Origin of the sequence: Meridianimaribacter sp. CL38 (assembly GCF_004328055.1) — a bacterium.
GTDB classification, from domain to species: Bacteria; Bacteroidota; Bacteroidia; order Flavobacteriales; family Flavobacteriaceae; genus Gaetbulibacter_B; species Gaetbulibacter_B jejuensis.
Map to the genome: position 1 here is coordinate 922743 of NZ_QKWS01000001.1, position 57671 is coordinate 980413.

Annotated in this window: 55 protein-coding genes (2 of these 55 cut by a window edge); 8 read left to right on the plus strand and 47 right to left on the minus strand. The window is 31.7% G+C overall.

What is annotated here, in order from left to right; translation table 11 throughout:
- On the minus strand, window positions 1–455 hold the 5' portion of the coding sequence (locus DMZ43_RS04215) for an ABC transporter ATP-binding protein (RefSeq protein ID WP_131506348.1). It extends 253 nt beyond the left edge of the window; only the first 455 of its 708 coding nucleotides appear in the window; the start codon lies at window positions 453–455; its stop codon lies beyond the left edge, outside the window.
- Between the two features lie 12 nt (window positions 456–467).
- Entirely contained in the window at window positions 468–1949 is a 1482-nt protein-coding gene (locus tag DMZ43_RS04220; protein ID WP_131506349.1) for a DUF5687 family protein, read from the minus strand.
- 102 nt (window positions 1950–2051) lie between these two features.
- On the opposite strand from DMZ43_RS04220, the gene DMZ43_RS04225 reads away from it, so the two are divergent.
- Complete coding sequence (locus tag DMZ43_RS04225; protein ID WP_131506350.1) at window positions 2052–3107, plus strand: ferredoxin--NADP reductase; 1056 nt, start codon at window positions 2052–2054, stop codon at window positions 3105–3107.
- A gap of 106 nt (window positions 3108–3213) precedes the next feature.
- Here DMZ43_RS04225 and DMZ43_RS04230 read toward each other — a convergent pair whose 3' ends face one another.
- The gene (locus DMZ43_RS04230; RefSeq protein ID WP_238155769.1) at window positions 3214–4239 is read right to left on the minus strand and encodes a glycosyltransferase family 9 protein; all 1026 of its coding nucleotides are present in this window, start codon (window positions 4237–4239) and stop codon (window positions 3214–3216) included.
- Window positions 4240–4264: 25 nt separating this feature from the next.
- Window positions 4265–4873, minus strand: coding sequence for a DUF4254 domain-containing protein (locus DMZ43_RS04235; RefSeq protein ID WP_131506351.1), 609 nt, complete (start codon window positions 4871–4873; stop codon window positions 4265–4267).
- 71 nt (window positions 4874–4944) lie between these two features.
- Here DMZ43_RS04235 and upp point away from each other — a divergent pair, with 71 nt between their 5' ends.
- Window positions 4945–5604, plus strand: a complete 660-nt coding sequence (gene upp, locus DMZ43_RS04240; protein ID WP_131506541.1) for a uracil phosphoribosyltransferase — start codon at window positions 4945–4947, stop codon at window positions 5602–5604.
- Here upp and DMZ43_RS04245 read toward each other — a convergent pair.
- On the minus strand, window positions 5593–6519 hold the full coding sequence (locus tag DMZ43_RS04245) for a DUF6427 family protein (protein WP_131506352.1): 927 nt from the start codon (window positions 6517–6519) through the stop codon (window positions 5593–5595). The genes upp and DMZ43_RS04245 overlap by 12 nt on opposite strands.
- Before the next feature lie 79 nt (window positions 6520–6598).
- Here DMZ43_RS04245 and DMZ43_RS04250 point away from each other — a divergent pair, with 79 nt between their 5' ends.
- Window positions 6599–6826, plus strand: a complete 228-nt coding sequence (locus DMZ43_RS04250; RefSeq protein ID WP_129759749.1) for a uracil phosphoribosyltransferase — start codon at window positions 6599–6601, stop codon at window positions 6824–6826.
- Here the strand turns inward: DMZ43_RS04250 and purD are convergent.
- Window positions 6821–8092: a phosphoribosylamine--glycine ligase gene (purD, locus tag DMZ43_RS04255; protein ID WP_131506353.1), complete on the minus strand. Its 1272-nt coding sequence runs from the start codon at window positions 8090–8092 to the stop codon at window positions 6821–6823. The genes DMZ43_RS04250 and purD overlap by 6 nt on opposite strands.
- An 84-nt stretch (window positions 8093–8176) precedes the next feature.
- Between purD and DMZ43_RS04260 the strand changes: the two genes are divergently transcribed.
- The 3 genes from DMZ43_RS04260 to DMZ43_RS04270 are packed head-to-tail and all read left to right on the plus strand — an operon-like array spanning window position 8177 to window position 11747.
- On the plus strand, window positions 8177–9496 hold the full coding sequence (locus tag DMZ43_RS04260) for a phenylacetate--CoA ligase family protein (RefSeq protein ID WP_131506354.1): 1320 nt from the start codon (window positions 8177–8179) through the stop codon (window positions 9494–9496).
- Window positions 9493–10587 (plus strand): non-hydrolyzing UDP-N-acetylglucosamine 2-epimerase, encoded by a 1095-nt coding sequence (gene wecB / locus DMZ43_RS04265; protein ID WP_131506355.1) that lies wholly within the window; start codon window positions 9493–9495, stop codon window positions 10585–10587. Before DMZ43_RS04260 ends, wecB begins: the two co-directional genes overlap by 4 nt.
- Entirely contained in the window at window positions 10587–11747 is a 1161-nt protein-coding gene (locus DMZ43_RS04270; RefSeq protein ID WP_187347842.1) for a glycosyltransferase family 4 protein, read from the plus strand. The genes wecB and DMZ43_RS04270 overlap by 1 nt, the downstream gene beginning before the upstream one ends.
- Here the strand turns inward: DMZ43_RS04270 and DMZ43_RS04275 are convergent.
- The 30 genes from DMZ43_RS04275 to DMZ43_RS04420 all read right to left on the minus strand — a co-directional run bounded on the left by DMZ43_RS04275 (window position 11744) and on the right by DMZ43_RS04420 (window position 42175).
- Complete coding sequence (locus tag DMZ43_RS04275; protein ID WP_131506356.1) at window positions 11744–13105, minus strand: undecaprenyl-phosphate glucose phosphotransferase; 1362 nt, start codon at window positions 13103–13105, stop codon at window positions 11744–11746. The two genes, DMZ43_RS04270 and DMZ43_RS04275, sit on opposite strands and share 4 nt — an antisense overlap.
- A gap of 1 nt (window position 13106) precedes the next feature.
- Window positions 13107–14093 carry a UDP-glucuronic acid decarboxylase family protein gene (locus tag DMZ43_RS04280; RefSeq protein WP_131506357.1) on the minus strand — a complete coding sequence of 329 codons (987 nt, stop codon included), beginning with the start codon at window positions 14091–14093 and terminating at the stop codon, window positions 13107–13109.
- Window positions 14094–14096: 3 nt separating this feature from the next.
- Complete coding sequence (locus tag DMZ43_RS04285) at window positions 14097–15407, minus strand: UDP-glucose/GDP-mannose dehydrogenase family protein (protein WP_131506358.1); 1311 nt, start codon at window positions 15405–15407, stop codon at window positions 14097–14099.
- A gap of 5 nt (window positions 15408–15412) precedes the next feature.
- Window positions 15413–16333 carry a hypothetical protein gene (locus DMZ43_RS04290; RefSeq protein ID WP_131506359.1) on the minus strand — a complete coding sequence of 307 codons (921 nt, stop codon included), beginning with the start codon at window positions 16331–16333 and terminating at the stop codon, window positions 15413–15415.
- Window positions 16320–17150 carry an O-antigen ligase gene (locus DMZ43_RS04295; RefSeq protein WP_161566731.1) on the minus strand — a complete coding sequence of 277 codons (831 nt, stop codon included), beginning with the start codon at window positions 17148–17150 and terminating at the stop codon, window positions 16320–16322. The genes DMZ43_RS04290 and DMZ43_RS04295 overlap by 14 nt, the downstream gene beginning before the upstream one ends.
- A gap of 367 nt (window positions 17151–17517) precedes the next feature.
- Window positions 17518–18252 carry a WecB/TagA/CpsF family glycosyltransferase gene (locus DMZ43_RS04300; protein ID WP_131506361.1) on the minus strand — a complete coding sequence of 245 codons (735 nt, stop codon included), beginning with the start codon at window positions 18250–18252 and terminating at the stop codon, window positions 17518–17520.
- Window positions 18252–19364 (minus strand): glycosyltransferase family 4 protein, encoded by a 1113-nt coding sequence (locus DMZ43_RS04305; protein ID WP_131506362.1) that lies wholly within the window; start codon window positions 19362–19364, stop codon window positions 18252–18254. The genes DMZ43_RS04300 and DMZ43_RS04305 overlap by 1 nt, the downstream gene beginning before the upstream one ends.
- 1 nt (window position 19365) lies before the next feature.
- Window positions 19366–20634, minus strand: coding sequence for a glycosyltransferase family 4 protein (locus DMZ43_RS04310; RefSeq protein ID WP_131506363.1), 1269 nt, complete (start codon window positions 20632–20634; stop codon window positions 19366–19368).
- A gap of 3 nt (window positions 20635–20637) precedes the next feature.
- Complete coding sequence (locus DMZ43_RS04315; RefSeq protein WP_131506364.1) at window positions 20638–21552, minus strand: sulfotransferase; 915 nt, start codon at window positions 21550–21552, stop codon at window positions 20638–20640.
- Window positions 21542–22306, minus strand: coding sequence for a glycosyltransferase family 2 protein (locus DMZ43_RS04320; protein ID WP_131506365.1), 765 nt, complete (start codon window positions 22304–22306; stop codon window positions 21542–21544). The genes DMZ43_RS04315 and DMZ43_RS04320 overlap by 11 nt, the downstream gene beginning before the upstream one ends.
- On the minus strand, window positions 22303–23226 hold the full coding sequence (locus DMZ43_RS04325; protein WP_131506366.1) for a hypothetical protein: 924 nt from the start codon (window positions 23224–23226) through the stop codon (window positions 22303–22305). Before DMZ43_RS04325 ends, DMZ43_RS04320 begins: the two co-directional genes overlap by 4 nt.
- A gap of 314 nt (window positions 23227–23540) precedes the next feature.
- On the minus strand, window positions 23541–24818 hold the full coding sequence (locus DMZ43_RS04330) for a glycosyltransferase family 4 protein (RefSeq protein ID WP_208325348.1): 1278 nt from the start codon (window positions 24816–24818) through the stop codon (window positions 23541–23543).
- Window positions 24775–25533, minus strand: a complete 759-nt coding sequence (locus DMZ43_RS04335; protein ID WP_131506368.1) for a sulfotransferase family 2 domain-containing protein — start codon at window positions 25531–25533, stop codon at window positions 24775–24777. Before DMZ43_RS04335 ends, DMZ43_RS04330 begins: the two co-directional genes overlap by 44 nt.
- Window positions 25521–26885, minus strand: coding sequence for a lipopolysaccharide biosynthesis protein (locus DMZ43_RS04340; RefSeq protein ID WP_131506369.1), 1365 nt, complete (start codon window positions 26883–26885; stop codon window positions 25521–25523). The genes DMZ43_RS04335 and DMZ43_RS04340 overlap by 13 nt, the downstream gene beginning before the upstream one ends.
- Window positions 26886–27428: a hypothetical protein gene (locus tag DMZ43_RS04345; RefSeq protein WP_131506370.1), complete on the minus strand. Its 543-nt coding sequence runs from the start codon at window positions 27426–27428 to the stop codon at window positions 26886–26888.
- 20 nt (window positions 27429–27448) lie between these two features.
- Complete coding sequence (locus tag DMZ43_RS04350) at window positions 27449–28702, minus strand: sulfate adenylyltransferase subunit 1 (RefSeq protein ID WP_131506371.1); 1254 nt, start codon at window positions 28700–28702, stop codon at window positions 27449–27451.
- 65 nt (window positions 28703–28767) lie between these two features.
- The gene (gene cysD, locus DMZ43_RS04355) at window positions 28768–29673 is read right to left on the minus strand and encodes a sulfate adenylyltransferase subunit CysD (RefSeq protein WP_131506372.1); all 906 of its coding nucleotides are present in this window, start codon (window positions 29671–29673) and stop codon (window positions 28768–28770) included.
- Window positions 29670–30269 (minus strand): adenylyl-sulfate kinase, encoded by a 600-nt coding sequence (cysC, locus tag DMZ43_RS04360; RefSeq protein ID WP_131506373.1) that lies wholly within the window; start codon window positions 30267–30269, stop codon window positions 29670–29672. The genes cysD and cysC overlap by 4 nt, the downstream gene beginning before the upstream one ends.
- A 1-nt stretch (window position 30270) precedes the next feature.
- Window positions 30271–30699: a DUF2061 domain-containing protein gene (locus DMZ43_RS04365; RefSeq protein WP_131506374.1), complete on the minus strand. Its 429-nt coding sequence runs from the start codon at window positions 30697–30699 to the stop codon at window positions 30271–30273.
- Window positions 30700–31500, minus strand: coding sequence for a 3'(2'),5'-bisphosphate nucleotidase CysQ (gene cysQ / locus DMZ43_RS04370; RefSeq protein ID WP_370450261.1), 801 nt, complete (start codon window positions 31498–31500; stop codon window positions 30700–30702). It abuts the gene before it with no gap.
- A complete protein-coding gene (locus tag DMZ43_RS04375) occupies window positions 31487–32533 on the minus strand; it encodes a GDP-L-fucose synthase (RefSeq protein ID WP_131506375.1) in 1047 nt (348 codons plus the stop codon). The genes cysQ and DMZ43_RS04375 overlap by 14 nt, the downstream gene beginning before the upstream one ends.
- Before the next feature lie 9 nt (window positions 32534–32542).
- Window positions 32543–33667: a GDP-mannose 4,6-dehydratase gene (gmd, locus tag DMZ43_RS04380; protein ID WP_131506376.1), complete on the minus strand. Its 1125-nt coding sequence runs from the start codon at window positions 33665–33667 to the stop codon at window positions 32543–32545.
- 78 nt (window positions 33668–33745) lie between these two features.
- Window positions 33746–34606, minus strand: a complete 861-nt coding sequence (gene rfbD / locus DMZ43_RS04385) for a dTDP-4-dehydrorhamnose reductase (protein WP_131506377.1) — start codon at window positions 34604–34606, stop codon at window positions 33746–33748.
- Window positions 34603–35148 carry a dTDP-4-dehydrorhamnose 3,5-epimerase gene (gene rfbC, locus DMZ43_RS04390; RefSeq protein WP_131506378.1) on the minus strand — a complete coding sequence of 182 codons (546 nt, stop codon included), beginning with the start codon at window positions 35146–35148 and terminating at the stop codon, window positions 34603–34605. Before rfbC ends, rfbD begins: the two co-directional genes overlap by 4 nt.
- A 1-nt stretch (window position 35149) precedes the next feature.
- Window positions 35150–36007 (minus strand): glucose-1-phosphate thymidylyltransferase RfbA, encoded by an 858-nt coding sequence (gene rfbA / locus DMZ43_RS04395; RefSeq protein WP_129759775.1) that lies wholly within the window; start codon window positions 36005–36007, stop codon window positions 35150–35152.
- Complete coding sequence (gene rfbB / locus DMZ43_RS04400) at window positions 36004–37023, minus strand: dTDP-glucose 4,6-dehydratase (RefSeq protein WP_131506379.1); 1020 nt, start codon at window positions 37021–37023, stop codon at window positions 36004–36006. Before rfbB ends, rfbA begins: the two co-directional genes overlap by 4 nt.
- Window positions 37013–38068 carry a hypothetical protein gene (locus DMZ43_RS04405; RefSeq protein WP_131506380.1) on the minus strand — a complete coding sequence of 352 codons (1056 nt, stop codon included), beginning with the start codon at window positions 38066–38068 and terminating at the stop codon, window positions 37013–37015. The genes rfbB and DMZ43_RS04405 overlap by 11 nt, the downstream gene beginning before the upstream one ends.
- Before the next feature lie 12 nt (window positions 38069–38080).
- Window positions 38081–39775, minus strand: coding sequence for a hypothetical protein (locus DMZ43_RS04410; RefSeq protein WP_131506381.1), 1695 nt, complete (start codon window positions 39773–39775; stop codon window positions 38081–38083).
- A gap of 31 nt (window positions 39776–39806) precedes the next feature.
- Window positions 39807–41309 (minus strand): GH3 auxin-responsive promoter family protein, encoded by a 1503-nt coding sequence (locus tag DMZ43_RS04415; protein ID WP_131506382.1) that lies wholly within the window; start codon window positions 41307–41309, stop codon window positions 39807–39809.
- Window positions 41309–42175 carry a M23 family metallopeptidase gene (locus DMZ43_RS04420; protein WP_131506383.1) on the minus strand — a complete coding sequence of 289 codons (867 nt, stop codon included), beginning with the start codon at window positions 42173–42175 and terminating at the stop codon, window positions 41309–41311. Before DMZ43_RS04420 ends, DMZ43_RS04415 begins: the two co-directional genes overlap by 1 nt.
- Window positions 42176–42290: 115 nt before the next feature.
- Between DMZ43_RS04420 and DMZ43_RS04425 the strand changes: the two genes are divergently transcribed.
- The gene (locus DMZ43_RS04425; protein ID WP_129759781.1) at window positions 42291–42476 is read left to right on the plus strand and encodes a twin-arginine translocase TatA/TatE family subunit; all 186 of its coding nucleotides are present in this window, start codon (window positions 42291–42293) and stop codon (window positions 42474–42476) included.
- Between the two features lie 49 nt (window positions 42477–42525).
- Here DMZ43_RS04425 and DMZ43_RS04430 read toward each other — a convergent pair whose 3' ends face one another.
- From DMZ43_RS04430 to pgk, 3 genes are all read right to left on the minus strand, one after another.
- Window positions 42526–43506, minus strand: a complete 981-nt coding sequence (locus DMZ43_RS04430) for a DUF4837 family protein (RefSeq protein WP_131506384.1) — start codon at window positions 43504–43506, stop codon at window positions 42526–42528.
- Window positions 43507–43523: 17 nt separating this feature from the next.
- Window positions 43524–45101 carry a LysM peptidoglycan-binding domain-containing protein gene (locus DMZ43_RS04435; protein ID WP_131506385.1) on the minus strand — a complete coding sequence of 526 codons (1578 nt, stop codon included), beginning with the start codon at window positions 45099–45101 and terminating at the stop codon, window positions 43524–43526.
- Between the two features lie 115 nt (window positions 45102–45216).
- Window positions 45217–46404, minus strand: coding sequence for a phosphoglycerate kinase (pgk, locus tag DMZ43_RS04440; RefSeq protein WP_131506386.1), 1188 nt, complete (start codon window positions 46402–46404; stop codon window positions 45217–45219).
- A gap of 122 nt (window positions 46405–46526) precedes the next feature.
- Here pgk and DMZ43_RS04445 point away from each other — a divergent pair, with 122 nt between their 5' ends.
- Window positions 46527–47681, plus strand: coding sequence for a DNA polymerase III subunit delta' (locus tag DMZ43_RS04445; RefSeq protein ID WP_131506387.1), 1155 nt, complete (start codon window positions 46527–46529; stop codon window positions 47679–47681).
- A gap of 17 nt (window positions 47682–47698) precedes the next feature.
- Here DMZ43_RS04445 and DMZ43_RS04450 read toward each other — a convergent pair whose 3' ends face one another.
- The 8 genes from DMZ43_RS04450 to DMZ43_RS04485 form a co-directional block, all read right to left on the minus strand.
- On the minus strand, window positions 47699–48541 hold the full coding sequence (locus DMZ43_RS04450) for a DUF4249 family protein (protein ID WP_131506388.1): 843 nt from the start codon (window positions 48539–48541) through the stop codon (window positions 47699–47701).
- Between the two features lie 4 nt (window positions 48542–48545).
- Window positions 48546–50921, minus strand: coding sequence for a TonB-dependent receptor (locus DMZ43_RS04455; RefSeq protein WP_131506389.1), 2376 nt, complete (start codon window positions 50919–50921; stop codon window positions 48546–48548).
- A 200-nt stretch (window positions 50922–51121) separates the two neighbouring features.
- On the minus strand, window positions 51122–52015 hold the full coding sequence (locus DMZ43_RS04460) for a LytTR family DNA-binding domain-containing protein (RefSeq protein WP_131506390.1): 894 nt from the start codon (window positions 52013–52015) through the stop codon (window positions 51122–51124).
- Window positions 52016–52105: 90 nt separating this feature from the next.
- Entirely contained in the window at window positions 52106–52621 is a 516-nt protein-coding gene (locus DMZ43_RS04465) for an OmpH family outer membrane protein (protein WP_131506391.1), read from the minus strand.
- Window positions 52622–52838: 217 nt separating this feature from the next.
- On the minus strand, window positions 52839–53690 hold the full coding sequence (locus tag DMZ43_RS04470) for a class I SAM-dependent methyltransferase (RefSeq protein ID WP_131506392.1): 852 nt from the start codon (window positions 53688–53690) through the stop codon (window positions 52839–52841).
- Between the two features lie 134 nt (window positions 53691–53824).
- Complete coding sequence (mnmG, locus tag DMZ43_RS04475; protein ID WP_131506393.1) at window positions 53825–55702, minus strand: tRNA uridine-5-carboxymethylaminomethyl(34) synthesis enzyme MnmG; 1878 nt, start codon at window positions 55700–55702, stop codon at window positions 53825–53827.
- A gap of 63 nt (window positions 55703–55765) precedes the next feature.
- Complete coding sequence (gene ybeY, locus DMZ43_RS04480) at window positions 55766–56185, minus strand: rRNA maturation RNase YbeY (RefSeq protein ID WP_131506394.1); 420 nt, start codon at window positions 56183–56185, stop codon at window positions 55766–55768.
- Window positions 56178–57671: the final stretch of a DUF4175 family protein gene (locus DMZ43_RS04485; protein WP_131506395.1), read on the minus strand. It continues 1911 nt past the right edge of the window; only the last 1494 of its 3405 coding nucleotides appear in the window; the start codon falls outside the window, past its right edge; its stop codon occupies window positions 56178–56180. Before DMZ43_RS04485 ends, ybeY begins: the two co-directional genes overlap by 8 nt.

Consider the following 57671-nt stretch of genomic DNA (forward strand, 5'->3'; position numbering starts at 1 on the left):
TCTGGATTGCCTATTAAAGCAGCAACAATACCAGCTTTCTTTTGGTTTCCTTTACTAAGGTCTCTTAAGTATTTCTTTTGGTTAAGTATTTCACCATGAAAGAAGTCTTCAAATTGTGCCACCAAAGCATCAACATCGGCTTTGTTTTGACCACGAAGTTCGCCAATAAAATAAAAGTATTCTTCTGGTGTTAGGTAGCCTATTAAAAAACTTTCATCAATAAATGCCGAAGTAAAAGGCTTCCAGTCTTCGCTTTCATTTACTTTTATATTATTGTTTTTTATGTAGCCTGTAGTAGGTTGAATTAAATCTAATAGCAAGCTGAAATATGTGGTTTTACCTGCACCATTATTACCAACCAAACCAAAACTTTGACCTTTTGGAATATTTAAATCAGCAATGTTTAAAACAGATTTGCTACCGTAAGATTTTGAAAGATTAGAAGTTACAATCATAGTTTTTAGTTTTTAAGAATCTTGACTAAATGCGTCAATCATTTTATATTTTGAAGCCAAATATTTATCGACTATTAATTTCATTAATTTTTGATGGAAAACAATTCCCACAACACCTATAAGTGCTAATATTAAACAGGCTATTTCAAAGTTGGTCAACCAGTAAGAAACTCCAAAAATAGCTAATGGTAATAGCATAAGCGGAAGCCCAATTAACCACTGAACAGCTCCTGTTCCTTGATAATTAAACGCAGCACGTTGATTGAGGTCTATTTTTTTTCTGTTAAACGAACCTCCTAATAAAATCACGTGTGTGTTTACACCAATGTTATATATTGCTGCAGCTACATGTGCTAACAGAATATTCCACCCAAAATACACATAAGGAATACTCAATACAAGCATAACAACCACACTAAAAGCCATTAAATTAAACTTAGATTTAAGGTACTGTTTGTATTGAATATTTTGACTCATTAACATTTTGTAATAGCCACTATCCCAAGCAGGAACGAATTGTCCAAAATTGATTAAGAAAATTCCCGTTACAAAAATACCTACAAAACCAAAAATCCAAGGCATTTCGCTATAGGTTGGGTTTGGATAGAAAAACAACCCATACAACAATCCAATAATTAAAATAAATACCGAAGAACGCGGACGCTTATTTCTCCAAATTAAACGTAAATCTAACTGCATAAAAGGTGCTGAGTCACCGAACTTTCTGGTCCACTCCAAATTAGAAGAATTTACTTCTTTAACATTTGATTTTAATGAGCTATCTAAAAACAGTTTTTTTCTTAGCATTTTAAAGTTTACAAAATACAATGCTATCAAAATCAATATCGGAACTAACAATAAAACAGGATTGTTGTAAACACCATTTACTGCTTGCGCTACTAAATCGGTAAACGAAATAATGTTGAAATAGTTTAAAGCAAATAATCCTCCTGAAATTGCAATTACCGGAAGAAAAGACAATTCTGTTTCAGCTGAAAAACTTTCTAAAATAAAATTTAGAAAATTAATAATTAGCGTTATACAAAGTATGGTTAGAACCCAAACTAGGACAGAAACAGTTGGGTAGTCGTTTATTAACAGCATTATCCCAAAAGGAATAATAGCAAACATTGGTAAAAAGTTGAAAAAAGAAAAAGCAGATTTCCCCAACACATAGTTTACCACCTTACTGCGTTTAACAGGCAATGTCAACAAAGGTTTAACACTCATTACTGGTAGCTTCTGAAAAAAGAACCTCATGAGTACATCAACAATAATCCAATAAAAAATATAACTATTAACTATAAATAATGGATCTTGATCTGGAAATTGGTCTTTTAGAATCGGATAAATTGCTACTCCTACTATCAAAAACATTACTACAAAGTACAAGGCAAAAAACACAAGTAAAATATTTAACGCCATACTTTTTTGCCAATACGATGACCTAAAGTATTGTTTCCACTCAAGATTTAAAAAGTGTTTTAATTTCATTTTTTAAAGATTGGTTTAAACTGTTAGTAATATTAAAACACTTTTTGTTACAATCAAAACTTAATTCCTAACTGCTTTTCTTACTTTTGTAAAAAATAGAATATGGCGCAATTTCATAAACTCACAATAAAAGATATACAAAGAGAAACTGATAAATCTGTAACTATTAGTTTTCATATTCCTGAAACATTAAAAAGCGAATTCTCGTTTACGGCAGGACAATACATTACGTTGAGAACTACCTTAAATGGTAACGAAGTTCGTCGTGATTACTCCTTGTGTTCGTCGCCTAAAAGTGGTGAGATAAAAGTTGCCGTAAAAGAGGTAAAAGACGGTACATTTTCTGCCTACGCAAATAATGTATTAAAAGCAGGAGATACTATAGATGTTGCACCACCAAAAGGACATTTTACATTTGTTCCTAATGATAAAAAAACCAAAAACATTGCTGCGTTTGCTGCAGGAAGCGGTATTACTCCTATATTAAGTATTATAAAATGTGCACTAGAAGAAGAAGTTCATAGTGAAGTGATTTTGGTTTACGGAAACAAAACCACACAAGACACCATGTTTCTAAACGAACTTTTAGAACTACAGCATAAATATAGCGAGCGTTTTTCTATCCAATTTGTGTTTAGTCAAGCTGATGAAGACGATGCTATTTTTGGTAGAATAGAAAAAAGCACAGTGAATTATGTTATGAAAAACAAACATAAAAACATAGATGTTGATGCTGTGTATTTATGTGGTCCAGAAGCTATGATTCACACCGTTAAAGATGTATTAACCGAAAATGGAATAGCAAAAGACCAAATTTTATTTGAACTTTTTAAAGCTGCAAAACCAACCGAAGTTGATAATAGTTCAATTGGTGAAGGACAAACAAAAATCACTGTAATTGTTGATGATGAAGAAGCAACTTTTGAAATGTCTCAAAAACAATCTATTCTTGAAGCAGCTTTAGATGAAGATTTAGACGCACCATATTCTTGCCAAGGCGGAATTTGCAGCAGTTGTTTAGCGCGAATTAAAGAAGGCGAAGCTACCATGCGCCAAAATAATATTTTAACCGATAATGAAGTTGCTGAAGGTTTAATTTTAACGTGTCAAGCGCATCCTACAACACCAGTAATTGTTGTGGATTATGATGATATTTAAAAAATTCCTACGAAAGTAGGAATCTCATAATTTCTAAAAAACTCATAGTCACTTCGAGTGATTTTGAGGCACAAAAAATTGTATCGAAAAGTTTTAGACTCCTTGCCTACACAGGAATAACTGACTGTATTTTCTCTACAACTGTTTTAACAGGAATACTTCCTGCGGCATTTTTATAGTCTTCTGGGAATTTATTACCGTAAACCGACGTTGGAATTTTTGGATATTGTGTTCTATCTGCTAATAAGCAAAAATCTTCTGGTTGGTTAAAAGGAGTAAAACCAGCATACGGATGTGTAACACCCCAAATCGTCATGGTTTTTACACCTAGCATAGCAGCAATATGAGCGTTACCAGAATCCATAGAAAGCATAACATCTAAATTTGAAACAACATCCAATTCTTCATCAAGCGTTAATTTTCCTGCTAGATTAATAATGCCTTTTTCTTGAGATTCAAAATAGGTAAGTGTTTGTATTTCTTTTTTTCCGCCACCAAATAATAAAACAGTATACTTTTCAGCAAGTTGCCCTATCACTTCTTGCATTAAATCAAGCGGATACATCTTACTTTCGTGTGCAGCAAAAGGCGCAATACCAATGCGCTTTTTTTGCGCATTCCCAATAGTTTCAATTACTTTTTTACTTAATGGCTTCTTTTCAGGAAAAGTAGGGTTTGATAAATCTATCGGAAATCCTAGTGTTTTAAAAACGTCGGCATATCGCTGATGTGTTGTTTTAAGTTGCTTGAATTCCTGCCCTGAAACAAGGGCTTTCTTTTCAGCACGACCTTTATCTATTTGTACGGTTTTTATTCCGAAGAGAAACGTTTTTAAAATATTAGAACGCAACACATTATGCAAGTCAGCAACAGCATCTATTTTTAATGCTTTTAACTCTTTAGACAATTTGTAAAGCCCTAAAATGCCTTTGTGTTCATGTTTTACGTCAGCATGAAACACGCTAACATTTTTTAAATCTCTAAAAAAAGGTTTAAAAAAAGCGCGTGTTAATACGGTAAGTTTTACATCAGGATATTGCTGTGTAAACGCACGTAACACATTTACTGTCATAGCAACATCTCCCATTGCTGAAAGACGAATAACGAGTATGTGTTTAGGCGCGTCTTGCATTAGATTGCTTTACTAGCAATGCTGTTTATTTACTAGCGCGAAGAACTGGGTTTAGCTCATCGTCGTTATACATTTTCATTTGCTTATACACTTTCATGTACTTGTCTCCGTTTTCAATATCTTTTAAAAGTGTATCAATTGCGGTAGAAAGATCTACACGTTGCTCTAAAAGCACGTCTAACTTCTTTTGGCAAGCTGCTCTGTGCGCATCACTAGCGTCAGTTCTTGTTGCCTCTACATTCATGTGATAAATTTTTAATGCTAAAATTGACAATCTATCGATTCCCCAAGCAGGACTTTCGGTATTTATCGTAGCATCTGCTTTTGGAGTAACATCTTTATATTTATCTAAAAAGTAGCTGTCAATATATTCAACAGTATCTGTTCTATCTTGGTTTGAAGCATCAATTTTACGTTTTAAAGCTAATGCGTCAACAGGATCGATATTTGGATCTCTAATAATATCTTCGTAAGCCCATTGTACAGTATCAATCCAACATTTTCTGTATAATAAATGTGCAATGACATCTTCGTTTTTATCATACTTGTTAGTAAATGGTTGATCTACGGTATTTTTAATTTTGTACGTGTTTATAGCATCTTGAAAAATGCTGTTGGCTTTATCTGAAAACATATTATGGTATTTTTATGACTGCAAATATAAGCCTATTTAATAACTTTACAGTTGTAAAAACACCAAAGCAGATGCACATCCATAATTTATCACTTCAAAATTCAATACTCAACACATTTATCTCTGAGATGCGAGATGAAAACATTCAAAAAGACCCATTGCGATTTAGAAGAAATATTGAACGAACAGGAGAAATTTTGGGTTACGAGTTAAGTAAGTCTCTTAATTTTATAACACAATCTATCACTACTCCATTGGGCACTTCAGAAACTATGTTGATTAATGATGATATTGTGTTATGCTCTATTTTAAGAGCAGGAGTACCATTACATAATGGTTTGTTAAACTATTTTGATAAAGCTGAAAACGCATTTATTTCGGCTTACAGGCATCATAAAGACAACCCTGAAAGTTTTGAAATCATTGTAGAGTATTTAGCATGTCCAGACCTGGAAGGCAAAATACTTATTTTAGCAGATCCTATGCTTGCTACAGGACAATCTATGGTTGCAACTTTTGAAGCTTTAAAACCTTTTGGAACACCAAAAGATGTGCATTTAGTTAGTGTTATTGGCGCTCAAGAAGGTGTTGATTATGTTTCACAACATTTTGATGCTAACACGCATTTGTGGATTGCTACTATTGATAAGAAACTAAACGAAAAAGGTTATATTATTCCTGGATTAGGAGACGCAGGTGATTTAGCTTTTGGAGCAAAACTACAGCACTAGACTTACAAAAGGCGTGATTATTAATATCCAAATTAATACTTCTTTAAACCATTTTTCAGAAGATACTTCAATATAATTTGTGAGTACAATAGACAATGGAGCGAAAAGGAAAATAAACTCTGCTCCTGTTTTAATAGGTGAAATGATAATGATAATCGCTGCAAGAAGTGTAGCTATTAAGATTAAAAAGTAAGACGGTTTTAAACTTTTTGCCTTGTTTTTAATATTTCGAACGTAGTAAAACAAAGACCAGACGAAATAAGACAAAATAATAGTTGAAGCGATTATAATTTGACCCGAATTTAAATTAGTGAAGTCTAAGCTTATTGTATAATCTATAGAGGTCACATAGTTGGATATGTCATAACCTGTTGCTATTAGTACACTGGCAACTATTACTGCAACCGTTAGCACTCCTATTAATGGAATAATCCAGTTTTTAATATCGGTAATTCTAAAAAGAAATAATGCTGCAAATATTAACACATAAAACAAACTCGACCAAAAAAAGAGTAACGTAGCTAGACTAATCCAAAACGCAGCATCAAAAAGTTTCTTTTTCATTTCTTTTTGACTTCGTAAGCTAATAATTCTTCTTAGTGCAAGTAAGACAAACAAATTAGCAATCAATATACTAGAGTTTAAAAATGTTTGCGGAACCATTATCATAAACAACGTAAAGAACAAAATCCTATAGCTGTTTTTTTTAGTAAGATTGTTTTTGCTTGTAACAAAATCAAACACAAAAACCGATAACAAAACAACTCCAAAAAGTAGCAATTGCTTTAAAATAGCAACAAAATTTCCTGAAATATTAGCCATAAAAACTTTTGCTAGAGTAAAAGCCAGCAATAGTATGACACTTATAACAGCAAAATGTATTGGTTTTGCTTTGCTAAAAAAACTTGAAATCATTTATAATGTTTGTATATTTGCCTTGTAAATATATTGATAATCCTTTTTAAGCTCATATAAGAGCATTAATTTATACACAATGAAAGATTTTTTTTACGCAATACAAGATTTATTTGTAAATGTATTATTTACTCCACTTGATGGTTTAAGAGCACTTGAATTAGAAAATTGGTGGGCTGCAAATGGTCTTAACTGGATTTTTATGGTAATTTGTTTTGTAGCATTTGTTTACTGGATGGGTCAGCTTAAAAAATTCAACAATAACAACGAAGAAGACAAAAGCGTTACAGCTCACAGATATTTATAAATCGAAACCAATATCTTTTCGATAATACATCTTATCAAAATGTAGTTTTTCTATATTTTGATAAGATTTTTTTATGGCCTCTTGATACGTGTTTCCATAAGACGTTATTGCCATAACTCTACCTCCTGAGGTTACCACTTTTTCATCTTTTACAGTTGCTCCAGCATGAAAAGGTATTGAATCAGTAATAGCTTCAATTCCTGTGATTTCTTTTCCTTTTTCATAACTTTCAGGATAACCACCAGAAACCAACATTACAGTTGTTGCTGCACGCTCGTCTATTTTAATATCTATTGTATGTAATGTCTCGTTTGAAATAGCTTGGAAAATTTCAACTAAATCATTTTTTAATCGTGGTAAAACTACTTCGGTTTCAGGATCTCCCATGCGTACATTGTATTCAATGACTTTAGGATCATCACCAACTTTAATCAAGCCAATAAAAATAAATCCTTTGTATGGCAAATTATCTTTTTGTAATCCTGCAACAGTTGGTTTTACAATACGTTCTTCTATTTTACTTAAAAACTCTGGTGTTGCAAATGGTACTGGAGATACAGCTCCCATTCCTCCTGTGTTCAAACCTGTATCACCTTCACCAATACGCTTGTAATCTTTTGCAGTTGGTAAAATCTTATAGTTTTTACCATCTGTTAGTACAAAGCAACTCAATTCAATACCATCAAGAAATTCTTCAATAACAACTTTTGAACTTGCGTTACCAAATTTTGCATCAACTAACATGTTTTTTAATTCGGCTTTAGCTTCGTTCAAATCATTTAAAATCAAAACACCTTTACCAGCTGCCAATCCATCTGCTTTTAATACATAAGGTGGATTTAAAGTTTCTAAAAACGCATAACCTTCCTCAACATTACTTGCATTAAAACTTTGATAAGCAGCAGTAGGAATGTTGTGGCGCATCATAAACTCTTTTGCAAACTCCTTACTGCCTTCAAGCTCAGCAGCAGCTTGTTGAGGTCCAATTACAGAAATATGTTTAAGTGCTTCGTCATTTAAAAAAAAGTCGTGAACGCCTTGTACCAATGGGTCTTCAGGACCAACAACAACCATGTCAATTTGTTTATCTAAAACTAAGGTTTTTATAGCAAGAAAATCGGTAACTCCAATGTTTACATTTTGAGCAATTTCAGCAGTTCCTGAGTTACCAGGAGCTACATAAAGTGATTTACATAAAGGACTTTGAGCTATTTTCCAAGCGAATGTGTGTTCTCTTCCTCCAGAACCTAGGATTAAAATTGTCATAGTTTGTGTTGTTTGCCGCAAAAATAATTGCTTTTACGCTCAAAAAATAATTATTTTACAGAAAACATCTAATATGCTTTTCGTTTGAATTTATTTGACCTTTCATTACAACTCAACGGTTATCCTATTAAAAAGGCAAGAGCTGTTTTAAAAGCTGTTCAACAACAAAATGATAACGAATTTAAGGCTTACATTGAACAAGAAAAACGAAACATTGTTAGCTATCATTTAAAGCATAATCCCTTTTACAAGAATTTATCCAAAACCACAACCATTGAAGACTGGAATTCAATTCCTGTAATGACTAAAAGTGATTTGCAGCAACCCTTGGAGCAAAGACTCTCAAAAGGTTTTAGTAAAGGTAATGTATACATTAATAAAACTTCTGGTTCTTCTGGAGACCCTTTTGTGTTTGCTAAAGATAAATTCTCACATGCATTAACATGGGCTGTTATTCAAAATCGATTTGGATGGTTTGGTTTAGACTTCAACAAGTCCAAGCAAGCGCGTTTTTATGGTATTCCATTAGATAAAAAAGGGTATTATAAAGAACGATTTAAAGACTGGTTAGGACATCGTTATCGGTTTTCGGTTTTTGATTTAAGTGATGATGCTTTTGAAAACTGCCTTAAAAAATTTAAAACATCCTCCTTTGATTACATTAACGGTTACACGAGTTCAATAGTTCAGTTTGCAAAGTTTTTAGAGCGAAAACAATTGGTTTTAACTACAGTTTGTCCAAGTTTAAAAGCTTGTCTTGTAACTTCTGAAATGCTTTTTGAAGATGACAAAACACTTATGGAAACGCAGTTTGGTGTTCCTGTAATTAACGAATATGGTGCCTCTGAATTAGATTTAATTGCTTTTGAAAATAAAAACAACCAATGGCAGGTTAATAGCGAAACCTTGTTTGTTGAAATTTTAGATGAAGAAAACAACATATTACCAAACGGAAATGAAGGCAGAATAGTCATTACCTCATTATACAACAAAGCGCATCCTTTTATTCGCTATGATATTGGAGATATTGGCATCCTTTCAAAAGAAAGCACAGCTAAAACACCTATTTTAAAACAACTTATTGGAAGAACCAATGACATTGCGATTTTACCAAGTGGTAAAAAAGCTGCTGGATTAACTTTTTACTACATCACCAAAAGTATTATTGAAGATGATGGCAATGTAAAAGAATTTATTATTGAGCAATTACAGCATGATACTTTTAAAGTTATTTACGTAAGTAAAACGATTTTATCGGCTAAAAAAGAAGCGATAATTAAAGCAGAAATGGAGACTTATCTTGAAAAAGGGCTTCATATTATTTTTGAACGACAAGACGTTTTAAACCGCACAAAAAGTGGTAAATTGAAACAGTTTTCGTCATTTGTAAAACATAACACATGAACATTACCATAGTTGCTGGAGCACGTCCAAATTTTATGAAAATAGCACCAATAATTGAGGCTATCAAACAAAAGAAAAACAAAGGTTTTAATATAAACTTTCGGTTAGTGCATACAGGTCAACATTACGATAAAAATTTAAGCGATACGTTTTTTGAAGAGTTAAACATCCCTTTTCCTGATGTTAATCTAGAGGTAAAAAGTGGCTCACAGGCTGAACAAACTGCAGGAATAATGATTGGTTTTGAAAAAGAACTAGCACAACACCCTTGTGACCTCGTAATAGTTGTTGGCGATGTTACCTCAACAATGGCTTGTACTATTGTTGCCAAAAAAGCTGGCATTGATGTTGCGCATGTTGAAGCTGGAATTCGATCGGGTGATATGACAATGCCTGAAGAAATAAATAGAATAGTAACTGATAGTTTAACCGATTATTTTTTCACAACCTCAACAAGAGCTAATGACAATCTTAAAAATTTAGGTGTAAAAAATGAACATATTTATTTTGTAGGCAATGTGATGATTGATACGCTTAGAAAAAACGAATCACGCTTAAAGCAACCCAAAATTTGGAACGAACTAGGTTTAAAAAACCAACAATACCTTGTGATAACGCTACATAGACCAAGTAATGTTGATGAAGAGCAACAATTAAAATCAATCATTACCCAAATTGTAACTCTAGGAAAAGACTATCCAATTGTATTTCCTGTTCATCCAAGAACAAAAAAGCTATTGGAAGGTTTGGATTTAAACTTTGAAAACTTGCATTATATAAGTCCTTTAGGGTATTTGGAATTTAATTACTTAGTGAAACATGCTTTGGGAGTATTAACAGATTCTGGAGGAATAACCGAAGAAACTACAGTTATGAATATCCCTTGTATTACGCTTCGCGAAAACACTGAGCGACCTGAAACCTGTGATATTGGAACTAATGTGTTGGTTGGCAATGACCCTGAAAAAATTGAAACTGCGTTTAAATCCTTATTGTCTAACAACTGGAAACAAGGGCAAATTCCTGAACTTTGGGATGGGAATGCAGCACAGCGAATTGCAAATCATATCATTGAAATTTATAATTTATAGTGGCAGATATTCTTATCATAACAAGTTATTTTCCACCTGAGACAGGAGCTGCTTCTAATAGAATTTTTCATTTGGCAAATGGCTTAGAACAGCATCATTTTAATGTTTCGGTAATCACACCTTTACCTAATTATCCTAAAGGAAAAATATTTGACGCGTATAAAGGTAAATTCAGGCATACTTCAACAGAAAACAATATCAAAATTCATCGTTTGTGGATTTATGCAAGCAACTCTAAAAACAAGATTCTACGTTTATTTGCAATGCTATCGTATAGCTTTAGCTTAATCTGGTTTTTTATAAGCAATAAAATCCCAAACAAAGTTATTGTACAGTCTCCTCCTTTACTTGTTGCGTTTACATGTATGTTGTTTTTGCGTCGAAAAAAAAGAAAACTGATATTAAACGTAAGCGATTTATGGCCTATTGCAGGCTTGGAGTTAGGAGCTTTTAAAAAGAATTTTAGTTATAGAATTTTGGAACGAATTGAACATTTCAACTATAAGAAAGCCGATTTAGTTTTAGGCCAAAGCAATGAGATTTTAAAACATGTTATGTCTTTATGTCCTAGTAAAAATGTTTTCCTTTATAGAAATTTTCCTGATTTTAATCCTCCAACAATTGAAGAGGCTGTTTCTAATGAAAAAATAAAAGTGGTTTATGCTGGTTTACTTGGGATAGCCCAAGGTATTTATAAATTATGCGAACAACTAGACTACAGTAATATTGAGTTTCATATTTATGGCGCAGGAGCTGAAAAGGAAAAGATTGAAGCTTTTATTTCAAAAAACCCTAACCTGCCAATAATCTATCATGGAGAAATATCGAGAGAGTTACTTCATAAAGAGCTTTTAAAATACGATTTAACCATTATTCCTTTAGTTAATAGGATTTATGGGTCAGTGCCTTCCAAAATATTTGAATATGCTCGCTTAGGGCTTCCTATGGTTTATTTTGGTGGTGGTGAAGGCGAAACTGTTATAAAAAGCTATAACTTGGGTTGGGCAGCAGAATCTAGTAATTATAAAGATTTAAACTCTATTCTAAACAAGATTAAAAAAGAAGATTTGACAATCACTTCTAAAACAATAATCCAAAAAACGGCATTACAGCATTTTAATTTTAATAAGCAATTAAATGAATTAATAGTTATAGTTTAATATGCTTTTTCTTCACCTTGAATTGCATTCATAAAGGTTTTGAAAATAATTTTAAGGTCTAAGAAAATAGACCAGTTTTCAATATAGAAAATATCATATTTAACTCGTCCTATTATGTCTTTATCTGTTTCTACTTCTCCTCTAAATCCACTTATTTGTGCCAAACCAGTAATACCTGGTTTAACAAAGTGACGAACCATAAATTTGTCAATCTTTTTCGCATACATGTTTGTGTGGCTAACCATGTGAGGTCTTGGTCCAACTACAGACATATCTCCAAATAACACATTAAAAAACTGAGGTAGTTCATCAATACTTGTTTTACGTATTATACGGCCTACCTTTGTTACTCTCATATCATTTTTTGTTGCCTGTTGTAAGTGAGCATCCTTATTAGGCATCATAGATCTAAATTTATAACAATCAAATTCTTTGTAATTAAACCCATTACGAGATTGCTTAAAAAACACAGGTCCTTTAGACTCTAGTTTAATAAGTAGTGCTATAATTGGTGTTAACCAAGAAAGAACGAATATTATCACCATACTTGAGAAAACAATATCAAACACTCGCTTTACTACCATATTTATTGAATCTTCTAGAGGAATGTTTCTAAGAGACAAAATTGGTATATAATCATAATAATCGTATTTAAGCTTTTTAGAATAAATCTCTTTATTATCTGGCAAAAACTTAAGTATTTTTAAGTTATTGTCTGCAAAATCAATAACTTCTCCTATTTGGTTGTTAGTTAATTCTGATATTGAACAGTATATTTCATCAATACCTTCATCAAGAATGAAACTGAAGCATTTTTCTAAGTTTATTTCTTTTTTCTCCTTAAATGAAAATGTCTTTTTATGAATGTATCCGTATTCAGGATTTTTATTGAAAAAATTCTCTAAAGCTAGGGTCTTTTTATTAGCTCCAAAGATTACTGTTTTTCTATAATTACCTCCAAAAGCTGTACGATATTTTTGAAGCAAATAATAAACCGTAAACTTAAAAATAGTTATAAGAGAAAAAACAGAAAAGACGTAGTTAATTACAACTTTAGGGTTAACTCCTACATCATTGCTATACCCAAAATAGGCAAAAACAATTAATAAAAATAATATTAATTGTCTAATTATCATTGATACCATTGTAACCTCTCTAGTGTACCTATATACATTATAAAATTTTGATGAAATAGATAATATAACCCAGGAGACAGAAATTATAATAGTAAAATGCTGATAAGCAATGAATGCTTTGAAAAAATACAATATTGCCAAACCATTAATTATACTCAAATCAATTAAGTAAGAAATTGGTCTTAAATACCCTGAATATCTACCTTGCTTAAACGTACTCAAATTATCGTTTTATGTGTTTAGAAAAGTCTTTATGTTCACTTTTGTACAGTTCCTCTTCTGTAAGGCCTTTAAAATAATTAAATGTTAACTTCATCCCTTCATTCCTATCTACTTTTGGCTTCCAATTTAGTATTTTCTTTGCTAAATCTATATTAGGTTGTCTTTGTAGTGGATCATCTTGAGGCAATGGTTTATAAACTATTTTTTGATTTGTTCCTGTGAGTTTTATTATCTCCTCTGCAAAATCTTTAATTGAAATTTCATTAGGATTACCAATATTTACTGGATACACATAGTCGCTAAACAATAGCTTGTAAATTCCTTCTACTTGGTCGGATACATAACAAAACGAACGTGTTTGAGAGCCATCTCCAAAAACCGTTAAGTCTTCACCTCTTAACGCTTGTCCTATAAAAGCAGGTATTACCCTTCCGTCATTTAATCGCATTCTTGGTCCATAGGTATTAAATATCCTCACAATGCGCGTTTCTAAACCGTGAAATCTATGATATGCCATTGTTATAGATTCTTGAAAGCGTTTTGCTTCATCATAAACACCTCTTGGGCCTATTGTGTTAACGTTGCCGTAATAACCTTCAGATTGGGGATGTACCAATGGGTCTCCATAGACTTCAGAAGTTGATGCAATTAATATTCTTGCATTTTTAGCTTTAGCTAATCCAAGAAGGTTATGTGTTCCTAAAGAACCGACTTTTAGAGTTTGTATTGGAATTTTTAAATAATCTATTGGGCTTGCTGGTGATGCAAAATGAAGAATATAATCTAACTCACCTGACACATGTACAAACTTAGAAACATCATGATGATAAAACTCAAAATGTTCTAGAGGAAATAAATGCTCTATATTTTTTAAGTCCCCTGTTATAAGATTATCAATTCCTATAACGTGAAATCCTTCGTTTATAAATTTATCACAGAGATGCGAACCAAGAAATCCTGCAGCTCCTGTTATTAATATTCTTTTCATAAATTATTTAACAGTGACTCTACCAATTGAGTTATAGTAAAACCCTTCTCCTTTCATTTCTTGAATATCATATAGATTTCTACCATCAAAAATAACAGGTCTATTCATGTTTTTTTTAAGCTTATTAAAATCTGGTGTTCTAAATATACTCCATTCTGTACAGATAATCAATGCATCTACATCTTTTGTTGCATCATACATGTTATTTGCATAATTTAAAGTGTCTCCAAACTTTCTTTTAATATTAGGCATCGCTTCTGGGTCAAAAACATTAAGCTTTGCTCCTCCAGCAAGAAGTTTTTCCATCATGTAAATAGAAGGTGCTTCTCTAATATCATCGGTTTCTGGCTTAAATGCTAATCCCCAAACAGCAAAAGTTTTACCGTTTATATCATTATTATAGTATGATTCTATCTTAGGTATTAAGATTGTTTTTTGGGTATTGTTAACACTAATAACCGAATTAAGGATATCAAACGTATAATCACTGTCTTTACCTGACTTGTGAAGTGCTTTAACGTCTTTTGGAAAACAAGAGCCACCATAACCTATTCCTGGAAAAAGGAATCGCTTACCAATTCTAGAGTCGGTTCCCATACCACGTCTTACCATATCAACATCTGCACCAACTTTCTCACAGAAATTGGCAATTTCGTTCATAAAAGTAATTTTAGTAGCCAAGAACGAGTTAGCAGCATATTTAGTAAGCTCAGCAGACTTTTCGTCCATTACTATAATTGGGTTACCAGATCTTACAAAAGGTTTATAGAGCTTTTGCATTAAAGCTGTTGCTCTTTCTGAACTTGATCCAATTACAATACGCTCAGGTTTTAAAAAGTCATCAACTGCAAAACCTTCTCTTAAAAACTCTGGGTTTGACACTACATCAAAGTCAACGTTAGTTTCTTTTGCCATAACCTCAGTCACCTTATCAGCTGTACCAACAGGTACTGTACTTTTATCTACTATAACTTTGTACTCTCTTATAAGTTTTCCTATATCTTTTGCTGCACCCAATACATATGAAAGATCTGCAGAACCGTCTTCATCTTCAGGTGTTGGTAATGCTAAAAAGATAATGTCTCCATGCTCAATACCTTCTTCTAGTGAAGTTGAAAACTTAAGTCTTTGGGCCTTTATATTTCGTTCAAAAAGCACGTCCAAATGCGGTTCATAGATTGGAACTATACCTTCTTGCATTTGTTTTACTTTTTCTTCATTTATGTCTATACAAAGAACTTCGTTACCTGTTTCTGCTAAACATGTTCCTGTAACTAAGCCAACGTATCCTGTTCCTATTACTGATATTTTCATTTAATTTAATTCTGGTTTAAATACCATTTTTTTATTGTTTTATCTAAACTACTTGAATAAAAAATCGAATCATCTTGGGTTTCAATTTTTAAAACACTTCGTTTATGAATGCTTAACTTCTGTTTAAGCTTTAGGTCTTTCTTATTAATTATATATATATCTCCATTCCAACTCCCACAAACAAGATTCTCTTTAGAGTTTATAAAAGTGTTAATAAAATTATCACTGATTTTTGTTTGCTCTTCTTTATTGGTTTCAATATTAACTTTTTTGAGTATCCCTGAGTTTGTAGATAAAAATATTGTTTCTCCATCAATAAAAAAATCGGTGATTAACTCATTACCATCATAAATTAATTCATTTTGGTAATTATTTATGTTGTATTTATAAACCTTTCCTTTATCTGTACAGTATAATAGAGCTCCTTCTTCATAAACCATTTTCCTAGAAAATGTATTTAAACTTATCTCTGCTATTTTTAAAAATTTAGGTTTTTTTGAATAATTAACTATGATTATTTTTTCACTTATTAAACTAAGTATGAATAAGTTTAATTCAGGTAAAATAACGGCGTCTATAATTTTTCCTTCATCGTTATAAAAAACACTTTCAAAACGGTCCTTCTTTTTGTCATAAAATCTTACTGAAGACACATTGTTAACTAATTCATTGGACACTGTAATTATAGTATTGGGCTTATTATCTTGTAAAAACTTAAGGCCATATCCTCCAATAAAGTAGTCTTTAGTTGTCTTTGTTTTTATATCTTTTAAATAGGCATTTCTTTTTTTTATGTAAATGATAGAATCTTTTTGTACTATAAAATCTCGAATACCAAAATCTGTCTTTATAACAGTTTCGGACTCTTGTGAGAATGCAATAGTTGCTATTAGTCCAAATAGAAATATTAACTTAAATTTCTTCATTTTCTACTGCAACTAAATAATAATTATACATGAATGAAAAGTAAACAATACCATGATGCCTATCTAATAGGTTTTCAATATAAAACACCAATATTATAATAACTGTCCAACCTAAAAACTCCCTGATTTTTGATTTTTGTGATTTAACATTAACTTTTTTAAACATGTTTATCATAAAAAGAAAAAAGATTGAAACTCCAACTAAGCCGTACTTCATTAAAAAAGAAAGGTACTGATTGTGGCTATTTAAGTCAGAATCTAAGAAATAATATTTACCGCTTAGGTAATGATTATAGTTAAGTAAGTCTTTCTCTGATGATTTTAAATTACCAAAGAAGGGGTTGTTTTCAAAAATCTTAAAGGACTCTTCCCATATTTGTAACCTAAAATCTAAAGCCTTCTCATAATTAACTGATGCTTTAGTATTAAACACTACAAAAACAATAATAATTCCTATTAAAAAAGGAATATGAAATTTTATGTTTTTTTTATTTACTTTAGGTAAGGCTTGGACAACAAACAAAAGCGCAAAAATGACCATAGAAGCCTTACTGTCTAAAGAAAATACAAACCAAAAGAGTAAGCTAATTATTATTAATATAAATAGCTTAGTATTTATTTTTAGTTTATTTTTTGACAATAACTTAATTAACATGAGATTAACTAAGGTTAACAGATAAATTGATAAATAGGTGTGATGAATATCTAAAAATCTTAAAAAAGCATATTTATCAAATGGTATTTTATTTATCACACTCAAAGCAAACACCTCTATAATTGCCACTAGACTCCCAATTAACAATGCATAAAAAGGCAACTTATTTTCCTTTTTGTTTCCCATTATAAAGGGTATGATAAATAATAAAGTAAAATGTGAAAACTGTTTTTCAAAAAAAACGAAAGTGTGCCTTAAATTGGTTTGTATAATTGAGTTTATAATTATATAAACTAAAAAAACAAATCCTATTATTACACTGTGTTTTAAAGCTTTTGAACCATACTTTAGCTCTTTATGATAAATTGACTGAATAATCTTTAAAACAATAGAGGCAATTAACGTAAACGTACTCAAGTTGATTGAAAGGGGTAGCAGAAACATTGATAATGTTAATGCCAAAAAAGAATAGTCTCCTTTTTTGACAACTAGTTTTATTATGTCTAGTGGCTTATTTAACATTATTTATTTATATCGATTTTTTAAAGTATTTTAATTTAAAAACTTCTAAAAGAAAAAGAGGGGTAGAATAAAGGTATCGTTTTGTTAACCTCCAAGCAGTGAAACTTCTATATAGCCATTCCATCTTTAAATTTATAACCCATTGTGGTGCTCTTTTTTTTGTTTCGGCTATAAAATCAAAAACAGCACCTATAGAGCAAATGATGTTAGCATCTATACTTTCTTTATTATCAAAAACCCATTTTTCTTGTTTAGGAGCTGTCATTCCAACGAATAACACATCTGGTTTAAACGCGTTAATTTTTGATACCATTTGTGCGTTATCCTCCTTTGAGAAAACCGGTTTAAATGGTGGCGAATAAAAACCAAACGCTACATTTTTATATTTTTGAGTTTGTTTGTTTTTGATAATGTCTAATGTTTCCTGGCTTGCTCCTAAATAAAAACATTTAAGACCTCTTTTTTCTGATAGATCTAATAAATAGTCATGAATGTCTGCTCCTGCTATCTTTTTAATTTTTTCGCCTTTCAACTTTTTTGCCATCAAAACAACACCTTCTCCATCTGGCAATAAAATATCACTACTTACCAATGCTTTTTTAAACTTTGAATCGTTTTTTGCTACTATATAAGAATGCGCATTTATTGTGTTTACAATAGTCTTTTTGTCCTTTTCAACTGTTAGACTATTAATATCTGACGCATAAATATTATACTCTTTTATTTTAACTGATTTGGGCATTAGCTTGAAGTTAATATGTCTGTTAGTTTTCTTTCAAAGACATCAATAGTGTATTTACTTAAATATTCCTCTCTACAAACCTTATAATTATCAGTAGATTGGTAATTTACTATCATTTTCTTTAAGTCTTCAAAAATAAGTTCTTTATTGCTGATTACACCTATTTTAGCATTAATAATTTTTGAAACCGCACCTGCATTAAAACCTAAAATTGGCAAACCATAAGATAATGCCTCTAGTACAGAAATAGGAAACACTTCTTTTTTATATCTTGAAGGAAAAACAAATATGGTTGCGTTTGAAAACAAAGATTTCTTTTTCTCACCTTGTACTAAACCATGAAATGTAACATATTCTTGCAGGTTATATTCTTTTACATAGTTATTAAAAAACTGCTCATCTTCATTTGTTGCCCAACCTCCTGCAAAGTTAAACTCTATATTGTCTAAACCTGATTCTTTTACTTTTCTTACAGTTTCTAAAATAGTATCATAGCCTTTTTCTTTTATCATATTTGAAAGATACAAAACAGATGCTTTATTACTAGATACTCTTTGAGACACAACATTTAAAAAATCTTCCTTGTTTAAAGTAGTTTCTACACCATTATTTATAAAAACCACATTTTTATAGGTGTTAACCTGCCTTATTTCACTTTTCATTAGTTTAGAGATTAGCAGAATCGTTGTGTTTTTTAAAAGGAAATTAGTTAATTTTTTATTTATGCTAGATTGTGATACAAAACTATCTATTCCCTTTGCGTGATAGTGGTAAAACAAGCTTGTTTTACTCAATTTTCTATAAAATTTAATAGGAACTGAAACCACTAAATCTCTATAAAAAGCAAAACCATAAGGTGATGCTGTGTAATATATTATTTGAGGTCTAAACCATAATAAGCTCCAGCAAATTTTAAAAAACAACTCAATGAAATATAAAATCTTTTTACCATTAAACTTACCAATAACATCGATACTGTCTGAAGATTTTATTTTTATAAATTTAGCATCCAGTTCTTGTCTTATAATTGAGCTATTTAAAATAGAGTCTCCTACTTTTGAAGCACCATGAACTGGTGGCGAATAGTGTAAAATAAAAAGAGCTTTATTCATTTTATTTTAAAGAGTTATAAATGCTTATTACTTTTTTTGCCTTTTTATCCCAAGTATAATTATTAACTATTTCATTATGATTAACCAATCCTATTTTATTTATTAAATCTGAGTTATTATAAAGCTTCTTAAGTTTTGAAGCCATTGAATTAATAATCTCCATTTTACTCATTCTATTATCATACTCCACCAACTGATTTTCTGTTTCTTCTTTCAAAAATTGTTTTGGTCCTCCTGTATTTAATGCTAAAACAGGTAAAAAATTAACCATAGCTTCCAAGATTACAAATCCTGCACTCTCTAAGGTTGGAAACAAGAAAACATTAGCTTTAGAAAAATAATTCATAACTTCTTTTTGCGGAATATTACCTAAAAATTGTACGTTTTTATAAATATTTAAAGTTTTACACTTCTCAATTAATGCATTTTTTTGACTTCCTTCTCCTATTATCGTTAGTATTATTTTTTCTTTCTCATTCTCTGGTATGCTCTTGAGAAATTCAGCAAATACTGAAATAGTGAAATGGAAATTTTTAATATACATTAATCTGCCTACTGATATTATATTAAAAGTTTCTTTAGATATTCTCTTCTTTTTAGCTTGATATATTGCTTCGTCAATTTGTTTTTGGCTCAAGGCTATTGCAGGAAAACTAATGAACTTGTGTTGTAGTTTATGTTTAAGTTTAAGCTTATTTTTTACATTATTATTTATTCCTATTATTTTACTTGACTGCTTTTTACATATCATAAAAAAAGGGTCAAATGTTCTGTAAAAAGTCTGTAAAAAAATCCTTATTTTCTCAATTACCTTTTCTTTTCTTGAATTTAAAAATATTGAATTAACACGGCTATGACTTCCTATAGGCCCCCAAATAAAATGATTGTATTTTGTTTTAAACAACACAAAAAGTGATGGTAGCCAATCATTTACAAAAGTAAGATGATGAATAATATAAAAGCTGTTTTTTTGTTTTCTTAATTTAATGTATGCCCCTAACATCCATAAATAATAATAAATTCTTAGCAGATTAAACCTTTCTTTTAATCTTATAAAAATTTGAGGAAGTTCGTAGTAAAAAAACTCTAAATTATCAGGGATAGTTTCTTTTTCTATATACGTTTTATAATAACTCCTTGTAGCTACTAAGTATTTGTATTGAGAGTTATTTGCTAGCTCAGAAACCATGTTCCATCCAACTCCAGGTTCAGAGCCCCTGTGAGGTTGACAGGCATATGCACATATTAGAATTTTACTTTTATTTTGCATTGCTTAATTGTTATGCCAAAGAGATAAATCTTTATTTAATAGCTTTTCAAGCTTGACAATATCTTCTACAAAATAAGGTTTTAATAATTTTATGTCTTCTTGTGAAATTGCAACTGGTTCTATGTTTACTTGAGACACTTTTTGCTTTAAACCTCTTGGTATAAGCTTTTTTATAAACATCACTAAAGGTGATTTGTTTAAGATTATCTTTTGTAGAAAGGGTGATTTAGCGTTTCCAGATTTATTATGAACTTTATCTCCTTTTAAGTCTTGGTCTTCTAAACCTAAAAAAGCAAGTATTTCTTTTAGCTCTTTTTGAGGGTCTTTAATAAACTCTTCAAAAATTATAATTTTTAAATTCTCTTTATCAATATTGTCTTTATAAAACTTTACTTGATTGTAGTATTTAGATATCTCAGTATATTGCCAAACCCATTCCCAATTATTTTTTTGCCTATCTTTTTGAGCGCTAATAGCCTGATTTAAAGGAAGCGTTTCTCTTAGGTCTCTCTTAAGGTGAGAATACATAGAAAAAGCACTTTTAACTGGGTTTCTTAAAAGAATTATAATCTTAGGCTGTTCATCTTTATACAAGTCATTAATGCTGCTAATTGTTTCTTTATAATAGTAAAGATAATCTACGGAAGCATCACACAAAAACTGACCTGCTTTTGCTTTTTTAAATAAGTCTGAATACTCTTTTAATGAAGTGGTCATTTCAATATTTACAACATGATCTCCTGGACCATTAAAGTTTGGCGTCATCTTTGAAAGGTATCTGCACTCTTTAACCTTTGGTATAAAAATATTAGAATGTTTAGAGAGGTATTGACTTAAAGATGTTGTACCACATTTTGCTCCACCAACTATTAAAAAATCTGGTATATTATAGTTGCTATTTTCTTTTTTAATAATCATTGTTCTTTCTAGATAATTTAAAATAAACTTCTACCAAAATTCTGAATACTAATGCAAAAGACCTACTAGCAAAATTCATACCTGCATTTTTTCTTGCGATATAATTTTCAGATAAAATCTTCTTGAATTTTAAATTTCCACTAATTCCTCCTAATCTAAAATTAGATAAAACTTGAGGTATATAATGAAACTTATTTTTATTGTCTAAGTAATTTGTTAAAGTAAATTGGTAATCAGAAACAGACCTTAATTGGGTATTATATTGATAATGTTTATAAATATCTTTATGTACAAACATAGTTGGATGATTTAAAACCATACCATAATATTTGATCAAAAAAGGATTGTTTTTAGCTTTTTTTAATTTTATATCTCCGTTTAATTTAATACAGTTTTTATCACCATGAAATATTTTTTTCTCTTTGTTTTTTATGTATGCATTTACTACTTGCTCAACTGTATTGTTTTCATACCAATCATCACTATTTACTATTCCTATTAGTTCCCCAGAGGCCATTTTGATTCCTTTATTCATAGCATCATACAAGCCATTGTCTGGTTCACTTACCCATTTTGAAATAGTTTTTTCATTGTCATTTATTATATCAATTGTTTTGTCAGTAGAGCCTCCATCAATAATTATGTACTCAACGTTTTTGTAAGTTTGCTTTTTTATACTGTTTATGGTTTGTTGTAGGTAAGCTTCACCATTATATACTACAGTTATAATACTAATTTTAGGAGTTTCTATCATTTTAATAAATTATTAATTTCCTCATCATTCATTTCTCTGTTTTTTTTATTTAACACAGTGCCTATTGCCATCCATAAAAAAATAAAAATTGGAGTAAATCTTGGCCTAAATGAAATTATACTTAAAATGGTTATAATTAATATGAAAACCCCTAATCTTCTTGTGAATTTATTTTTTGACTTGAAAATACCTAAATAAACACCATACAACATAAAATATAAGTGTAAGAAAAACATAATAAAACCTCCTTTTAATATCATTTGAAGGTAACCTACTTCAATTGTAATTCTCTCCGGTTCATCTCCTTTCCAGCCTGTATTACCTTTCAGATGATAATATCTTGTTGTTCTTTCAAAAAAATCACTGTAGTATGTACCGAGAGAACCTCTTCCATAATAATATTCATTTTTATTAAGCTCTGTAAAAAGTTCTGTAAATAAAAAGGTTCTAGAGTCCTGATATTCCACGAGTAAGTTAACTGTATCCGCAAAATAGGCATAACCCATTAAAAAAATAACTAAAAGAACTAAAACATAAATAATAATAACCTGCCAGAAAAGTAATTTTCTTAAATTAACTTGGCTTGCTTTATCTATTAGAACAAAAGTTATGGATAATGCAAAGAAAATATAATCTACTCGGTGGCTTGTAGCATCAGTTATAAACAAATATGCTATAGTCGCTAAAAAAAAAAGTGTTTTATTTAATATATTCGACCTATAGAAAAAAACTATAAAAGCTAAATTAACAGGTCTTAATAGCCATGACCATTGAGGATATTTGAATGGGAATATAAAGCTTAAAAAAAAGAAGAAAACCATTAAACCCAACATAAAACTTATTGCTTTATATGCCTTGGACCAATTACTTAAATTTACTCCTATAATTAAAAAAAGTGGCGTTAACCATGCTGGTGCCATGTAGATGTTTCCTAAATTAGTAATCCAATCCTGTAAGTTCAACGAAAAACCTCTGATAATAGTTATAACACACCAGAGAATTAATAAAAAATATATAACTCTGGGTGTTCTATTTATTTGTTTGAGCTTTTTTATGTTCTTAGCACTAAAATAAATAAGTAAGGCCAAAGAAGACAACAAGAGGCATGATATAGCAATTTTTGAAAAACTAATTCCTTGAGGTTTTAAGAGCACATAAAAGAATACATAAAACAAGTTAAGGTAAAGAATTACCTTAACAATACTTGCATTTGCTCTAAACGTATTCTTCAAAATTAATTAATACTTTTATATAGTTGTATATATTTTTTAGCTACTATAGTAGTATCAAAATTTTTTAAAACCTTTGCCCTAGATTTATTTTTTAACCCTAAGTAGTTTTCATTATTTAAAACCCACTCTATGCCCTTGGCTAAATCATTAGTATCAAGAGGTTTTGCTAAGTATCCATTTTCTTTATGGTCTATTAAATCGCTGTTCCCTCCTATATCAAACCCAACGACAGGTGTTCCACAAGACAGACTTTCCATAATAACATTAGATAAATTTTCTTCTAAACTAGGAACGATCATGACGTCAGCTGCATTATAAATTGCTGTTAAACTAGCATCATCATATAGTCTCCCTAAATAATGAGATTTGAAACCTAAGTTTTCAGGGTTTTGGGGCTTAGAACTACCGTATATTAAAAGCTCAACACATTCTTTATTTATACTTTTTAATGCTTTCTTTAGTTGATCAAACCCTTTTCTTTTGTCGCTAGTGGCAGACATCGCTCCAAAAAGAATCAATTTTTTATCATTCGGCAAATTAAATAATTTCCTTGCATGTTTTTGCTCTACTTGTTTGAATAAATTTGTATCTATTGGGTTTGGTAAATTAACCACCCTTTTATCCCTAAATAGAGTACTAGATTTTGCACAAGATTCGAGCCACTTACTTAAACCTATAATTGTTAAATTTGTTTTGGCGAAAGTTTTTTTCTTTCTATTAAAAATTTTACGACTTAAGTCATTTTCTTTATTTGACTTTAAAATAATACATTTCCCACAGTTTTCTTTATATCGTTCGCATTCTTTTGAATAATGACACCCACCCGTAAATGCCCACATATCATGTAAGGACCAAACAATAGGTGCTTTTATCTTTGAAAAGTCTTCTATTTTTAACATTCCTGCATTAATCCAATGTAAATGAACAATATCAGCATTTATTTCATTAATTGCTTTTACAATTCTAAATGACGGTGAAAATGACGGTGAAAATAAATCATGTTCTTTATATTTAAGTAATGGGTATGGATTTATTATAGACTGTGCTTTAGCTGTAAATTTACCAATCTTTGAAGTAGGAGAAATAACTGTATAGTCATCACTTTTTTTTGTTTTAACTAACATTGTAGAGCTAACCCCTTCTTTAAGGAGCGAATTATGAAGTCTATAAGATGCTCTAGCAGCACCACCTTCTATATCACTAAAATTTACAATCAATATTTTCATTATCTTACACTCAAATCTTGCTTTTATGGCTTGTATCACTAAAACTATAGCCAAAGAGTAAAATATCTTTTTTATAAACTTCTTCTACAATCTTTTGCGTTTTTGAAGAATAATATGTTCTATAATCTTTTTCCCTTTTAGATTTATTTTCGTGTGTAAGAAGAATATCCTTATTCAACACCTCATTAATTTCTTTAACACTATTGTTAAATTCTTCTATTTTATATATTTTGTCTACTGCAACTTTTGAGTTTATTGTGATAAACTCATATTGAGGAATAAAATGTATCCCTTTATATATATTATCTTCATTAACCCAATTTAGGACAAAATCTTCAAAATCCTTATATTTTGATAGGTGCATTTCATACCACTCTGCATCTTCTTTATGAAACCCTCCTGCTTTTAAAAAGAAGTAGGCTGAAACTAATCTATCCCATGGATTTCTTGCAAATGTGAATTTAAAATATTTTTTAAATTCTTTTTGGTTGAAAATGTATAAATACTTGTAAATTGGTCTATGCCCATAACCTAAATTTCCAAAAAGATTTAATGCCAATGAAACCCCTCCTGCTTTAGGGATATGAATAAAAATACATTCATTATCATCAAAACCTTTTAATGAATACTTTTCTTTTCCCTTTACTATTATTTTTCTTTCTTCTTGCTTCTTGTTAAACTCTTTACTTCTAAAAAACCTATATAGATTATATATTAGTGAATGAGGGAGTTTTAAAAATATTTTTTCGAAAAAACTTAACTTGCCCATATCCCTTTAGCTTTGTTATTTATTATTTTATAATATTGCATTGGTCTTAATACAGCTGCATAAGACATAGAAACACAAGTAGCAATTATAACTCCTGTTGTTCCCATATTAAAAAAGTTTGCGAATAATATACTCAACGGTATGTTTATAATCATAGATGTGATTGCAGTAATTAATTGAATCTTAATTTTCCCTACACCATTAATAAATTGAGTAAAAACCATGTTAAACGTAAACAACAAAACAAATAAAGCCATTGAAATAGAAAGAGATAATGGTACAATAACTTTTTCTCCAATCCAAATATTATAAAACCAATCTTCCAATATCAACATTATAATTAGCAGTATTGGTACAATAAACCAAATTTTTAAAATATTTTTTACAGATTTCTTTATCCATTCGAAATCTTTTAGGGTAAATGCTTGAGTAAATGAAGACCAGTAAGGAGCTACAATCATTGTGTATAGCATGGTAAGTATAGAAAAGTATTTAAAAGCGATGTTGTAAGGGACTACTTCTTCAGGACTAAATAACTGACTAATGATAAAATTATCAGTAGAAAACAAAATTATTGCTGCAACTTGTATAATGAAAAAATTAACTCCTATACCCATTACATCTTTTAAATATTTTTTATTAAAATACTTAAATGATGGTTTTATTGCTTTGTACTTATTTGAAAAAGCAAATACATTGAATATTAATAAAACAACTACAGGTATGCATGAAAACAAAGTGCCAAAAACAAGTAAAGAACTATTATCTGTTTTGGTGAGCTGCCAGACAATAAACAATAATATCGCTTGTGTGATAAACTGAATTTTAACTTGAACTGAATGATTTTGATCAGCTAAATATATGCTGACTATGAGTTTTACAATTAATTGAATACAAAAAAACCCAACAACAATAGGCATTAAAAAACTAAGGTCACTTCTTAACTTAGAGCTAGAATTAAAAAACAATGTCCAATCAATAAAATTATTAATGGCAAAAAAAACAATAAAAAGAAATGAACTCAATATGAATATTGAATAATATGCAGAGCTAATATATCCTTTCACTAACTCTAAATTATTGTTCGCTTTTGCTTCTGCAAACTTATTTCTTAATCCGTTACCCAATCCAATATCCAAAAAAGAAAGCCAAGAGATAAAAGATGTAATTGTTAGCCATACCCCATAGTTTTCAGTATCGAGATACTCAATTGTTAATGGAACTAATAAAAAATTAGATAAAACAGCTCCTCCTTTGTATAAAAAAGAAATTAGTAAATGCTTTATTATGTTTTTTGTTCGAGAGCTTTTTACTCCTACTTTTTCTAAAAGTTTAACAATATTATGTTTCAATTATTGAAAAAGTTTATTTATAATTTTTTTTCTTAAAAACATTGTTGGGTTATATTTCCCATCTATTCTTTTTGTATTAATAATGCCTGTTTCAGGATTATATTCTATAAATTTATTAAAAGTAAAGTAATCATTTAATTCATCAGGAGAAATCAAATACTCAACATTATTGGTATGTATTTTAATTAATTTAACTGTAATGGCTTTCTCGTTTTCTCTCCCTAAAATCAACCCTAAGCTAACATCAGGTTTAATTTCATCTGGCACTTCAAATTTTATAACCTTTTGATTTTCATTACTGTTCATTTTATGAGTTATGATAAAATTCATAAACTGACTGTTATTTAAAAAAACATCATTTGAAAATAAAATAAAATCATCTGGTTTAGTCGTTTTAAAATCTATTTCAAATACGAGTCTATTCTTTTTTTCTATTTTTTGCTCTAGTTTATTATTTTGTTGCTTAGCTTTTTCGGCTACATTTTCTTCATTTTTACACGAAAAAAAGGTAATTACTAATAATACTAATGTTAATTTTTTCATTAATTTATTTGTTTTTATAGTTAAACTATCATTCCTGCGGCAACAGTTTCATTAGTTGCATCATCTACTAAAATAATACTTCCAGTAGTTCTGTTTTCTCTGTAAGCATCAATCATTAACGGCTTTGTAGTACGTATTTTAACTTTAGCAATATCATTCATTGATAAATCAGTATCGTCACTATTTCGCTCCAAGGTATTGATATCGTATTTGTAAACCACTTCTTTAATCATCGCTTTTTGATCGTTAGAAGTATGCTTAATAGTATATTTTGCTCTAGGTTTAGCTGCACTATTATTTAACCAACACAACATTACCTCAATGTCTTGAGAAGGCTCTGGTTTATTGTTTGAACGCACAATCATATCACCTCGACTAATGTCTATATCGTCTTCTAAAGTTATAGAAACTGACATTGGTGCGTAAGCTTCTTCTAATTCTTTATCATGAAGGTTAATACTGCTTATCTTTGATGTAAATCCTGAAGGCATTACAGTAACATCATCGCCTTTTCTTAAAATACCACTTGCTACACGACCTGCATAACCTCTATAATCTATAAAACCTTCACGTTGTGGTCTTATTACAGTTTGTACAGGAAAACGCGCATCTACTTTATTAATATCACTACTAATATGCATTGTTTCCAAAGTATGTAGCATTGGTGCTCCTTGATACCAAGGCATATTTTCTGATTTGTTTACCACATTATCTCCTAAAAGCGCTGACATTGGTATAAAACGAACGTCTTTAACAAGCATCTTTGAAGACACTTCTTCAAATTCTGAAACAATATTATTAAATACTTCTTCAGAAAAATCAACCAAATCCATTTTGTTTACACAAACAATAATGTGTGGTATTTGCAATAACGATGCTATAAATGCATGACGTTTAGTTTGCTCAATTACACCATGTCTTGCATCAATTAGAATGGTCGCTACGTTAGCTGTTGATGCTCCAGTAACCATATTACGTGTATATTGAATATGTCCTGGTGTATCAGCAATAATAAATTTACGCTTTGGTGTTGTAAAATATCTGTAAGCAACATCAATGGTAATACCTTGCTCTCTTTCGTCTCTTAAACCGTCTGTAAATAGTGCTAAATCTACACCTTCATGACCTTTTTTCTTACTTGTGTTTTCAATAGCTTCAAGTTGGTCTTCAAAAATAGATTTAGAATCGTATAGCAAACGCCCTATTAATGTACTTTTTCCATCATCTACACTTCCGGCAGTTGTAAAACGTAATAATTGATTGTTGTCTAACATGTTATTCTTTATATGAGATGCCAAATTGTATTTGGCATGACAGTTAATTTTTTATTTAATTTTGATTAAAAGTATCCTTGACGCTTACGGTCTTCCATAGCAGATTCTGATCGCTTATCGTCACTTCTGTTTCCACGCTCGGTATTTCTCATACCAGCAACTTCAGCAGCAATTTTCTCTAATGTATCAGCATCAGATTCTACACCACCAGTAATAGTAATATCACCCAATGTTCTAAAACGTATCTTTTTAGTCACCACCTCTTCATGGTCTTCTAGTACTAAAAATTCAGAATTTGGAATCCAAGAGTCTTGTCTCCAAACGACTTCGCGTTCATGTGCAAAGTATAATGATGGAATAGCAATATTCTCGCGTTTTATGTAGTTCCAAACATCCATTTCTGTCCAGTTACTTATAGGGAATGCTCTAAAGTGCTCTCCTTCAAAATGCTTTCCGTTGAAGATATTCCACAGTTCTGGTCGTTGGTTTTTAGGATCCCATTGTCCAAAATCATCTCTATGAGAGAAGAAACGCTCTTTTGCTCTTGCTTTTTCTTCGTCACGACGTCCACCACCAATAGCACAATCAATCTTATTTGCCTCAATAGCATCAAGAAGTGTTGTAATTTGAAGTGCGTTACGCGTAGCGTTTTTCCCTTTTTCTTCAGCAACACGACCTTCGTCTATAGACTCTTGTACAGAACCAACAATAAGTTGCGCGCCTAATTCTTTAATAATGTCATCTCTAAACTGAATGGTTTCTGGGAAATTGTGACCAGTGTCAACATGCATTAATGGAAATGGTATTTTAGCAGGATAAAATGCTTTTTTTGCTAAATGCGTTACCAAGATAGAATCTTTTCCTCCTGAAAATAAAATTACTGGGTTTTCAAATTGTGCCCAAACTTCACGTAAAACAAAAATTGCTTCACTCTCTAATTCATCTAAATAATTTAAATAATACTTACTCATTGTTGCTTTGACAATTTTGGTGTTATGTAATCTACGATTCGTTGCGCAGCTGCTTCAACTGATTCGTTTTCTGTTTTTATTTCAATATCAGGGTTTTCTGGCGCTTCATAAGGTGCTGAAATTCCTGTCATGTTTTTTATTTCTCCAGCTCGAGCTTTTTTATAAAGCCCTTTTACATCACGTCTTTCACATTCTTCAACGCTGGTATTAACAAATATTTCGACAAAGTTAACATCTTTAACGATACTTCTAATGTTCTCTCGGTCTTTTTTGTAAGGCGACACAAAAGCCGCAAGTGTCACTAAACCAGCATCAACCATTAAATTGGCCACTTCTGCAATTCTACGAATGTTTTCTGTTCTATCTTGTGGAGAAAAGGTTAAGTCTTTATTAATTCCTTTTCTAATATTGTCACCATCTAAAGTAAAGGTTTTAATACCGTTCTGATGCAATTTTTGTTCAACCACATTGGCTATAGTAGACTTACCTGATCCTGATAATCCTGTAAACCATAATAAAAAAGAATTATGTCCATTCTGTTTTCGTCTATCTTCAATAGATATTTGATAATCGTGCGGAATAATGTTCTCTTTCATCTTATTCTTTTTTTCTTTTACTTAAACCAAAGTTTATTTTATACCAAACGCGTTCGTGCAAATAATACAATATCATTTTAGTAATCACTTCAGCAAAACCTATTTGTAAAGCAGCAAGTGGATTACCCGAAATAATCCAAGCCAACGTCATTGTATCTATTGTTCCTATAAAACGCCATGTAATAGTTTTGGCAATATGTCGTTTTCTACTTTCAAGAAGAATACCATCCTTCGATAAATTAATTTTGTACCAAACACGTTCGTGTAAGTAGTATAACACTGATTTTGTTGTGACTTCTGCGAATCCTATTTTAAGACCTGCCAAAGGGTCTCCAGTAACTATCCAAGAGAGAATTATTGTGTCTATCGTTCCAACAACTCTCCATGTAATGGTTTTGGCAATATGTCTTTTATAAGAAACATCTGCCATTTACTTACTGACTAAAAAGTAGCTGTTTAATAGGTTTTCTTTATTGTAAGCTAATGGTTTATTTGTTTCTTTAGAAATAACCTCTAACCCAACTGCGTTACAAATGGCTTGACCTGCAGCAGTATCCCATTCCATGGTAGGTGCATATCGTGGATATACATCGGCATTTCCTTCGGCTACCAAACAAAATTTTAAAGAGCTTCCTTTTGATACAATCTCAACCTCTTTACCTTCTGCTTTCAAGCTTTCTACAAAATCCAACGTGTCTTGGTTCATGTGCGAACGACTACCAACAACCTCAACTTTATCCGAATTGTTTTTCTTTGGTTGTAATGGTTGGGCTAATTCTAATATCTTTTCAACAGCAACATCATGAGACTCTAAATCTACCTTAAACGCTTCGTTGTTTTCTACATTAGCAAAATAGATGGTTTTTACTGCAGGCACGTAAATAACTCCTAAAACAGGTTTTCCGTTGGTTACTAACGCTATATTTACTGTAAATTCACCGTTACGTTTTATAAACTCTTTAGTGCCATCTACTGGATCTACAACCCAACAGGTTTCCCAAGTTTTTCTAACAGCGTAATCCGTTTGTTTATTCTCTTCTGAAATTATTGGAATTTCCGTAGGAATCAGGTACGAATTAATGACATCATTAGCTTTTTTGTCTGCCTCTGTTAAAGGTGATTTGTCGTCTTTCATTTCTACATCAAAAGCTGTATCATATATTTGCATGATTACTTTTCCTGCTTCTAATGATGCTTTGATAGCTGTTTGTAGGTTTTCATTTATTAACATACCAATCGTACACTTTTTTAATTCCGTCTTCTAATTCAACCGAATGTTTCCAACCTAAACCGTTCAATTTAGAAACATCTGTTAATTTTCTCATGGTTCCATCAGGCTTATCTGTATTAAACACTAAGTCTCCTTTAAAATCAATAATGCTTTTTATGGTTTCGGCTAGCTCTTTAATAGAAATTTCTTTCCCTGTACCTATATTGATATGGGTGTTTCTAATTTCGCTATCATTTTCGGAATATGTATCAGAAAACTCTCTGTTTTCCATAATAAATACACAAGCATCAGCCATATCTTTAGACCATAAAAACTCTCGTTTTGGAGCTCCTGTTCCCCAGATTTCTACACTGTTTTCTGATACTCCAAATTTAGAAAGATACACTTTTGCCTCTTCAATCGTTTCAAAACCAGTGTCACTAATAACAGCATCTAAATTGTTTTCATTTAGCATTTTTGCTAAATATATCTTTCTAATTAACGCTGGTAAAACATGTGATTTTTCTAAATCGAAATTATCGTTAGGTCCATAAAGATTTGTTGGCATAACCGAAATAAAATTTGTACCGTATTGAAGATTGTAACTTTCACAGGTTTTTATTCCAGCTATTTTTGCAATGGCATAAGGCTCATTGGTATATTCTAAAGTGTCTGTCAATAAATACTCTTCCTTCATTGGTTGAGGAGCATTTTTAGGATAAATACATGTACTTCCTAAAAACAACAATTTTGATACGCCATTAAGGTAACTTTGATGAATTACATTGTTTTGAATCATCATGTTTGCGTAAATAAAATCGGCTCTGTATACATTATTTGCAACAATACCTCCTACTTTAGCTGCAGCTAAAAAAACATATTCTGGTTTTTCGCTTTTAAAAAAGTCTTCAACAGCAACTTGATTGGTTAAGTCTAGTTCAGAATGTGTTCTGGTAACTAGGTTTGTATAGCCTTTACTTTTTAAGTTTTCTACAATAGCACTACCCACCAAACCTCGATGTCCAGCTACATATATTTTAGAATCTTTTTTCATAACTGCTTTTTATTCAAAGTAGTTATTGATTCTGTAACCGCCATCTTGCAAAAATTGTTGTTTTTGCATTAGTTTTAAATCGCTAGACATCATATCATCAACTAAATTTTGAAGGTCATATTTAGGAACCCATCCTAATTTTTCTTTAGCTTTTGTTGCGTCTCCTATCAATAAATCAACTTCTGTTGGTCTGTAATATTTTTCGTCTACTGAAACTATCTCTTTGCCAATTTCAAGGTTGAAATCAGGGTTACTACAAGACTTTACAAATCCTTTTTCATTAGAACCTTCGCCTTTAAACTCTAATTCTACACCAATATGTTTAAAACACATTCTAACAAAGTCTCTTACAGATGTCGTCTTACCTGTAGCAATTACCCAGTCTTCTGCTTGATCAGCTTGAAGAATCATCCACATCATTCTAACGTAATCTTTGGCATGTCCCCAATCTCTCTTTGCGTCTAGGTTTCCTAAATACATTTTATCTTGTAAGCCTAATGCTATTCTTGATGTTGCTCTTGTGATTTTTCTAGTAACAAACGTTTCTCCTCGAATTGGAGATTCGTGGTTAAATAAAATACCATTACATGCATACATACCATAAGCTTCACGATAGTTTACCGTAATCCAATAGGCGTACATTTTTGCTACTGCATATGGGCTTCTTGGATAGAAAGGAGTTGTTTCTGTTTGAGGTACTTCTTGTACTTTTCCGTATAATTCAGATGTTGATGCTTGGTAAATTCTTGTTTTATTTTCAAGCCCTAACATTCTAACAGCTTCAAGAATTCTTAATGTTCCTATTCCATCAGCATTGGCTGTATATTCTGGTGTTTCAAAAGATACATGCACATGACTCATAGCAGCAAGGTTATATATCTCATCTGGCTGTACTTCCTGAATAATTCTAATAAGGTTTGTACTATCAGTTAAATCACCATAATGAAGAAAAAAGTTTTGGTTTTCAACATGAGGATCTTGATATAAGTGATCAATTCTATCTGTATTAAACAAAGAAGATCTTCTTTTAATACCATGTACTATGTAATCTTTTTTTAATAAAAACTCACTTAAATAGGCTCCATCTTGTCCTGTTACCCCTGTAATAAGGGCTACTTTTTTATCATTTTTCATATTTTTTATTTCTATTAAGCATGCAAAATTACCATAATTATTGTGGTATGCAACATTTTGAGGTTATTGTGTTTAGGGTTAACTATTAGATAACCTTAGACAATTACTTAAACTTTTTTTCCAAGACTTTTGAATAACTCCTAATTCCTTTACATTTTTAGAATTATTCAATACGCTAAACATTGGTCTTTTTGCTTTTGTTTTATAGTTTTCAGAAGTTATTGGCTGTAAGTTTATTTGAATTTTTTTTTGCTTAAAAATTTCTTGAGCAAATCCAAACCAACTTGTTTCTCCTTTGTTACTAAAATGGTACATACCATAGTTAGTGCTATCTTCTTTTATCACTTTTAGAATTACCTCAGCTAGGTCCTTAGCATAGGTTGGAGACCCTATTTGATCATTGACCACATTCAATTCCTGTCTTTGTTTTGAAAGACGCAACATGGTTTTCATAAAGTTATTTCCATATTCAGAATACAACCATGAGGTTCTAAATATAAAATACGTATCTAAAAGCTCCTTTATGTATTGTTCTCCTTGTAATTTTGAAGCACCATAAACATTTATTGGATTTGGTGCGTCTGTCTCTGTATATGGTGTGTTTTTTAAACCATCAAAAACAAAGTCTGTAGAAATATGTATTAGTGATGTGTTATAGTCTTTTGACAATATAGCTAAGTGTTTTACGCCTTCAGCGTTTACAGCAAATGCTTTTTCTTTTTCGTCTTCGGCTAAATCAACAGCTGTATAGGCTGCACAATTAATACAATAATTAAACTGATGTTTTTCAAAAATTGCTTTAGCGCTATTGAAACTGGTAATGTCTAATTCTTTTGAAGACTTAAAAATAAAGTTTAATTCTTCAAACTTTGAAGAAAGCTCTTTAATGCATTCTCCTAGTTGGCCATTAGCACCAGTAATTAAAACACTTTTTTTCATTTAAAAAAAGTGTTTGTGGTTGGTAATATTTTATCTTTTTCAGAAATAATTAATTCATCTTCGGGAAAATCCCAATTAATTCCAATTGATGGGTCATTAAAAATTAGCCCTCTTTCAGAATCTTTATGGTAATAATTATCGCACTTATAACTAAATATTGTATCGTCTTCTAAAACCAAAAACCCATGAGCAAATCCTCTTGGAACAAACAGTTGTTTTTTGTTTTCTTCGGTTAATTCTACAGAGAAGTATTGCTTAAAGGTTGGCGAATTAGGTCTAAGATCAACACAAACATCTAAAACTTTACCTTTAATAACTCTCACTAATTTTGCTTGTTCATAGTCTCCTACTTGAAAATGCAAGCCTCTTAAAACTCCTCTAGAAGATTTAGATTGATTGTCTTGTACAAAATTTACATCTAACCCAGTAAGCTTTTTAAAGGTGCTAGTATTAAAACTCTCATAAAAATAGCCTCTTTGATCCTCAAAAACAGTTGGACTAAAAACATATACTCCTTTTAAATACGTTTCCTCTGCTTTCATCTTACTTTAAATTTAAAAGGTAATCTCCATAACCGCTTTTAAGGAGTGGTCTAGCAAGTTCAAGAAGTTGAGATTTATTTATATATCCCATTTTATAGGCAACTTCTTCAATACATCCAATTTTTAATCCTTGTCTTTCTTCTATTACTTGAACAAATTGAGAAGCTTGCATTAGCGAATTAAATGTACCTGTATCTAACCAAGCTGTTCCTTTATCTAAAATTTGCACACTAAGCTTGCCTTGTTCTAAATAAGATTTGTTAACATCTGTTATTTCTAATTCTCCTCTATCGCTTGGTTTGATGTTTTTGGCAATTTCAACTACCGAATTGTCATAAAAATATATTCCCGGAACCGCATAATTAGATTTTGGTTGGTTGGGTTTTTCTTCAATAGAAATTGCTTTGTTATTATCGTCAAATTCTACAACTCCATATCGTTTTGGATCCTGAACATGATAGGCAAATATAACACCTCCATTAGGGTTAACATTAGCTTGTAGGCTTTGTTCTAGTCCTGAGCCATAAAATATATTGTCACCTAATATTAAAGCTACAGAGTCGTTACCTATAAACTCTTCTCCTATTATAAATGCTTCTGCTAAACCGTTAGGTTGTTCTTGTACAGCATAATGAAAATTGCACCCAAAATCTTCTCCGTTACCTAATAACTCTTTAAACCTTGGAGTATCTTTAGAAGTTGAAATTATTAATATTTCTTGTATTCCAGCAGACATTAAAGTAGTAAGAGGATAATAAATCATTGGCTTATCGTAGATTGGCATAAGTTGCTTACTAACAACTTTAGTAAGTGGGTGTAACCTTGTCCCTGATCCTCCAGCTAAAATTATTCCCTTCATATTGCTTTATATTTTTTCAAATACCAATTTATGGTTTTTTTTATTCCAGATTCAAAGTTTTCATCAGCTTTCCAACCTAATTCATTCTCTATTTTTGATGCATCTATTGCATATCTAAAATCATGACCAGGTCTATCTGTTACAAATGTAATCTGGTCTTTATACTGCTTATCTTTAGGAACAAGCTCGTCTAAAATTTCACAAATAATATTAGCTATATATAGATTATTACGTTCATTTTTGCCTCCAATATTATAAGTTTCTCCTGCTTTTCCATTTTGAAATGCCAAGTCAATACCCTTACAGTGATCCATTACATATAACCAATCTCTTATGTTTTGACCGTCTCCATAAATAGGGATATTTTCGTTATTAATTGCCTTTCTAATAATGGTTGGAATTAGCTTTTCGTCGTGCTGTTTAGGTCCATAATTGTTAGAACAGTTTGTAGTTACCACATTAAGACCGTAGGTATGAAAATAGCTTCTAACTAAAAAGTCTGAAGATGCTTTTGAAGCACTATATGGACTGTTAGGTGCATAAGCAGTGGTTTCGGTAAAAAGACCTGTTTTGCCTAAAGTACCATAGACTTCATCCGTTGAAATATGAAGGAACCTGCAACTTTCAAAACCTGCTTTTATTTTATGTGGTTGCTCTAACCAATTTCTTTTTGCAATCTCTAAAAGATTAAATGTTCCTACAACATTGGTGTTTATAAACTCATCGGGTTTATTTATAGAGTTATCTACATGAGATTCAGCTGCAAAATGGATAATATCTGTGATTTTGTGCTTATTGAAGACTTCTTCAAGTTTACTTTTGTCACAAATGTCTCCTTTTTCAAAATAATAATTTGGATTGGTTTGGTGCTCACTTAAATTAGAAAGCTCACCTGCGTAAGTGAGCTTGTCTAAAATTATTATCTTGGTTTGTGTATAAGTGTTTAAAAAGTACTCAACAAAGTTTGAACCAATAAAGCCGGCTCCTCCAGTAATTAGAATATTTTTATCCCTCATATGATTTTACATATTTTACAACTTTAACAGCTAAATAAAAAACACTTAAAGCTAAAAAAGCTAGAAAAGGAAAAATTATAGAATAACGTTCCCATATTGTTGTGTATTTAGCTCCAACATCCTGAAAACTGGATAAGGTGTCAAAAAACACATCTTCTTCAACTTTTTGAGACTCTAGTTCACTTAATTCTTTTCTTAGGTTTATCTCTTGCTCTAAAAGTTCATATTCTTTTGTTTTTGTTTTTTCTTGTATAAAAGACAAGCCATCTCTTGTAGTGTAAGATCCGTCTTGCGATTTAGATTCTTCTTCCATCACATTAACATAAACCTGTTTTAACGAATCAACAACTTTAATGGACGATAAGATTCTTTCCTTTTTAATAGCTATTAAAGAATCTCTTTTCTGCATTTTCTTGATAGAGTAGGTGTTAGTAAATGTTGAGTTCAAGCCATCTTCTAAAGACCTAAAAACATCTTTCTTAAAAGACTGAACATTTATCTCAAAAATGTCTCCTGAATAAATACTTCTATTTTCTAAAAACTGATCAAATTCAACTTCTTGAGCTCTTATACTATCTAACCCTTTTAAAAAATTATCATACTGTTTTATTTGATCATTTTCATTTTCTGGACCAGGGTGAATTTCAAACCTAATTAACTTTTCAGCTTCCTCTTCATTAATATCAAATATTTGAGTTAGTTGTTCATAGTCTCTTTCACCAATTAACGCATTATAATAGTTTATGTTAGTAACTAATTGAAATTTCGAGTCGAAATATGGTTTAACTAACATTTGTGAGCTATAAATGTCTGGTCTTGTTTTTTCAAGAGCAAAGCCTAGACACCCAGCTATGATAACTACAATAGCAATAATTTTAAAATTATCAATTATGGCCTTAAAAGCATAAATAATAATTGAAAAAACTTCTCTAAAGATAGATTTTATAAATTCTATAAACTTATTAAAAACTCTCCCAATCATATTAAAGATTTGAATTAAATCTATTTCTTCAGAAGGTGTATGCTCTGGTAAATTTTTACTCATTTGATGATATGATTAATTAAATATTTGTTTAATAATTTGTCTTGTTATTAAGTATGTTGGTTTAACTCCTGAGGTTCCTAACCCTCCTGAAGCTAATGTACTCCCTGTCTCTAAAGGATTATCACTAGCATAGTAAGCGTACCTTACTTTAACATCAGGCCCTATATTTCCTCTAACTTTTGAAGCTGCTTGGATAGCCTTTTGATAGTGAGCTCCTTCCATTTCTAAGCCTATTACATTCCATGTAGAATTAAAGAAAAACTTTAGTATCTCTTTGTTTTGTAAAGATGTTCCTAAAACCGTTATCATAGATCCTTCATAAACATCTATATCATTACCTTCTAATTCGGCCTTACTTAATTCATTTTTAAAAGGGTAATTATCTGCTGTACCTTCAAAAATATGCGCAGAAGGTATCATAATATCTCCTTTTTTTCCTTCTAAAATTCCTGCTTTACCCATTAAAGATATTGAAGCTACATTAAGGTGTGTGTTTGTTGCTCCTACTTTTAAAGGTTTTAAAAGCTCATCCATAGTTTCGTAAGCTTGTTCTCCAAATGCATAATCCATTACAATTATAACAGGCAATTCGCTAGTCTTAGATACTTTTTCTTTATCAACATCTATGTCTAGCTTTGAGAAATCAATCTTAGAGGTGTCAAAAATTTGCACATCAATATTAGCTCCTGAGTTATCTGGAATGTAAATCATTCCATTCTGCAACGCAACTTTTTCTACTTTATTGCGTAATGCCTTATTCTCTTTTTGACTTAAAGCTTGGTATACATCAAAAATGTCTTTCTTAGCTGCAAACGTTTTTAACGCTTGAGGCATAAATAGAGAGTTCATAACACTGTGCATATTAGCACTAATAACATGAATCTCGCGATCTAGTAAATTGTTGCTCTTTAATACATTTTTTATGTTATCAGCCCAAATTTCTCCATGAATATGATGTCCTAATCTTTCTCTTAAAACAGGACTAAAAGTTACAGTTCGTTTGTTATTATTAACTGTCTCTTCTATTGCTAGCTTACCCAACCAGTATACTATATGTAAAAATCGTTCTGGTTGTGTAGGTATAGAAAAACTATCGTAGATAGACATTAGCTCGTTAAACGTTCTGCCTAAAATATTTGCCGTATGAGTTACAGCTATTTCTCGTTCTTTTTGATCTAACTTACTACTTTTTAAAACTGCTTTTTCAAGCTTTATCCAATCTCTTGTTGTTGTTCCTTGTTCGTCTATTAAAACACGGTTGCTTATTTTGTGAGACTCTACAAAAAGAAATGTAAGATGTGTAAGAATATCGTAAATCTCTGAACGACCTCTAGTGATTTCAATATTCATCTGCTCATCATCAATCCTGTAGCAATTTCTTCTTCGTTTTGGAGGAATTATGGGTTTGAAATGCGAGTTTGCATAACCCTCATCGCTTGTTAAATTGATAAACGTACATTCTTCAATACCTTGAGGTAATCTATCAATTACATATAAAAGACCTTCAAGCTCTGCTTTTTCTTCTGAAATAGAACCGTAAATTTCTGGTCTAAGTAGTAATAACGACTCTCGAAGTGTTTCACCAGAAACTCCCATAGGCTTATAAAATCCTCTATTAAAGAGATGCCTCATGGTAATGTACATCCTTTCTATAGCATTCGAGCTTTCTTGAGCTCTCGTTCTGTCATGGCGTTTACTTTTGTTCATACTAACTATTTGGCGAGCAAATATAACACTATTATTTAGTTAAATTAAGCTTTATTAAACTAGTCGCAATATCTCTTCCGTTTGAAAGTCTAGGCAATTTGTTTTGACCGCCTAATTTTCCTATACTTTTCATGTAATTTTTAAAGCCCTCTTTTTTTATTAGAGTGATTTTTAACGGTCTAAGCACTTTTCCTTCGATTAAATCAAAGTAATAACTATTCTGCTTTTGCAATGATTTATCAATCTTTTCTTCTAATTCAAGAAGGTTTTCAGGCTCGTTTTCAAACTCTATAAACCACTCGTGATATGGCAGTCCTTCAGTTGGGTTAATTTGAGGTGCAACTGTAAATTCTGTAACCTGAATATTGGAGCCTTCAACAGCTTCTTGTAATGCTTGTTCAACCTCTTTACCAATGACATGTTCTCCAAAAGCAGAAATAAAATGTTTTATTCTTCCAGATACAATTACACGATACGGTTTTATTGAAGTGAACTCAATTGTATCTCCTATATTATAAGCCCACAAACCTGCATTGGTGGAGATAATCATAACATAATTTACACCAACCTCAACATCTTTAATCGTAATTCGTTTGGGACTGTCTTCAAAAAATTCATCTGCTTTAATAAACTCATAAAAAATTCCTGAGTTTAATTGTAGTAGCATTCCTTTTTCGTTTTGTTTATCTTGAAAAGCAAAAAAACCTTCACTTGCTGGATATAGTTCAATACTGTCAACCTTCCTACCTATAAGGCTTTCAAATTTAGCTTTATATGGTTCGTAGTTTACACCCCCAAAAATGAATAAGCTGAAGTTTTTAAAGACATCTCCAACGTTTTTATTGGTTTTTTCTTTAATCTTTTCAAAATACATTTGAACCCAAGACGGAATACCAGAAATAACCGTCATGTTTTCAGGCAAAGTTTCGTCAACAATAGCATTTACCTTAGTTTCCCAATCTTCAATGCAATTGGTTTCCCATGATGGCATTCTGTTTTTTTGAAGATAATTAGGCACATAATGTGCTACAATTCCTGAAAGTCGTCCTAGTTCTATACCATTTTTCTTCTCCAAAATTGGACTTCCTTGAAGAAAAATCATTTTCCCATCAACAAACTTACTGTTTCCTGTTTCGGCTATGTACATTAAAATAGCGTTTCTAGCAGCTTCAACATGAGTTGGCATGCTTTCTTTTGTTAATGGAATATACTTTGCGCCTGATGTTGTCCCTGAGGTTTTAGCAAAATAGATTGGTTTCCCTTTCCAAAGTATATCTTCTTCGCCAGCAACAACTCGTTCTACATAAGGTTTTAGGTCTTCATAATCTCTTACAGGAACCGCTTTTACAAAATCGTTGTGATTATTAATTCCAATAAAATTATGGTCTTTTCCAAATTGTGTAGCTGCTGCAGTACTTATTAGTTCTTGAAACACTTTTTCTTGTGTTTCAATAGGGTTATTAGCCCATTTTAATATCGACTTTTTTACTCTTTTGGCAAACGGTTTAGCAAGTGCAGATTTTATTGAAAACATTACTTAAAATCGATAAAATTAGTTGGGTTTACTGGATAGCCTCTATTCCAAAGTTCGAAATGAAGGTGAGGTCCTGTTGTAAATTGTCCTGTGTTTCCTGCCATAGCAATAACTTCGCCTGCTTTTACTAAATCGCCTTGTTGCTTAGTTATTGATGCATTGTGCTTGTAAACAGATATTAACTCATAGGTATGCTCAATAATAACAACATAACCTGTTTCGGCTGTCCATTCAGCAAAAATAACTGTACCATCAGCAGTGGCTTTTACAGGCGTGTCTTTTGCAACAACTATATCTACTGCATAGTGTTTGTCCTTTACATTATACTCTTCAGAAATTGTTCCGTTAACAGGAGGAAACAATACAAAATTTGATGCAGAAATAGCAGATTCAAATAAGTTATACTTATCTTCTTTATCTACTCTTTCTCGTAATAATGAATCTTCTTTACTAGGTGTTAAGTTTATATCATTAAGGTCTTTGTTTACAGCTTCAATAATAGAATCTTTATTGAAATCGACCGTTTTTACATCTCCTGTAAGTACTTTTTTAATAGACTCGAAATAGCGTTCATTCATATGAATCACTTGCTGTAACGAATCAGTTTTATAATTAAGCTCAGTAGCTTGTTTTTTTAATGCTGTTGAAGAGTAACCAGGTATGTACTCTCTTAAGGAGGTAAATGCTATTAAAAGAATGGTTCCTGTAATTAATAATATTGTTGAAAGCGCTACAATAACAAAAACATTAAGTCTTGTTAGTTTTATAGCAAAACGTTCTTCAAAAGTATCCTCGTTTAAAATAACTAGCCTATACTTGTGAAGCAGTTTTTTAGCGAATTTTTTTTCTTTCTTTTTTTTAGCCATTGCAAAGCAAAATTAATTAAAATAAATGCAAGTTATAATGCTATTTCTTAAAGTTTGCTTTTAAACGCTTAAATTGAACTTTAATTATTAAATTTGCAATTCAAATTAAAATGTTATGATAGCAGCAAGTATATTTTTAGCTCCAGGACCATGGCAAATTGTTTTAATAGTTGTAGTGGTATTATTATTATTTGGTGGTAAAAAAATCCCTGAACTTATGAGAGGTTTAGGAAGTGGTATTAAAGAATTTAAAGATGCCAGTAAAGAAGACGAAAAAACACCTTCCGACAAGAAAGAATAAACTTGATATATTCTAATTAAAAAAGCCAACTTAAAAGTTGGCTTTTTTCTTATTTAATTTTTGTGGATCGTATTATCGATTCTAGTTCAAAAATGTAATCTCTTTTATTTATTGAAGGCGCAAAAACATAACCTTCAACTACAATATATCTTTTGTTAATTTCATCTTCAATAGCGTAATTGATAAATGGTCCAGACATAAAGTCGTTTTTAACTTCCCAAATACCTTTTGTCTCTATTGTAGGTTTATTGTCAATAATGGTTTCAAAAATGTAAGGTGCATACGCCTTTTCGGTAATCATATACGTGTTTTCCAATCGTCCTTGAATGTGTTTTTCTCCAATAGAATCTCGCATCCTTACAATATCAATTACTGCACTATCGCCTTTTCTTATACGATCAAGAGGCACTTCATATATCATTAAATCCATATTTCCAGTTTGGATATCTTTACGAATCCAAAAGAAATCGTCTGTTGCAGTTGCAATTCTATAAACTGATGGAAATTTAATAGACACTCCCAACTTATCTTCTATAGGTTTTGAGTCGAAAAGCGAAAGATTAATTCGTCGTTGTTTTTCTTTAATTTCCTCCTTTTTAAAGGCATCAACAATTTTATCAGCATTAGTTTCTAATTGCTCAATAATTTCTGCATCTGTTTGACCAGAAACAACAATAACGGTTTGTGGCTTTGCAAACACATCATGTGCAATTTTAGTTCCTGCAGCTTTGCCTTTTTCAATTTTTAAAATGGTTCTGTTTTTTGTTGTAAAGCCAGAAAATACCTGAGTAGGCATTTGACTGATAGAAAACAGTGGTTCATCTTGAGACAAACCGTGTACTGGAGCAGCTAGTATGCCTCTAATGCTTTCTCCAACACTGTCTTCCCATAATAAATTGTCGGCAACAACCAAAAGTTCATTGATGTTTCCTGACGAACTTGGAACAATACGTTGTCCTTTAGATTTTTTTTCATCGCATCCTACTAGGACAACAAATAAAAGTAGTGCTAATGTGGTTAGTTTTTTCATTGTGTAACTTTAGTTTTTTAGTTTGAAACTATAAGAGTCATTCCTATTTTCAACTTTGTACCACTAATACCGTTCCAATCTTTAATATTTTGAACAGAAATTCCAGGAAATTTTTGAGAAATACTCCACAAAGAGTCTCCTTTTTGAACTTTGTAGGTCTTTTTATTAGCAACATCTACCGTTTTAGTAACTGTTGTGGTAGGCTTTGGGCTACTTGAAACCGAAGGGTTTCGAGGGTATATTGTTAAGCGTTGTCCTATTCTTAAATTATTACTTCTTAAACCATTCCATTGCTTTATTTGGCTAACTCTTACTCCAAATTTTCTCGCAATTTTACCTAAGTAATCACCACTTTTAACTCGATATACTGTTTTGGTATCTGCATTAAAAAACTGTGGTAAAGGTTTTTCTCTTTTGTCAAATTCAGCTTTTGCATAACCATAAATTTGCTCTTCGTTAGCCACAAAAGATCCAACTGCTTGCCTTGGAAGGCGCAAGTAATAATCTTTACCTTCAATATGTGGTATGATGTCTAGTTTATAAGAAGGGTTTAAAAACTGAAGCTCTTCAATTGGCACTTGAGTAACTTCAGAAACCTGATCGAGCGTTATCATTTGCTTTACTCTTATCGTATCAGTTTCTACATAATGAAACTGAGGTTTTTCGGGTTTAAAACCATGCTCTTCGGCAAACTCAAAAATGTACATTGTAGCTAAAAACGCGGGAACATAACCTGCTGTTTCACGAGGAAGATTGTGTCTTATATTCCAATAGTTTTCATAACCTCCAGAACGTCTAATCGCTTTTGAAACATTTCCTGGTCCTGAGTTATAGGCTGCTAAAGCTAAATCCCAATCACCAAAAATTTCATATAATTTTGAAAGATAAGTAGCTGCAGATTTTGTTGATTTTATTGGATCGCTACGTTCGTCTACATAACTACTTACATCTAACCCATATTGCTTTCCTGTGGCAAACATAAACTGCCATAAACCTGTTGCTCCTACTCTAGATTTTGCTCTGGGTTTTAAAGCTGATTCTACAATGGAAAGGTATTTCATTTCCAAAGGAATGTTGTAGTTATCAAACTCTGCTTCAAACATTGGGAAATAATAATGGCTTAATCCCATGAGTCTTTCAAAAGAGTTTCGTCGGTGTTTTAAAAAACTCTTTATAACGCTTTCTAACGAAGTATTATATTCAACATTAAAAGGTGTTCTGGCGTTTAGCTTTGCTAATCTTGCTTTAAGCGTGTCTGTTGAAAGTTCAGGAAAATCAATGTCTTTGTAATCTAGCTCAGAAACCGTTTTGTAAATGGTATCAAACAGCGTGTTACTGTACAATTCCTCAAGCCATTTTTCGTCAAGTTCCAATGCTAATTCATGATCTTTAAGCTCTTTTATGGATAATGAATCTTTTATAGGAGAAATTGGTTTTATAGGAATGGTTTTTCCATCTACAACCGAATCTATTACTTTTTCAGTTGTTTTAACCAAAGTGTCTTTTGTGGTTTTTGTTTTAGCCTTTTCTTGGGAAAAACAAATAGCACACAACAACAATGCGCCTAATGTTAGGGTTTTTAGTTTAAGTTTCATCGAAAACATGTATTTATCTACCAACGGCAGATAAGCTAAAATCGTATTTTTTTATCTAAAATGAAAGATAGCAATACTTTTTTAACAGAAATTCAATGTACAGCAAAAAACTGTGTTATTCTAAAATAGCAGCAATACCTGGTAAGGTTTTTCCTTCTAAGCTTTCTAGCATAGCTCCACCACCAGTACTTACATAACTTACTTTGTCTTCGAACCCAAATTGTTTTACAGCAGCAACAGAGTCTCCTCCACCAACAAGCGAAAAGGCGCCATTTTTAGTAGCTTCAGCAATATAATCACCTAAGGCAATGGTTCCCTTAGAGAAGGTTTCCATTTCAAATACACCTAAAGGTCCATTCCATAAAATAGTTTTACACTGTAAAACAACCTCTTTGAAGTTTTCTAATGATTTTGGTCCAGCATCAAGACCTTGCCAACCGTCAGGAATTTTAGTTACATCCATAATTTGTGTTTCTGCAGTATTACTAAATGCATTTGCAGCAAGTACATCAACAGGTAAATGAATTTGAACGCCTTTTGCTTTGGCTTGTTTTAAAATATCTAAGGCTAACTCCATTTTATCATCTTCACAAATAGAATCTCCTACGCTTCCGCCTTGAGCTTTAACAAAGGTAAATGTCATACCTCCACCAATTATTAAGTGGTCAACTTTATCTAAAATATTTTCTATAATGGTAATTTTTGAAGACACTTTTGCGCCTCCAAGTACTGCTAAAACTGGTTTTTCTCCAGACGTCATTACTTTATCAATACTTTCTATTTCTTTAGCCAATAAACTACCAAAGCATTTATTTTCTGGGAAAAACTCGGCCACAATAGTTGTTGAAGCATGCGCTCTATGCGCAGTACCAAAAGCATCGTTTACATAAATGTCTCCTAGTTTAGACAATTGCTCTGCAAACGCTTTGTCACCAGCTGTTTCCTCAGCATAAAAACGTAAATTCTCTAACAACACTACTTCTCCTGGTTGAAGGTTTTTTACAACTTCCTCTGCCTCTGCTCCAACACAATCAGGCACAAATTTTACAGCAACACCTATGGTTTCTGAAACTTTGTCAACAATATGTTTTAATGAAAACACTTCTTGAACACCTTTTGGTCTTCCTAAATGCGACATTAACACACAGCTTCCTCCATCTTCTAAAATTTTAATAATTGTAGGTTTAGCTGACACAATTCTAGTGGTATCTGTTACCTCAAAAGCGTCGTTTAAAGGCACATTAAAATCTACACGAATTAAAGCTGTTTTGTTTTCAAAATTGAAGTCGTTTATTGTTTTCATTGGTTGTTTATTTTATATCCTAATAGCACAAATGTAGTTAATTAAATTACTCCAAAAAATCGGTTTTTCAACGAAAACGATTTCATCTTAAAAGAAGTATTAAAAAACATATATTTGCTGATATGTTGTTTACAGAAGTTATAGGGCAAGAACATATTAAAAACCATTTAACCACAAGTGCCGACAATGGTCGTATCTCGCATGCGCAATTGTTTGTTGGTCCAGAGGGTTGTGGTGCTTTACCAATGGCAATTGCCTATGCGCAATATATTTTGTGCAAAAACTTAAATGGTGAAAATACAGGCGGAAATGATGCTTGTAACTTAAAATTTAAAAACTATTCGCATCCTGATTTGCATTTTGCTTTTCCTGTTGCTACTAATGACAAGGTGAAAAAACACCCTGTTTCGTCTCATTTTTTAGAAGAATGGCGAGAATTGTTAAAAGAGCAGCCTTATGGCAATTTATTTGATTGGTACAAAAAATTAGGAATTGAAAACAAGCAAGGTCAAATAGGTGTTGATGAAGCACAAGATATTGTAAAATCTTTAGCCTTAAAATCTTATGAAGGTGGTTACAAAGTGATGATTATCTGGATGGCTGAAAAAATGAATACTTCGGCTGCTAATAAGTTGCTTAAGCTTATTGAGGAACCACCAGAAAAAACCATTTTTATTCTTATTGCTGAAGACGAAGAGCAAATTATAAATACCATTTTATCACGTTGTCAAGTGCTGCATTTTCCGCCATTAGCTGAATTGGATATTAAAAACGCACTGCTACAACAGTTTGATATTGCCGAAGCCGATGCTACTAAAATTGCACATCAAGCTAATGGTAATTACAACAAAGCTTGTGATTTAGTGTATCACGATTCTGAAGACATTCAGTTTGAAGAATGGTTTGTGTATTGGATTCGTTCGGCATTTAAAGCCAAAGGAAACAAAGCCGCAATACACGATTTGATTTCTTGGAGTGAAACTATTGCCAAAACTGGTCGTGAAACCCAAAAGCAGTTTTTACATTTTTGTATGGACTATTTTAGGCAAGCTTTATTGTTAAATTATAATGCACAAGAGCTTGTTTTTGTAGAACCAAAATCAGAAAGTTTTAAGCTAGAAAAGTTTGCGCCTTTTGTTCATGGTAATAATATTATGGATATTTCCAACGAGCTGCAAGATGCTATATATCATATAGAACGAAACGGAAATGCCAAAATTATTTTAACCGACTTATCAATAAAACTCACACGTTTATTACATAAAAAAGCCAGCTAATAGCTGGCTTTTATTTTTTATTCAAAAGTGTAAGTAGCAGTATCTACTTCGGTAACCCTAAAGTACCCAAACGCATAATTATCTGGGTTGGTTGGGTTAATACAATTTCCTCTTATTAAAGCTGCTGTAGAGCTAAATGGGTCGCCTTGACTACCATGTTGCTCAATTAACAAACGTATAAAGTTGTAGTACTGTTCAGAAATTCCGTAAAGGCTAATGTTAACGACATCTCCTGCTTCAAAAGGCGTTTCTTCACTGTCTTCATCATCGTCTTTTTCAAGGAAATCATGAATTTCATTACCATCAGTAAACTCATCTGACACATCTTCTAAATACGGAAACAAATCACCTTCAACATCATACTTTATTAGGTAGAAGTTTTCAATATTAGCAGGATCTGTAAAGTATAAATTGAGTTCTAGTAGCTCGTCGTCAAATCCGCCTTCAATGCTTTGACTAACTTCATTAATATCTGAAACCGACATTAAGGTTTCGGTTGCTTCATACGTTTCACCATCATAAACAATTTCTAGGTGATACGTATTATTCAAAATAGGAACAAAAGTACTTGTTGAATAGGTTCCGTCATTGTTGTCATCAAAAGGAAAAACCTCTCCAGAGTCTTCATTGGTAACAGTTACAATTGCTCCTGTAACACTAGTGTCTTGGTCTGTATCAAAAAAAGGTGTTGACATACTTAATGAAATGGACTGCACATTTCCTATCGTGCCTTTTTCCCAATCTAATGAGGCTTCTACCACTAATCTAGCTTGTGCTGTTGGAACATCTACGTCTATAGTGTCTTCGCAAGACGTCAATAAAAAACCTAGTGTAAATACTATTAATATATATCGTTTCATGGAATTAAAATTTAAAGTTATAAGTTACTGAAGGAATAATGCCAAAAATGGAAATTCTAGACGCTTCGTTTAAGCCTGTTTCCCTATTTTGACCAAAACTAATTGAGGCTGCATTTTTTCGGCTGTACAGATTGTAAATACCAAAAACCCATTCTGATTTCCAGCGTTTATCAGGATTTCTGTTTGGTTTATAAATTGCAGAAACGTCTAATCTGTGATAAGCAGGTAAACGGTCTTCGTTTCTGTTTGAATAGGTCGCAACTGATAATCCTTCGTAGTTGTACTGCCCATTAGGATAAGTTACAGGACGTCCTGTTTGAAACACAAAATTTGAACTGAAACTCCACTTGTCATTCAGCTTATAAACTCCTGTTAAAGAAATATCATGAGTACGATCATAAGGCGTATTGTACCAATCTCCATTATTAATTCCTGGTCCACCAGCATTTCCACCAACAGCACGTTGCTCTGACTTTGAAAGTGTATAGGCCAACCAACCTGTGAAATCGCCTTTGTTTTTCCTAAGCAATACTTCCAAACCGTAAGCTCTAGCTTCACCATTTAATATTTCAGTTTCAATATTGTTGTTTCCTATTAAATCAGAACCGTCTATATAATCAATTCTATTATCAACATGCTTGTAATAGGTTTCCAACTCCAGAGCGTAAGTGTTGTCTTTAAAGTTCTTGTAATAGCCCATAGCAAATTGATTGGAAATTTGAGGTTTTATGTATTTTCCACTTGGTGTCCAAACATCTAATGGTGTAACTGACGACGTGTTGGATAGCAAATGCAAGTATTGAGTTGACTTGGTGTAACTCGCCTTAATGGAAGACGCATCGTTAAGTTGGTAAGATACGCCTAGTCTAGGTTCAAAATTACCAAAGGTTTTAATGCTTTCGCTTTTACTGTAAGCTGTTTCGCTTTCTGCTTCACCACGTTCGTAAATTCCTAAATCGCTATTGTAAACCACAGGTTGATTGTTAACATAATTGGTCATGCTTTGTCCTCCAAGTCTAGAAAACGCACTGTAGCGTAACCCATAGTTAAAGGCAAGTTTATCAGAAATTTGATGTTCCGCACTTATGTAAGCAGCACCTTCAAAAGCACGTTTTTCGTCTAATTTTAGAGGGTTAATTGGTGATGTTTCTGAAGATGGTCTTACTTCTCCAGGATTAACATTATAGGTTAATCCACTAATACCAAAATCGAGTGTAATGTCATTATTTACGTAGTAACCTAAATCATATTTCACATTAAAATTGGTAATGTCTGCATCCCAATCTAGTTCAATAAAATCTAGCACAATGTTGTAATCATATTTGCTATAAATAAAAGATAGGTTTGAAAACAGCCTATCGTTAAACACATGATTCCAACGTAAGTTACCAGTTGCATTACCATAGTTGTTTTCTATAATTTTTGATAGATTAAATACGTCGCGACCAAAATAACCAGACAAATACAACTTGTTGTTTTTATTAATCTCATAATTGGTTTTAAGATTAAGGTCGTAAAACGAAATTTTATCGTCTTTTACATTTTCAATAAGTGGCATAAATAAATGTGCATAAGACGCTCTACCAGCAATTAAAAACGAGCCTTTATCTTTAAATAAAGGCGATTCGGCTGTTAGTCTACTAGAGATTAAACCAATACCTCCTGTAAGACCAAATTGTTTGCTATTTCCGTCTTTTTGTCTCACATCAAGTACAGAGGACACACGACCACCATACTTTGCAGGAATGTCTCCTTTGTAGAGTTTGATGTTCTTTATAGCATCTGAATTGAATACTGAGAAAAACCCAAAGAAATGTGACGTGTTATAAATTATAGCTTCATCTAAAAGCACAAGGTTTTGGTCTGCTGCTCCACCACGAACATGAAATCCAGCTGAACCTTCTCCATTATTGGTTACACCAGGAAGCAATTGAATAGATTTTACAACATCAACTTCTCCTAAAACCGCTGGCATTTGCTTTATGGTTTGTGCATTAAGTTTAGAAACACTCATTTGTGGTTTTCTAATGCTTACTACTTCAGATTCTTCTGCTACAATGATTACTTCATCTAATGCAGTTGCCGATTCTTGTAACTCGAAATCTAGTTTTTGATCGGCATTTAATGTTATTTCTTTGGTTACGGACAAATACCCAACGTAAGAAATAACCAAAGTGTAACTCCCTTTTGGAGCTGTTAATGAGAAAAAACCATACTCGTTGGTTGTAGCTCCATAATTGGTGTCTTTTAAATAAACGGTTGCTCCTAAAAGTGTTTCGCCATTAGTAAGGTCTTTAATGGTACCGCTAATACTGTATTGTTCCTGTGCTTGACACCATAAGCTAGTAAATAGGAAAAGGACTAAACATAATTGTTTCATTAGTTTTTGTTCTGTTTTTTGATTGATAAAATTAAGGTTTGAAATAGAATAAAATCGATTTTTACTTTATGGATTTGTTAACGCAAAATAATTTCAAATATTGATGAAATCCATATTCTAGACGACCTTTTGGAGTGAATTGTTACAGTTTTGGAGTGAATTGTCCTAGTTTTAGAATCAATTGTAGCAATAAAAAGTGTTTAATTGTCCAAATCCTTCTTTATCGCTTCTAAAAAAGAGTTGGAAACTGGGATTTTTAACCCCTCAAAATTGGTGTTAAGCACTAAAAACGCTTTTCCGTTTTTTCTGGTTAAATGTTTCACGTGAATTAAGTTTACAGCAAACGACCTATGACATTGTTTAATTGGTAAGTTTTCGGTTTGAGACAATATGTGTTTTAGTCTATTTCTTACAATGTGTTTTTTGATAGTATTGTTTTTTATAAAATTAACTACAACATATTGATTGCTAGATTCTATGTATACAATCTCATTTATAGATAAAGCAATGTCTAATTGATTGTTCTCGTCTAATAAGTTCAACGTGTCTTTTTGCTTTGTTTTATCGTATTTGTATTTAAATGTAAGTAGTTGTTGGTCTAGTTCCTTTACTTCGGTTTGAAGTCGTTTTATGGCTATGTAAATGACTGTTCCAAAAAAAGGAAAAATTAAAATCAATAACAGCTTAGGATACATTTTTACTTGAAACCAAATGTTTAGTTCTTTTTCAAAATCGTTACCTAAATCAGGAATAATAAAAGACATTCCAAAGTTTATAAACAGCAAAATTAAAGCCTCAATCAACAGCCAAAATATATATTTTTTAATTTTAATGTTTTGAAAACCAAATAGTTGTCTAAAAAAGAATTGTGAAAGTGTTAATGCTATAAACGTACTTAATGCAATGGAAAAGAAAAACAAAAACTTATTAAGCGTACTGTTAACAGGGTTTGACATTTCTTCTGAAATACCGTAAGGCTGAAAAATAATAAGGAATAAATGAGAAAATACAATAGCACTTAATATGTAAAGCCATTTCGATTTCTTGTCATCAAAATAATCAAAAGGTTCTTTTAAATACTCACGTATTTGCATGATGTATGATTGGTAGTTAAACTAAAAAAGCTAGACGGAATCCATCTAGCTTTACAATAACGTTTGTTATGTCAAAATTATTTTAGTCGCTTACTCTTCTTTTTTATAATCTGCGTTTAACGCATCAATAATTGTTTGAGAAAGGTCTTCTGAACCATAAAGTACACTTGCTGCAGTATCGCTAGTTCCAAAAATGTAAGAATATTGGTTCTTTTTACCATAATCGCTTACAAAGTTTTTTACTTTAACGATTAATGAATCAATATCAGTTTGAAATGCTTTTTGCATTTGTTGTTGCTCCATTTGAATTCTTTGAGTCAACAACTGTTCTTTTTGCTGAATCTCTTGAGATAATTTTTGAAGATTAGCCTGAGACATATTTTTAGCTTTCAATTGAGCTTCTTTTAACTCTAATTGATAATTGCTAATCATACTATCTCTTCTTTTTTGAAAAGCTAAATCTTTTTGCTCGTACTTTTTCTCTAAATCAATTTTTTCTTGATACTCATTAATTACTTTTCCGTTATCAATAAAAGCTAATTTTTGTTGTTCTTGACAAGAAGAAAAACTTAACGCTGCTACAAGTATTAAAACTAGGTATTTCATTTTTTAAAGTTTTTAATTTTTTGCAAATGTAATAAAGTTGAGACCTGAAATCTTAAAAAATGAACATATTAATAAAAATAATACTTCATTAACGATTAATTCATTTTAGTTATAAAAAACGGCTTTATATAAAAGCGCCTAATAACGATTTAAAAAAAGGCCAATAAATGGCAAGGACACAAATAACAAAAACGCTTAAAACGCCTTAAAATGCGTTTTAGCTCTTTTTTAGCACATAAATAAGCGAAGAATACTCTCCAGTGCGTTTTGCTTTTAAATTAGATTGTAATCCTATCCAAAAAGCTGTTAATGGATTTTTGGATCCTGATTTATATTGCTCAGAAAGTAAGCTTACATAAAATGCATCAAATGTCATTGGCAAGGTTTTTTCAATTTCTAAATTGTTTTTTGAAAATAATTTTGAGATTGATGTTTGTGAAAAATGCCAAAGATGTCTAGGCACATCATAAGCAGCCCAAAATGCATTGTAATGTTTTGCATCATAACTTTTAAAATTTGGAACTGCTATTACAAGTCTTCCTTCGGGTTTTAAAAGTCTGTTTAAGTTTTGTATTTCGGTTTCTAAATTGGGTAAATGTTCAAGTACATGCCAAAGCGTAATAACATCAAAAGTTCCTGATTCAAATTCCTGCAAAGTATTGGTATCAAAAACTTGATTTTTTGTTTTTGAATTTGCAATAGCTCTTGCCTTTTCGTTTGGTTCAATACCATAAACATTCCAAGAATTGTTTTTTGCGGTTTGCAAAAAATCTCCTGTACCACTACCAACATCTAAAATAGTTTTTCCTGAAACTGGAAACGAATTGATCAACTTTAATTTTCGTTTCAGAGCCATTCCTCTTACAAAATGATATGCTTTTTCAAACCAATTTCTTTTAGAATCGGTATGCGAAATATAGTCTTCACTTTTGTAATATTCAGAAAGTGTATTTGCACTAGGTTGAGGAATTGTTTCCAACATATCCAATTCTTCATTATGCACTAATTGAAAATCTTCACCAGAAACCGAATGGTCTTTTACAGTTAAATATGTTGGTTTTTTATTCATTTTAAAATAGATTCAGACAACACTTCGACAAGCTCAGTGTGACAATTCAGAATGATAAAATGTGATTTTATTAAATCGTTCCACGTGGAACATGTATATTCTTGATTTATGAGATTCCTGCTTTCGCAGGAATATTATCTACCCATATAAACTAAAAGCACCGAAATATCACTAGGAGAAACTCCACTAATTCTTGAAGCTTGAGATATGGTTACAGGCTGAATTTTATTCAACTTTTCTCTTGCTTCCATACTCATAGATTTCAGTTTAGAATAATCAAAATTAGCTGGAATTTTAATCCCTTCTAGCCTATTTAATTTATCAGCATTGTTCTTTTCTTTCTCTATATATCCTGAATATTTAATTTGAATTTCGGCTTGTTCAATCACTTCATTATTCAAATTATGTTCTTGGATGTATGCTTCAACAGCTTCAAATTGACGCATGTCTTCAATAGTAATATTTGGTCTTGAAAAGATTTTAAACATCTTATCTGATTGTTTCATCAACGAAGAATCTTTAGCTTCAAGCACAGGATTAGCTTCTTCTGGCTTTACACTAGTTTCTCTAAAAAACGACACAAAAGCTTCAGATTGCTCCTTCTTGTTTTCCATCTGCTTCATGCGTTCTTGAGTTGCTAAACCAATCTCAAATGATTTTGGAGTTAATCTAAAATCGGCATTATCTTGTCTAAGTAGCGTTCTATATTCAGCTCTTGAGGTAAACATTCTATAAGGCTCTTCAGTACCTTTTGTAATTAAATCGTCAACCAAAACACCTATATAGGCTTCACTTCTACTTAAGGTAAAAGCATCCTTTTCTTGAACTTTTAAAGCAGCATTTATTCCTGCCATTAACCCTTGCGACGCAGCTTCTTCGTAACCTGTGGTTCCGTTAATTTGTCCTGCAAAATATAAACCACTTACGAGCTTAGTTTCTAGCGTGTGCTTTAATTGCGTTGGTGGAAAATAATCGTATTCTATAGCATAACCTGGTCTAAAGAATTTTACGTTTTCAAAACCTGCAACCGAACTCAATGCTTTAAATTGAACATCTTCTGGCAGTGATGTAGAAAACCCATTTACATACACCTCAACAGTATTCCAACCTTCTGGTTCAACAAATAATTGATGACGATCTTTATCTGCAAAACGATTAATTTTATCTTCAATTGAAGGACAATAACGTGGTCCTAAACTTTTAATTCTACCATTAAACATTGGCGACCTATCAAACCCTTCTCGTAACAAATCATGAACTTCAGGACTTGTATATGTCATGTGACAAGAACGTTGTTGTGTTAATGGTTTTGTAATATCTAAATACGAAAATTTATCAGGATTATCATCTCCAGGTTGCTCTATCATTTTTGAATAATCTAAAGAACGACCGTCAACACGAGGCGGTGTTCCTGTTTTCATTCTGCCAGAATCAAAACCTAAATCAACCAGCTGTTCAGTAATTCCTGTTGCAGCGCGTTCACCTGCTCTTCCTCCTCCAAAATTTTTATCTCCAATATGGATAAGTCCGTTTAAAAAAGTACCATTAGTTAGCACAACGCTTTTAGCTTTAATTTCTAAACCTAAAGATGTTTTTACACCAACAACTTTATCTCCTTCCATTAACAAACCAGACACCATCTCTTGGTAAAAATCTAAATTAGGAGTTTGCTCTAACAGGTTTCTCCACTCTTCAGCAAAACGCATTCGGTCACTTTGAACACGTGGACTCCACATTGCAGGTCCTTTTGATTTGTTAAGCATTTTAAACTGAATAGCTGTACGGTCGCTAACAATACCACTATAACCTCCAAGTGCATCAATCTCTCTTACAATTTGACCTTTAGCAATTCCTCCCATTGCGGGATTACAAGACATTTGTGCAATATTTTGAAGGTTCATAGTTACCAATAAGGTTTTTACACCCATATTGGCAGCAGCAGCAGCAGCTTCACTACCTGCATGACCTGCTCCTACAACTATAACATCATATGTATCTTTAAATAAACTCATAGTGTTCCACGTGAAACAATTTAGATTCTGTTCAAAATTTTGGGATGCAAATATACAGCGAAATTATTGTAAATCAACCAATACCTTCATGTACTGTTCTTCCTTTGCTCGCATTACCTTGGCGTCTTCATCAGTCTTATCTTTGTAACCACAATAATGAAGTATACCATGAATTATCACTCTAGACAATTCTACATCAAAATCTACTTTAAAATCCTTTGCGTTATCTTCTACTCTTTCTACGGATATATAAATATCTCCATGTAGCTGTTTTCCTACCGAATAGTCGAAGCTAATAATATCAGTTAACGTATCGTGATCCAAAAATTCTACATTAATTTTATGCAAATAGTCATCGTCACAAAATATGTAATTGATATCTCCTAAGCTGCAACCTTCGTTTTGTATCGTTTCTTTTATCCATTGTTCAAAAACGGTTTCATTGGATAATTGAAACCGGGTTTCATAGTTAAAACTAATCATCTGATTTTTTAAAGTACTCTTGAACTTTCTTTTTATAAACTTGATGCAAAGGTAATGCTTGTCGGTTTAAAATTTCAGTAGTATTAAAATATTCTTTAGCCTTTGGAATTTGGTCTGTAGTAGTGTTATTAAACTGTTTGTCGTTAGTTTCAGATTTTCGTTTATTATCCTGCCCTTGAGTAAATGTAGCATCTTCAAGCTTTAATAATTGATGCTGTAAGTCCATCATTTTTTGCAAGGTTTGATTGGTGAATCCTTTGTTTAATAAGTCCAATTCAATCTCTTCCATTTTCTCCAACAAGTCTTTTCCTTGACCTTGTAAACCGTCTTTAGCTAGCTTATCTTGTAGTGCTTGCCTTAGTTGTTGCTGTTGCTGATAAATTCTAAACAACTCACCATTTAACTCTTCACTATTCCCTTCGCCATCGCCTTCTTGACTACCTTGTTGACTTCCGTTTTGTTTGCCTTGGTCACCTTCCTTCCCTTCATTTCCTTCTTTACCCTCATCGCCTTCTTTAGATTTTCCTTTCTCTCCTTTTTTCATGCCTTCTTCCATTTCTTTATTAAGTTCCTCTTGACTCTTAATAATATCTGGTAATTGCATTTCTTGTCCGCCACTTCCTGATTGACCAGAACCTTGTCCTGAACCTTGACCAGAAGAGGAATTCATTTGGGCTTCCATATTATCTAAAACATCGCTTAAAAAACTTGACAACTCATTTGTTGCTGTTATAGTGTATTGTTGCGTAGAAACACCTTGATAAATTTGATTTTCCGAAAGCTGAGACATAGACTTATCGATGTTAAAAAACACATCGGTAATTTGCTTATTTACTTGTTCGGAAAGCATTGGTTGACGCAGTGAAAGCGCAAATAAACTGTCGTCAATATGTTCAAAATGTTCTCTTAAAGTGTTCTGTTTACGCAAGTGCTTGCCATATTGATTATGGTTAATGTCGATGCTTCTAAACTGATTCATTAAGTTTTCTTGATCGAATGAAAACAGCACTAAGTTGTCTAAAATTTGACGAAGCATTGCTGCGTCTTCTGAAAGCTGTTCTCCACTACCAGACATCATAGACTGCATCATTTTTGCACTCATTTGCTTCATTTTTTCTGAAGCTTTCTTTTGGCTTTGTTGTGCATTATTTTGATTTTCTTGTGAGTTTTGTTTATCGCCTTGTTGTTCGTTTTGTTCTTGCTGCTCTAATTGTTCAGAAGCGTCTTGTTGGTCTTTTTTAATGCTTTCTTCAGTAGCTTTATCATCAGGAATAGCAAATGGTTTTTTAAGGTCTTCGTTTTCCTTTTTCAATTCTTCCAACTCTTCTTGAAACTCTTCAAAAGCTTTATTTAATTCATCTTGAGCTTCTTTAGTGTTTTCTTCATCTTGCTTAGATAATTTATCTTGTTCTTCAGCAAGATTTTCTAATTCTTTTTGAAGTTTCTCAGTTTTTTTAGCCACATAATAGCGCTTGGTCAACTCCAA

Excerpts from the sequence above, each read along its gene's own strand:
- DMZ43_RS04405 (WP_131506380.1), bottom strand. The coding sequence starts at position 38,068 with ATGAGTAAAAATTTACCAGAGCATACACCTTCTGAAGAAATAGATTTA.
- purD (WP_131506353.1), bottom strand. The coding sequence starts at position 8,092 with ATGACAATTTTAATCCTAGGTTCTGGAGGAAGAGAACACACATTCGCT.
- DMZ43_RS04300 (WP_131506361.1), bottom strand. The coding sequence starts at position 18,252 with ATGCCCAAATCAGTTAAAATAAAAGAGTATAATATTTATGCGTCAGAT.
- DMZ43_RS04225 (WP_131506350.1), top strand. The coding sequence starts at position 2,052 with ATGGCGCAATTTCATAAACTCACAATAAAAGATATACAAAGAGAAACT.
- DMZ43_RS04285 (WP_131506358.1), bottom strand. The coding sequence starts at position 15,407 with ATGAAAATATCAGTAATAGGAACAGGATACGTTGGCTTAGTTACAGGA.
- DMZ43_RS04310 (WP_131506363.1), bottom strand. The coding sequence starts at position 20,634 with ATGCAAAATAAAAGTAAAATTCTAATATGTGCATATGCCTGTCAACCT.
- DMZ43_RS04470 (WP_131506392.1), bottom strand. The coding sequence starts at position 53,690 with ATGAATAAAAAACCAACATATTTAACTGTAAAAGACCATTCGGTTTCT.
- DMZ43_RS04235 (WP_131506351.1), bottom strand. The coding sequence starts at position 4,873 with ATGTTTTCAGATAAAGCCAACAGCATTTTTCAAGATGCTATAAACACG.
- DMZ43_RS04410 (WP_131506381.1), bottom strand. The coding sequence starts at position 39,775 with ATGAACAAAAGTAAACGCCATGACAGAACGAGAGCTCAAGAAAGCTCG.
- DMZ43_RS04365 (WP_131506374.1), bottom strand. The coding sequence starts at position 30,699 with ATGGCAGATGTTTCTTATAAAAGACATATTGCCAAAACCATTACATGG.
- DMZ43_RS04335 (WP_131506368.1), bottom strand. The coding sequence starts at position 25,533 with ATGGGCAAGTTAAGTTTTTTCGAAAAAATATTTTTAAAACTCCCTCAT.
- DMZ43_RS04430 (WP_131506384.1), bottom strand. The coding sequence starts at position 43,506 with ATGAAAAAACTAACCACATTAGCACTACTTTTATTTGTTGTCCTAGTA.
- DMZ43_RS04345 (WP_131506370.1), bottom strand. The coding sequence starts at position 27,428 with ATGAAAAAATTAACATTAGTATTATTAGTAATTACCTTTTTTTCGTGT.
- DMZ43_RS04220 (WP_131506349.1), bottom strand. The coding sequence starts at position 1,949 with ATGAAATTAAAACACTTTTTAAATCTTGAGTGGAAACAATACTTTAGG.
- DMZ43_RS04305 (WP_131506362.1), bottom strand. The coding sequence starts at position 19,364 with ATGAATAAAGCTCTTTTTATTTTACACTATTCGCCACCAGTTCATGGT.
- rfbB (WP_131506379.1), bottom strand. The coding sequence starts at position 37,023 with ATGAGGGATAAAAATATTCTAATTACTGGAGGAGCCGGCTTTATTGGT.
- DMZ43_RS04250 (WP_129759749.1), top strand. The coding sequence starts at position 6,599 with ATGAAAGATTTTTTTTACGCAATACAAGATTTATTTGTAAATGTATTA.
- rfbD (WP_131506377.1), bottom strand. The coding sequence starts at position 34,606 with ATGAAAAAAAGTGTTTTAATTACTGGTGCTAATGGCCAACTAGGAGAA.
- DMZ43_RS04280 (WP_131506357.1), bottom strand. The coding sequence starts at position 14,093 with ATGAAAAGAATATTAATAACAGGAGCTGCAGGATTTCTTGGTTCGCAT.
- DMZ43_RS04290 (WP_131506359.1), bottom strand. The coding sequence starts at position 16,333 with ATGAAGAAATTTAAGTTAATATTTCTATTTGGACTAATAGCAACTATT.
- DMZ43_RS04425 (WP_129759781.1), top strand. The coding sequence starts at position 42,291 with ATGATAGCAGCAAGTATATTTTTAGCTCCAGGACCATGGCAAATTGTT.
- DMZ43_RS04325 (WP_131506366.1), bottom strand. The coding sequence starts at position 23,226 with ATGGCACCAGCATGGTTAACGCCACTTTTTTTAATTATAGGAGTAAAT.
- wecB (WP_131506355.1), top strand. The coding sequence starts at position 9,493 with ATGAACATTACCATAGTTGCTGGAGCACGTCCAAATTTTATGAAAATA.
- DMZ43_RS04320 (WP_131506365.1), bottom strand. The coding sequence starts at position 22,306 with ATGATAGAAACTCCTAAAATTAGTATTATAACTGTAGTATATAATGGT.
- DMZ43_RS04375 (WP_131506375.1), bottom strand. The coding sequence starts at position 32,533 with ATGAAAAAAGATTCTAAAATATATGTAGCTGGACATCGAGGTTTGGTG.
- rfbC (WP_131506378.1), bottom strand. The coding sequence starts at position 35,148 with ATGAAAGCAGAGGAAACGTATTTAAAAGGAGTATATGTTTTTAGTCCA.
- cysD (WP_131506372.1), bottom strand. The coding sequence starts at position 29,673 with ATGAGTAAGTATTATTTAAATTATTTAGATGAATTAGAGAGTGAAGCA.
- DMZ43_RS04350 (WP_131506371.1), bottom strand. The coding sequence starts at position 28,702 with ATGTTAGACAACAATCAATTATTACGTTTTACAACTGCCGGAAGTGTA.
- DMZ43_RS04435 (WP_131506385.1), bottom strand. The coding sequence starts at position 45,101 with ATGAAACTTAAACTAAAAACCCTAACATTAGGCGCATTGTTGTTGTGT.
- DMZ43_RS04315 (WP_131506364.1), bottom strand. The coding sequence starts at position 21,552 with ATGATTATTAAAAAAGAAAATAGCAACTATAATATACCAGATTTTTTA.
- upp (WP_131506541.1), top strand. The coding sequence starts at position 4,945 with ATGCACATCCATAATTTATCACTTCAAAATTCAATACTCAACACATTT.
- mnmG (WP_131506393.1), bottom strand. The coding sequence starts at position 55,702 with ATGAGTTTATTTAAAGATACATATGATGTTATAGTTGTAGGAGCAGGT.
- DMZ43_RS04460 (WP_131506390.1), bottom strand. The coding sequence starts at position 52,015 with ATGCAAATACGTGAGTATTTAAAAGAACCTTTTGATTATTTTGATGAC.
- gmd (WP_131506376.1), bottom strand. The coding sequence starts at position 33,667 with ATGAAAAATGATAAAAAAGTAGCCCTTATTACAGGGGTAACAGGACAA.
- cysC (WP_131506373.1), bottom strand. The coding sequence starts at position 30,269 with ATGAAAGAGAACATTATTCCGCACGATTATCAAATATCTATTGAAGAT.
- DMZ43_RS04465 (WP_131506391.1), bottom strand. The coding sequence starts at position 52,621 with ATGAAATACCTAGTTTTAATACTTGTAGCAGCGTTAAGTTTTTCTTCT.
- DMZ43_RS04415 (WP_131506382.1), bottom strand. The coding sequence starts at position 41,309 with ATGTTTTCAATAAAATCTGCACTTGCTAAACCGTTTGCCAAAAGAGTA.
- rfbA (WP_129759775.1), bottom strand. The coding sequence starts at position 36,007 with ATGAAGGGAATAATTTTAGCTGGAGGATCAGGGACAAGGTTACACCCA.
- DMZ43_RS04230 (WP_238155769.1), bottom strand. The coding sequence starts at position 4,239 with ATGCAAGACGCGCCTAAACACATACTCGTTATTCGTCTTTCAGCAATG.
- DMZ43_RS04445 (WP_131506387.1), top strand. The coding sequence starts at position 46,527 with ATGTTGTTTACAGAAGTTATAGGGCAAGAACATATTAAAAACCATTTA.
- DMZ43_RS04245 (WP_131506352.1), bottom strand. The coding sequence starts at position 6,519 with ATGATTTCAAGTTTTTTTAGCAAAGCAAAACCAATACATTTTGCTGTT.
- pgk (WP_131506386.1), bottom strand. The coding sequence starts at position 46,404 with ATGAAAACAATAAACGACTTCAATTTTGAAAACAAAACAGCTTTAATT.
- ybeY (WP_131506394.1), bottom strand. The coding sequence starts at position 56,185 with ATGATTAGTTTTAACTATGAAACCCGGTTTCAATTATCCAATGAAACC.
- DMZ43_RS04455 (WP_131506389.1), bottom strand. The coding sequence starts at position 50,921 with ATGAAACAATTATGTTTAGTCCTTTTCCTATTTACTAGCTTATGGTGT.
- DMZ43_RS04420 (WP_131506383.1), bottom strand. The coding sequence starts at position 42,175 with ATGGCTAAAAAAAAGAAAGAAAAAAAATTCGCTAAAAAACTGCTTCAC.
- cysQ (WP_370450261.1), bottom strand. The coding sequence starts at position 31,500 with ATGTTAATAAATGAAAACCTACAAACAGCTATCAAAGCATCATTAGAA.
- DMZ43_RS04450 (WP_131506388.1), bottom strand. The coding sequence starts at position 48,541 with ATGAAACGATATATATTAATAGTATTTACACTAGGTTTTTTATTGACG.